Source organism: Vreelandella sp. 2A-K22 (assembly GCF_054065485.1).
This window is the reverse complement of the sequence record NZ_JBSUGC010000008.1, coordinates 115,344-173,014: the sequence shown is the minus strand read 5'-3', so window position 1 is coordinate 173,014 and position 57,671 is coordinate 115,344. Positions and strand designations below refer to the sequence as shown.

The 57,671-nt window shown below is 55.6% G+C and carries 27 protein-coding genes and 1 pseudogene (2 of these 28 cut by a window edge); 16 read left to right on the top strand and 12 right to left on the bottom strand.

The genetic code is table 11. The features are described from left to right. On the top strand, positions 1-647 hold the final stretch of the coding sequence (locus ACW17M_RS12730) for a TonB-dependent receptor (protein ID WP_457547561.1). It extends 1,522 nt beyond the left edge of the window; the window shows 647 of its 2,169 coding nt (coding positions 1,523-2,169); its start codon lies beyond the left edge, outside the window; it ends in the stop codon at positions 645-647. 50 nt (positions 648-697) lie between these two features. Here ACW17M_RS12730 and ACW17M_RS12725 read toward each other — a convergent pair whose 3' ends face one another. The 3 genes from ACW17M_RS12725 to ACW17M_RS12715 form a co-directional block, all read right to left on the bottom strand. Beyond that, positions 698-1,555, bottom strand: coding sequence for an ABC transporter substrate-binding protein (locus ACW17M_RS12725; RefSeq protein WP_457547560.1), 858 nt, complete (start codon positions 1,553-1,555; stop codon positions 698-700). Next, complete coding sequence (locus ACW17M_RS12720; RefSeq protein WP_027957190.1) at positions 1,552-2,319, bottom strand: ABC transporter ATP-binding protein; 768 nt, start codon at positions 2,317-2,319, stop codon at positions 1,552-1,554. The genes ACW17M_RS12725 and ACW17M_RS12720 overlap by 4 nt, the downstream gene beginning before the upstream one ends. Before the next feature lie 167 nt (positions 2,320-2,486). Then, a complete protein-coding gene (locus ACW17M_RS12715) occupies positions 2,487-3,284 on the bottom strand; it encodes an inositol monophosphatase family protein (protein ID WP_457547559.1) in 798 nt (265 codons plus the stop codon). Between the two features lie 306 nt (positions 3,285-3,590). On the opposite strand from ACW17M_RS12715, the gene ACW17M_RS12710 reads away from it, so the two are divergent. The 11 genes from ACW17M_RS12710 (at position 3,591) to ACW17M_RS12660 (ending at position 42,133) form a co-directional block, all read left to right on the top strand. Beyond that, positions 3,591-4,118 (top strand): RNA polymerase factor sigma-70, encoded by a 528-nt coding sequence (locus ACW17M_RS12710; protein WP_233973851.1) that lies wholly within the window; start codon positions 3,591-3,593, stop codon positions 4,116-4,118. Between the two features lie 111 nt (positions 4,119-4,229). Continuing rightward, positions 4,230-4,448: a FecR/PupR family sigma factor regulator gene (locus tag ACW17M_RS12705; protein ID WP_230804654.1), complete on the top strand. Its 219-nt coding sequence runs from the start codon at positions 4,230-4,232 to the stop codon at positions 4,446-4,448. A gap of 256 nt (positions 4,449-4,704) precedes the next feature. Continuing rightward, positions 4,705-4,950: an MbtH family protein gene (locus tag ACW17M_RS12700; protein WP_022522944.1), complete on the top strand. Its 246-nt coding sequence runs from the start codon at positions 4,705-4,707 to the stop codon at positions 4,948-4,950. Continuing rightward, positions 4,940-5,680: a thioesterase II family protein gene (locus ACW17M_RS12695; protein WP_039858929.1), complete on the top strand. Its 741-nt coding sequence runs from the start codon at positions 4,940-4,942 to the stop codon at positions 5,678-5,680. Before ACW17M_RS12700 ends, ACW17M_RS12695 begins: the two co-directional genes overlap by 11 nt. Then, positions 5,658-6,398, top strand: a complete 741-nt coding sequence (locus ACW17M_RS12690) for a 4'-phosphopantetheinyl transferase family protein (RefSeq protein WP_051051965.1) — start codon at positions 5,658-5,660, stop codon at positions 6,396-6,398. The genes ACW17M_RS12695 and ACW17M_RS12690 overlap by 23 nt, the downstream gene beginning before the upstream one ends. A gap of 10 nt (positions 6,399-6,408) precedes the next feature. Beyond that, positions 6,409-7,410 carry a TauD/TfdA family dioxygenase gene (locus ACW17M_RS12685; protein WP_022522941.1) on the top strand — a complete coding sequence of 334 codons (1,002 nt, stop codon included), beginning with the start codon at positions 6,409-6,411 and terminating at the stop codon, positions 7,408-7,410. A 45-nt stretch (positions 7,411-7,455) separates the two neighbouring features. After that, a complete protein-coding gene (locus tag ACW17M_RS12680; protein ID WP_457547558.1) occupies positions 7,456-12,057 on the top strand; it encodes a condensation domain-containing protein in 4,602 nt (1,533 codons plus the stop codon). 25 nt (positions 12,058-12,082) lie between these two features. Next, positions 12,083-15,268 (top strand): non-ribosomal peptide synthetase, encoded by a 3,186-nt coding sequence (locus ACW17M_RS12675; RefSeq protein ID WP_457547557.1) that lies wholly within the window; start codon positions 12,083-12,085, stop codon positions 15,266-15,268. Positions 15,269-15,326: 58 nt separating this feature from the next. Further along, entirely contained in the window at positions 15,327-21,836 is a 6,510-nt protein-coding gene (locus tag ACW17M_RS12670; RefSeq protein WP_457547556.1) for an amino acid adenylation domain-containing protein, read from the top strand. Continuing rightward, complete coding sequence (locus tag ACW17M_RS12665; protein WP_457547555.1) at positions 21,833-28,405, top strand: amino acid adenylation domain-containing protein; 6,573 nt, start codon at positions 21,833-21,835, stop codon at positions 28,403-28,405. The genes ACW17M_RS12670 and ACW17M_RS12665 overlap by 4 nt, the downstream gene beginning before the upstream one ends. A gap of 3 nt (positions 28,406-28,408) precedes the next feature. Continuing rightward, positions 28,409-42,133 carry an amino acid adenylation domain-containing protein gene (locus ACW17M_RS12660; protein ID WP_457547554.1) on the top strand — a complete coding sequence of 4,575 codons (13,725 nt, stop codon included), beginning with the start codon at positions 28,409-28,411 and terminating at the stop codon, positions 42,131-42,133. 67 nt (positions 42,134-42,200) lie between these two features. Here ACW17M_RS12660 and ACW17M_RS12655 read toward each other — a convergent pair. The 6 genes and pseudogenes from ACW17M_RS12655 to ACW17M_RS12630 all read right to left on the bottom strand — a co-directional run. Then, positions 42,201-42,366 (bottom strand): annotated as a pseudogene (locus tag ACW17M_RS12655) (IS630-like element ISHsp2 family transposase); the annotation flags it as partial. Between the two features lie 74 nt (positions 42,367-42,440). Further along, on the bottom strand, positions 42,441-43,370 hold the full coding sequence (locus ACW17M_RS12650; RefSeq protein ID WP_051430570.1) for an ABC transporter substrate-binding protein: 930 nt from the start codon (positions 43,368-43,370) through the stop codon (positions 42,441-42,443). 169 nt (positions 43,371-43,539) lie between these two features. After that, on the bottom strand, positions 43,540-45,756 hold the full coding sequence (locus tag ACW17M_RS12645) for a TonB-dependent receptor (RefSeq protein ID WP_051430569.1): 2,217 nt from the start codon (positions 45,754-45,756) through the stop codon (positions 43,540-43,542). A 158-nt stretch (positions 45,757-45,914) separates the two neighbouring features. Beyond that, the gene (locus ACW17M_RS12640) at positions 45,915-46,868 is read right to left on the bottom strand and encodes an alpha/beta hydrolase (RefSeq protein WP_027959979.1); all 954 of its coding nucleotides are present in this window, start codon (positions 46,866-46,868) and stop codon (positions 45,915-45,917) included. Positions 46,869-46,933: 65 nt separating this feature from the next. Next, complete coding sequence (locus ACW17M_RS12635; protein WP_035538608.1) at positions 46,934-48,229, bottom strand: lysine N(6)-hydroxylase/L-ornithine N(5)-oxygenase family protein; 1,296 nt, start codon at positions 48,227-48,229, stop codon at positions 46,934-46,936. Between the two features lie 23 nt (positions 48,230-48,252). After that, the gene (locus ACW17M_RS12630) at positions 48,253-49,359 is read right to left on the bottom strand and encodes a GNAT family N-acetyltransferase (RefSeq protein WP_457547553.1); all 1,107 of its coding nucleotides are present in this window, start codon (positions 49,357-49,359) and stop codon (positions 48,253-48,255) included. Between the two features lie 211 nt (positions 49,360-49,570). Here ACW17M_RS12630 and ACW17M_RS12625 point away from each other — a divergent pair, with 211 nt between their 5' ends. After that, complete coding sequence (locus ACW17M_RS12625) at positions 49,571-51,217, top strand: cyclic peptide export ABC transporter (RefSeq protein ID WP_027959977.1); 1,647 nt, start codon at positions 49,571-49,573, stop codon at positions 51,215-51,217. Here the strand turns inward: ACW17M_RS12625 and ACW17M_RS12620 are convergent. Next, positions 51,203-51,826, bottom strand: coding sequence for a cytochrome b (locus ACW17M_RS12620; protein WP_027959976.1), 624 nt, complete (start codon positions 51,824-51,826; stop codon positions 51,203-51,205). The two genes, ACW17M_RS12625 and ACW17M_RS12620, sit on opposite strands and share 15 nt — an antisense overlap. Continuing rightward, a complete protein-coding gene (locus ACW17M_RS12615; RefSeq protein WP_457547552.1) occupies positions 51,819-52,763 on the bottom strand; it encodes a siderophore-interacting protein in 945 nt (314 codons plus the stop codon). The genes ACW17M_RS12620 and ACW17M_RS12615 overlap by 8 nt, the downstream gene beginning before the upstream one ends. Positions 52,764-52,952: 189 nt before the next feature. On the opposite strand from ACW17M_RS12615, the gene fhuB reads away from it, so the two are divergent. The 3 genes from fhuB to ACW17M_RS12600 are packed head-to-tail and all read left to right on the top strand — an operon-like array spanning position 52,953 to position 57,461. Continuing rightward, positions 52,953-54,953, top strand: a complete 2,001-nt coding sequence (fhuB, locus tag ACW17M_RS12610; RefSeq protein ID WP_027959974.1) for a Fe(3+)-hydroxamate ABC transporter permease FhuB — start codon at positions 52,953-52,955, stop codon at positions 54,951-54,953. Next, a complete protein-coding gene (gene fhuF / locus ACW17M_RS12605) occupies positions 54,950-55,738 on the top strand; it encodes a siderophore-iron reductase FhuF (protein ID WP_027959973.1) in 789 nt (262 codons plus the stop codon). Before fhuB ends, fhuF begins: the two co-directional genes overlap by 4 nt. Continuing rightward, positions 55,713-57,461, top strand: coding sequence for a multidrug ABC transporter permease/ATP-binding protein (locus ACW17M_RS12600; protein WP_457547595.1), 1,749 nt, complete (start codon positions 55,713-55,715; stop codon positions 57,459-57,461). Before fhuF ends, ACW17M_RS12600 begins: the two co-directional genes overlap by 26 nt. 46 nt (positions 57,462-57,507) lie before the next feature. Here the strand turns inward: ACW17M_RS12600 and ACW17M_RS12595 are convergent, their stop codons facing one another. After that, a protein-coding gene (locus ACW17M_RS12595; RefSeq protein ID WP_457547551.1) for a HigA family addiction module antitoxin crosses the window boundary here: on the bottom strand, positions 57,508-57,671 show its 3' portion. The gene runs 127 nt beyond the window's last position; only the last 164 of its 291 coding nucleotides appear in the window; its start codon lies beyond the right edge, outside the window — the gene reads right to left on this strand; its stop codon occupies positions 57,508-57,510.

The following is a 57,671-nucleotide window of genomic DNA, read 5'->3' as shown; positions in this document are numbered from 1 at the left end:
AGGCATTACAGCCGGGTGATACGGCTCCTACCACGGCGGTAAATGCTGGGCAGAGTATTGGTTTGGTCGAAGCTAAACAGAACGAGGTCGGTGCCAAACTCGATCTGGGTAACCTGGGTGGCAGCTTAAGCCTGTTTGAAATTGAGCAACCCAATGCCTTTATTAACACTGAAACCGGCGTTTATGGCTATTACGGCGAACAGCGGAATCGTGGTGTGGAGTTGAGCGTTTATGGTGAACCGGTAGACGGTTTGCGCTTGCTAAGCAGTGCGATGTGGATAGATCCTGAACTGACGCGTACTGACGATGGAACTAACCAGGGTAACGATGCGGTTGGGGTGCCCGGTTATCGGCTAGTCTTAGGCAGCGAGTGGGATATTCCACAAGCCCCGGGTTGGACGCTCAGTGGCCGTGCGGTGCGTAATGGCAGCCAGTATTTAGACGCTGCCAATCAGCTTGAAGTTGACGCCTGGGCGCGCTGGGATCTCGGTGTACGTTATGCCATGCCGCTCAACAGCAATACGCTTACTTGGCGCGCTAATATCGAAAATATTACAGATGAGAACTACTGGGCCTCGGCAACCGGTGGTTATTTGACCCAAGGCGAGCCGCGCACGGTGAAACTCTCGGCGTCACTGGACTTCTAAGTTTTCGTTACAGAGTGTTCTTTAGAGGGCTTCCTTTAAAAGGGCTTTGTTTAACGGGCTAATAGCGCTTCGCTGAGTAATTCAGCGAAGCGTGCTGCAGATGGAAAACCACCAAAACTCCACGCTGGCGGTAGGCGAACAACGCGGTTTTCTTTTACCGCAGGCAAATGCTGCCACAGCGCGTTACTCTCAAACCCATCGCGCATTTCTAAAGGCAGCGGCTCAACGACGACAATAGTCGCATCGGAGTAAGCCAACAGCTCTTCCAGCGCCACCGTCGAAAACCCCCATTGATTGGTAGACTGTTGCCAAACATTGATTAGCCCCAAGCGTTCCAGTACCGACTGAAATAGACTGTTTTCGCCATATACTCGCAGGTGCCGCGCATCGATAAACTGCACCACCATTAGCGGCGGCTGCGCTTCTAACTGCGCCTTTTGTTGATCCAGGGCCTCTTCGATGGTGTCGACCATTGCAACCGCCTGCTCGTGATTGCCGCTCAGTGCGGCCAGGGTATGCGTTGTGCGCTGCAGGCGTTGCCAGAGTGGATCGCCAAGCTGGTAAGTGCCCAGCGCAGTGACGGGGGCAATGGTATTTAACTGGTCGATCAGCCGCATAAACAGCGGTGAGAGAAGGACGTAATCGGGTGCCTGCTGAGCAATGAGCTCTCGATTGGGCTGAGCGCGCAGGCCGACATCAAGAACGCCATACGGTAATCGCTCGGCACCAGACCATCGCTGGTACTGGGGAATCTCTGCTAACCCAACGGGGGGATTATCTAAAGCGATCAGCGTTTCGGCTATTGCCCAATCCAGGGTGACTACCTTTGCTGAAGCAGCGACTCCACTGGATGCTAGTGTGCCAAGGCAGGCCAACGCTAAAAAGCCATGGCGAAAGCAGCGTCTCATTGTGCAACAGCGATATTGTGCTCTCCGTTGGGGTGCTTCATGACCTGCATCGGTAGGCCATAAATCGCCTCTAAGGTGCTGCAGCTCATCAAATCACCCGGGCTGCCATGGGCCAGTAAGCGACCGCTGTGCAGTGCCATCAGCTCGTCGCAGTAGCGCGAGGCCATGTTGATATCGTGCAGTACAATAATGACTCCAAGATTTAGCTCATCGCACAGCTTACGGATCAACGCCAGCACTTCGATTTGGTGGGCGATATCCAGCGCCGCTAGCGGCTCATCCAACAGCAGGAATCGGCTGCCCTGGGCGAGTAGCATCGCCAACCAGACCCTTTGACGTTCACCACCAGAGAGCGTGTCGACCAAGCGGTCGGCAAAGGCCTCTGTGTGGGTCAGGGCAATGGCGCGATCAATGGCATCTTTGTCTTTCTGGGTGTGGCGGCCCAGCAGCCCGTGCCATGGGTAGCGGCCAAAGGCGACTAGCTCGCGTCCGGTAAGACTTTCTGCACTTGGTAAATGCTGGGGCAGGTAAGCCACCTGACGGGCGAACTCACGATTTCCCCAGTCACTCAGCGGGCGTTGATCAAAGTGAACCTCCCCCTGGCTTACCGGCTGCTGCTGGGCCATGAGCTTGATCAGCGTCGACTTGCCCGAGCCGTTATGGCCAATCAGGCCGTAAACCTTGCCCTCATGAAAACTGTGGTCAATGGGATTTAAAATCTGCTTACCATTGATTTCAAAGGTGGCGCCTTTGACCTCGAACATGAATGACTCCTGGAGATAGGGTTGATGATAATGCCTCCATTCTAGTGCTAATGGTTCTCATTTTTAACAAAAAAATGAAAAGATTTACGTGATAGATGGCAAACGCCGCTTGGGGAAAGCAGGCAAGGGGTAGGTCTCAGGTGGTTAGAGATGACGTTGGTCGTTTATCAGCAAGACGCTAAACACGCTAGCAGTTGTCTATGCCTCTCGGGGTGCGCCGCAAGTAAACTGTTCCATTGAGAGGGATTCGGCTCGCCAGTGAGATCCGTGACGGTGTAGCCAGCTTCCCTGGCAATCACAATGCCGGCGGCGATATCCCAAAAGTCGAGCTTAGCGCCTTGAGACCAAAAAGCATCAAACCGGCCCAGGCTGGTGTAGGCGATTTCCAGCGCCGCCGATCCTGGACTGCGGATACCGGCCACCTGGGGCATTAGGGCAGCGAGTTGATCTAGGGCCGTCGTACAGTCGCCTTTAGCGTGGTAGGGCAGGCAGGTGCTTATAAGCATCTCGTTCAGTGGGCGCGGTTCAGGCGTAGTGAGCGGCGTGTCGTTGAGGAAGACGCCGGTGCCAAGGCTGGCCCAAAGCATTTCATCAAGCAGTGGTTGATAGACAACGCCGATGATCAGCTCATCGCGTTTAGTAACCGCGATGGAGACCGAGAAGTGAGGCACTCCATGCAGAAAGTTGCTGGTGCCATCGAGTGGGTCAATGATGACGGTATAGTCACTATCGGTGGGCGTAAGCCCGCTCTCTTCACCTAGGAAAGCGATATCGGGAAAGGCGCTGTTGATACAGTCGATAATGATGTTCTCGGCGGCCGTATCGTAGTAGCTGACAAAGTCTGACGCCCCCTTTTGCTCAAAGGCAATTCTGCCCTTTAGCGAATATCCCTCGCGTAACAGCGCACCTGCCTCGTACGCCGCCTGCTTCACCGTTTCGAGTAGGTCGTTACTGCTATCGAGCATTGTATTTCCCCTGGGCATTCATCGTGCCTTAGTGAATGGCAAAAACTGTATGCATTCAATGTAACTAGCCATTCATGACGCGGAGATGACAGGAGTCAAGTTGGTTTAATGGTAGATCATCTATGCATTTGGCGTATGAGAGATGCCCCCGCTACATGTTGCTATTAACTGAGTCAACAAAAAAATCAACAAGCATATCGTTATAAAAAGTGAGTTAGCTCTCACCAGTTGACTTGTCAGGCTCTAACGCAAATAATAATTATTGCCATTTATTCCGTGGTGTTAATCAAGGCAGGAGGCCGAGCTGTGGATACCCAGACCTGGAGCGCTGAGTTAGAAGATATCTTCGTTAATCAGCGGCCCCGGCTCTGCTGTGTCGCCGCAAGAGTATTGGGCAATGCTGATCAAGCCGATGATGTCGTGCAGGACGCCTATCTAAAAATTTCGGAAGCAACCACGCTTTTTGAGGTGAAGCAGCCCATATCTTACGTGTCACGTGTGGTGCGCAACCTCGCCATTGACCGCTGCCGCCGTTCGGCGTTTGAGTCAACTTTGTTTGCAAAAGAAGAGGAAGGGGAGGCCGCCTCTTACGCGTCACACTCTCCAGAGGTGATCGCGATTGACCGCCAGGCCTTGGCACAGGTGGTGGACGCGCTGGACGAGCTGCCCGAGCGTACGCGTCGCGCTTTTGAGCTCTATCGTTCGGGAAGTCATACGCAGCGGGAAGTGGCCCACTTGTTAGGTATTTCCACCACGTTAGTTAATTTTATGATTCGCGATGCACTGACTCATTGCCGCCAGTCGCTACAAGGCCAGATGTTGCCAGATCGGTAAGCCCACGTTCCGTCCCTTCTTTGTTGTCGCTTTGTTACACTGTCAGCAAATAGCGTTGATAATATTACACGCTTCCCGAGACAGGTGTTCAGCAGGCAGCAGTAGCGAGGTTTGACAGTAACGATGGATAACGACAGCGGCGATGATGCCGTTTGGCAAACGGCGCTAGACTGGCTGATGCGCGAGCATGAAGAGACGTTGAGCGACGCTGATCGCGAGGCGCTTCATGCGTGGTTAGCGGCTTCTTCTCAGCACCGCCGTGTATTTCGTGAAGCCGAACAGCTATGGCTGCTAACGGGGATGATTCCAAGTGGTGATGAGCGCAACTGATCAGTCACTGTTTTTTTTTACTCTCCTCCTTCGGTTGTCAGGCTAACTAAATGGTCGCGAGCTAAAGCTGCCTCCTACTGGTGCAATTCTTAGTCTGGCAAAGGTAATTCTATGCCTACGCCCTAGCGGCCCCTCCCCTTATTTTTTCTATTTTCCTACCCCAACATTAAATTTTCTGACGCCTCACTCGTCATTGAGTAATGAGAAGTAATTGCGTTTTATTTCTCATTCCTTTGGCAACGATGAGGTTAGTCCCATGACAAGCTGTTTTGATCGTGAAGATGGTGTCTTCCGCGTATTAGTCAACCACGAAGAGCAGTACTCCCTCTGGCCAGAATGGAAAGCGATTCCCGCTGGCTGGACCGATACCGGCGTACTCGGCGATAAGCCAACCTGCCTCGACTACGTCGAAAAGACCTGGACTGATATGCGGCCACTGTCGCTGCGCCAGTGGATGGATGAGCAGGCTAACGCTGAGGCGGAGCAGGTGGATGCAGGTTAAGCGTTTAAGACTGCTCTGCCTGCCCTGTGCCGGGGCTAGCGCCACCATGTATCTGCGCTGGAAGCGTCAGTTGCCCGCCTGGATCGAGGTATATCCCGTCGAGCTGCCTGGGCGTGGTGAGCGCCTGGGTGAGTCGCTCATCGATGACTTCGAGTCCCAGGTCGTGCGGCTGTGCGAAGAGCAAGCAACGCGGATGCGCGGCGACTTTGCCCTGTTCGGTCACAGCATGGGGGCGTTGTTGGCCTACGGCATGGCAGCTCGCTTGCGCGATGTAGGGCGACCTCAGCCGCGGATGCTGTTCGCCTCAGGCAGCGCGGCGCCCTCAATGCGCGACTCAGACCGCTTGGCGGGCCTTGATAACGACAAGGCCCTGATTGCGGATCTACGCCAGCAGGGCGGCACCCCAGAGGAAGTGTTCGAAAGCCCGGAACTGCTGCGCCTCACTCTTGATGTGTTGGCGGCGGACTATCGCCTCTGCCGCAGTTTCCGCTATCGCGGCGGGTCGCCGTTTGGTTATCCCTTACAGGTACTCGCAGGGCGCGATGACGATATCGAAAGAGAGCGTTTAGAAGCGTGGCAGCGAGAAGCGGGCGGGGCGTTCTCGTTGGACTGGTTCGAAGGAGGGCACTTCTTTATTCGCCAGCAGCAAGCACAAGTGCTGGAGACTATCGAACGGGCGCTGACTCGACGGCTTGAGGAGGTGCCCCATGCAGCGCCTGCAGTTAGCTGAAGGGGCTCCTGAGGGGCTTGGAGTCTGGCGCTTATCGCTCGGTCTGAACGCCCCGGTGGCTGACGAAGATGATCGGTTGCTGAGTCGAGCCGAGTGGCAGCGCGCCCAGCGGCTTCGCCGTCACGCCGATGTCGTACGCGCCGTGGCGACTCGAGCGGCCCTGCGGCGACTGCTATCAGCGCACACCGGTATAGCGCCAGACAAGTTGGTGTTCACTCAGAACGCTTACGGCAAACCAGCGTTGGAAAACGCTGATGGGCCTGCTTTCAATGTCTCCCACTCTGGCCATGTCGCCCTGATCGCGCTTGCTCCCGGCGGCGCGGTGGGAGTCGATATTGAGCGCTGCCGACCCGAGGCCGAACTGGCGCCGCTGCAAGGGCTGGTGCTATCGCCGAGTGAGCAGCTCGGCCACGCACGCGACGGCATCGCACTGCCCTTTATGGAGCGCTGGGTGGTTAAAGAGGCGGTGCTCAAAGCCTTGGGCCTGGGCATCGCTGATCATTTGCAGGCGCTCTCGATCACTTCCTCTTTAGGGTCGCCAGGCACCTATCACCTTGAGCACTCGCTTCCCATTTCATCACCTTTGCAAGCATGGCCGCTGCCAGCGCCGAGTGGCTATGCCGCTGCCCTGGGCTATGTCGACAAAAGCTATGTCGACTCGGACTGTACCTGCTATGCCCATGGCGCCCAGGGCGAACGCTACTCAACGACTTTTTAGGAGATCAATAATGGACAGCCAAAGCGCAACACCAACGCAACAAACCAACACCATATCCAAACGTCAGGGGCCTGCTGATTCGGAGCTGCCCATTATGATTTCTCCCTCCTACCCAGGGCAGCCACTGCTGGAAGCCTTTGGCGAGTTGCGCGCGGATATTGAGACGCTGGTGGCCAGAGTCGGTGGGGTGTTGCTAAGAGGTTTCGATGTTCCCTCCGTGGACGATTTTCAGCAGTTTGCTGCCGCCTTTGGTCATCCTCTGCTGAGCTATGAGTTCGCCTCAACACCGCGTTCAGCGGTTTCGTCAGGCATTTATACCTCGACCGAGTATCCCGCTCATCAACATATTCCCCTCCACAATGAGCAGGCCTACACCCGCGAGTGGCCGATGAAAATCTGGTTCCACTGTGTCACCGCTTCCCCCGAAGGTGGAGAGACGCCGATAGCCGATAGCCGCGCTATTTACCGCCGTATGCCCGCAGAGATCCGCGAGCGCTTTGCCCCCGGCATTCTCTACGTACGCAACTACGGCGATTTCGATATGCCTTGGCAAAAGGTGTTTAACACCGAAGACCGCGCTGAAGTGGAGGCATTCTGCCAGCGCGCGGGTATTCGCTGTGAGTGGAAGCCTGATGGCGACCTGCGTACTACCCAGTTATGCCAAAGCATAGAGACTCACCCTGTCACCGGTGAGCAGGTGTGGTTCAACCAAGGCCATCTTTTCCATGTCTCCAACCTGCAGCCAGAGGTGCGAGAGTCGCTGGAAGAGCTGCTAGACCCCGAAGACATGCCGCGCAACGTCTTCTTTGCCGATGGTAGCCCCATCGACGATGCCATCTTCGATGAGATCCGCGGCGTACTGGCCGACGAAACGGTGATGTTCCCCTGGCAGGCAGGCGATGTGCTGATGCTCGACAACATGCTGGTCGCCCATGCACGCACGCCGTTCAAAGGGCCGCGCAAAGTCGTCGTCGCCATGGCGGAAGGTCACGGCAACCTCTCCAACGACTAAACATAACGCCTCATCTAACGGCCAGGAGTTCCAGCAGGTACGCATATGAATATAAGGCACGCCCAGACGATGAACAGCCACCCGTCCCATAACGTTGTTAACCACAGCTTCGTTGAGCATTTAAGTCGCCTGGCCCGGGAAAGGCCCAGCGACAGGGCGCTGATTGTAGTGAACGCACAAGGTGAGACCACCCTTGACTACGCCACCCTGGAGCGGCGTTCCCGCGCCCTGGCCAGCGAGCTCCAGCAGTGGTTCCCGGCTGGTGAGCGTGCCTTGATCCTGCTGGATAACGATGAACACTATGTGGTGGCGTTCTTCGCCTGCCTATATGCCGGGGTGATTGCCGTGCCGGTCTTCCCTCCAGAGTCGGCCAAGCAGCAGCATCTGGCGCGCCTGCTCGCCATTGCCGCCGACTCTCAGGCCGCCTGTGTGCTCACCTCTACAACGATTATCGATGTGGTCGCATCTGCAAGCGAAGGCTTCGGCAGCGCCGAACTGATCCCCGTGGATGCCGTAGATGAGAGCCGCGCTGAACACTGGATTGAGCATCGCCCAAAGCGTGGTGATCTCGCCTTTTTACAGTACACCTCAGGTTCCACGGCCACTCCCAAAGGGGTGATGGTTAGCCATGGGAACCTGATGGCGAACGAGCGTGCTATTGAGACGGGCTTCTCGATTGGTGCCGACGATGTTTTCGTCAGTTGGCTGCCGCTTTACCACGACATGGGGCTGATCGGTGGCCTGCTGCAGCCCATCTATCGCGGTATCCCTGCGGTATTGATGAGCCCCACTTTCTTTTTACAGCGGCCGGTACGCTGGCTGGAAGCGATCTCCCGCCACCGGGGCACCATTAGTGGTGGCCCCGATTTCGCCTATCGACTGTGTCTTGAGCGTATCCGTGACGAGCAGCTTGAGGCGCTCGACTTATCTAGCTGGCGGGTCGCGTTCTCAGGCGCCGAGCCGGTACGCCACGATACCCTCACGGGCTTTATCGAACGCTTCCGCCCAGCGGGCTTTGCCGCTGATACCGCAGCACCCTGTTATGGCTTGGCCGAAGCAACGCTATTGGTTAGCTGTAATTCGCGCGGTACGGGCGTGGTGGGTACTGCTTTTTCTCAACAATCGCTGGCCGAGGGAAAGGCTGCCTCAGCGGTTGAAGGCAACACCCTGGTGGGCTGCGGTACACCGGAACCCGGTCACGCTATCGATATTGTCGACCCTGAGGGGCTTCACTCGCTGCCCAGTGGTGAAGTCGGCGAGATCTGGGTCAATGGGCCCAGCGTGGCGCACGGGTATTGGCAGAACCCAGAAGCAACAGCGCAAGCCTTTGTTACCCGCGATGGGGTCAGTTGGCAGCGCACCGATGATACTGATGCACAGAACCACGACGTCCGCGATGATCGCTGGCTGCGCACCGGCGATCTAGGCTTTCTGCACGAAGGGCAGTTGTATATCGCTGGGCGTATTAAGGATCTGATCATTCTGCGCGGTCATAACGTCTACCCTCAGGATATCGAGAGCGCTGTTGAGGCGGAAGTAGAAGCAGTGCGCAAAGGGCGCGTGGCGGCCTTTGCCGTGACCACGCCGGAAGGCGCCGAAGGGATCGGCGTTGCGGCAGAAGTCTCCCGTGGTATGCAGAAACTAGTGCCTGCCGAGAAGTTGGTTGAAGCGCTAAGCGAGACAGTGGGGAGCACTTGCCATGAGCCGCTTTCGGTAGTGCTACTGCTCAACCCAGGTGGCCTTCCCAAAACCTCCAGCGGTAAATTGCAGCGCAGCACCTGCCGCCAAGGCTGGGAGGCGGGTAGCCTGGATGCCTACGCCATTCACGCCTTTGGGCGTTTTGTCAGTGATGGTGACGCTGAGGGCGGAGGAAAGTCATCGCCATCGCCTGCGGAAGCTGGGAGCGAAACGGAGCAGGCGTTGGCGAAGCTCTGGCACCAGGTGCTGGGGGACGGCAAGGAAAAGCCGTTGGGAAAAGATGCCCACTTCTTTGCTAGCGGGGGTAATTCTCTGGCGGCGGTGCAGTTAGCTTCACGCATTAGCGATCATTGGGCAATTGATTTCCCGACCAGATCGGTCATGGAAAAGCCGCGCTTTAGTGATGTGGTTGATGAAGTAGAGCGCCGGTTAGCGAAGCCTTCGGCTTTTCGTCAGGGAGCTATCCAGAATCCACTGATGCCGATTTCCCGGTCTTCGGAACTACCTTTGGCACCTGTCCAGCGCCGGCTCTGGCTGGTTGATCGCTTGGCAAGTCAGGCGGGCGACCGTGAGCGTGCCGCCTACAACCTTCCAGCGCTGTTTTCCCTGAAAGGGGAGTTGAATATAGAGGTTCTAGAAAGAACCGTTAATGCCATCGTTGCGCGGCATGAAGCATTGCGTACCCACTACCCTGAAAGCGAGAGTGATGAACCCATCGCGGTTATCGAGGATCAGCGAAACATCGAACTTCCTGTTTTGGATTGCAGTGACCTTCCTGAACGGGAGCAACAGCGATATCTGCAAGATACCTTCACCGAGTATGCGAACACACCATTTGATCTTGTCACGGGCCCTTTAATCAAGGCGGGCTTACTGCGTTTTGGCGCACAAGAGCATGCCCTGGTCCTGGTCATTCACCACATTGTCTTCGACGGCTGGTCCACGAGCGTATTCGTCCGGGAATTTGCCTCTCTGTACGGGGAATTGTTGGAAGGGAAGGAGTCTGGGTTACCCGAGCTTGGTATTCAGTACGTGGACTATGCCGCTTGGCATGAGAAAGCACTGTCGGGAGAGGCCTTCGAGCAAAGCGCAACCTTCTGGCGCCGCTATCTAAGTGATGCTCCTCCGCTCTCAACACTACCGGGGGATTTCGCTAGGCCTAGCCAAGTATCGCATGCCGGTAGTGCCCTGAGCATGACATTTAGTCCAGACCAATCACAAGCGTTGAACAAGCTTGCCGCACAGCGTGGCACCACGCTATTTACGCTTCTATTGGCGAGTTTTCAGCTGTTGATGCATCGCCAGACCCGTCAACACGACCTGATTGTGGGAACCGATGTCGCTGGCCGTAGCCATCCCGACGTTGAGCCGTTGATTGGCTTTTTTGTCAATGTAATCCCGCTGCGGTCTCGTTTGTCTGATGGCCAGATTGATTTCGGCCACTGGCTCGAGCAAGTACAGACCAGCGTGCTGGATGCCTTCGATCATCAAAATGTTCCCTTCGACAAAATTGTCGAGCTTTCGGGGATTGGTCGTGAGCGCGACCGTTCCCCCCTGATACAAACCCTCTTCGTACTACAAAACACGCCAACCGAGCGGTTCTCAATTCCGGGCTTGGAAGTGGAGGTAATGCCTCAGCCTCGGCAAGAGTCGAAGTTCGATATGGCGATATTCGTCAATGAGAGTGATACCGGACTATCAGTCGAGTGGGTCTACGCCACCGCATTGTACCGACGCGAAACCATTGAGCACTTAACCGGTGCCTGGCAGTCGCTACTAGCGCAGATCGTGGAAGCTCCCAACATGCCCGTCGAGGAGTTTCGTTTACCCCTAATGGAGAAACACGCTATGCAAAACAAGCTTTCAAAAGGTTCCAAACTCAACAAGCTTGGCAGCCTGAAATCCCAGCCAGGTGCGCGCCCCTCGACCAATAGTGATTCACCGATACGAACGGCGCTGCTCGATGAAAAAAGAGTCTTTCCTCTCGTGATCGAAGCGGCGGACGCTGACCTTGATGCGGTGGCGTGGGCAACTTCCCAGCGTGACTTCATCGAGCAAAACTTACGCAAGCATGCAGGCATTCTGTTCCGTAACTTTGGGCTGACCACACCGCAAGAGTTTGAAGCCTTTGCCGAGGCTATCCAGCCGGGCCTTTACGGCAACTATGGTGACCTGCCCAAGAAAGAAGGGGGGCGCAATACCTACCGTTCAACCCCCTATCCTGAACGCCAGATGATTCTCTATCACAACGAAAGCTCGCATTTGGAGCGCTGGCCGCGCAAGCAACTGTTCTTCTGCGAATTCCCTTCTCCCGTGGGGGGCGCCACCCCGATCGTTGACTGCAGGGAGATGCTACGCCAACTGCCCGCCGATGTGGTGGAGGAGTTCGAGCGCAAAGGGCTGCTTTATGTGCGCACCTTCACCCGCAACCTGGACGTGAGCTGGCGAGACTTTTTCAAAACCGATAGCAAGGAGGAGGTTGAAGCGCGGCTCAAAGAAGGGGGAATTGAGTGGCAGTGGTTGGGTGATGACGAACTGCAGACGCGTACGCGCTGCCCAGCGGTAGTCACCCATCCCGTGACCGGTGACCGAGTGTTCTTCAATCAGGTGCAACTCCACCACGTCAGTTGCCTTGAGCCTGATGTGAAAGAAGACCTGCTTGGCATGGTTGGTCAGGAGCGCCTGCCACGCAATGTCTATTTCGGTGATGGCTCCGTAATTAGCGACGAGATGATGAAGGTTGTCGGCGATGCCTACGAAGCCTGCGCGGTGCGCTTCGACTGGCGCCGGGGCGATGTGGTGATGGTCGACAACATGTTAGCAGCCCATGCCCGGGATCCCTACGAGGGGCCACGCAAGATCGTGGTAGCGATGGGAGACATCTATGAGCGTTCGGCGCTGGAAGAGGCTCAAGGAGCAAGTGCCGATGCCGAGTTGGTCGGTCAATGAAGTCACGGGTATTGGGAGTCAATAAATGAATGCGATAACGGAACAGCAGAGCCTTGCCCATTGGCCGCTTAGCCCTGAACAGCGTGCAGTGTTGGTGGCGGCGGAAGTGAATGAAAGTGACACACAGCAGGCAGCATTAGCGCAGGTCGAGGTCATGGTGGTCGATATTCAGGGTGCGCTTGATAGCTCGCGGCTGGAGCAAGCACTGAGCGACCTTAGGCAACAGCATGAAGCCCTATCGACGGCTCTGAAGAGTGTGGCGGGGTATCGTGGGCTGCGCCACCAAGCGCTTGAAGACCTGCCTGCCATTGAGTGGCGGCATGAGGACTTACGCGGCAGCGGTGACAAGAAAGCGCTGCTCAACGACTTTCTTAATAACTATCGCGAGTCACTAAAGCGCCGGCCCATTGCCCTAGAATCCGGTGAGCTGCTGCGTCCAGCGCTGCTGCAAACGGGTGAAACAACCTGGGTATTAGTACTGGCTGTTTCGGCGTTGGTGGCGGATCGTGGCAGTCTGCTGTCGCTGTTCTCGGCGTTGGTGGATGCTTATGAGCCGCGTGGCGGAACCGACGATGAGTCTGCGCTGCAATATTCCCAATTCATCGAGTGGCGCGCTTCTCTTGAAAACGACGATGACGCCGAAGAGGGCCGAGAGTATTGGCAAAACCACCAGCAGCATGCCGAGCAGGCAGGCGTATGCCGTTTACCTACAATGCAGGCAAATCGCCATGACGTGCGGGTAGAGCATGAATATGTGGCCTGTCCGCTCGAACCAGACCTAGTAGCGCGTATCGATAGCCTGGCAGATGAGCTTCAAGTATCCGCAGAGGTAGTATTGCAGGCGGCCTGGTGGGCGCTACTCGCCAGGATTAGCAGCAACGAGTGTGTGCTGGGCGGCTGGCAACACGACTGCCGCCAGGATTACGAGGTGATGCAAGGGGCATTCGGGCTCTTCGATAAGGTGCTGCCGGTGCTGGTTGAAGGTGTCGCTGATAGTGACTTCTCTAGCTGGATTACCCGTTTAGCAGAGCAGCTAGAGGCGCATACCCAGGCTCAAGAGTATTGGTCGATTGATGCGCTGCCCGATAAGCGCCACCTAGTCGCGGGGTTCGCATTTTCGGAGGGAGTGAGTGAGTTAAATACGGCAGGTTTGCAGTGGCACTTGCGAGCATTGCCTGGGCCATCAGCAGAATTTGAACTTGCCTTGCATATTGACCGCAGTGAGAGCGGCGCAGTGGCGATGCTCTACACCGACCCATCATGCTATAGCCGCGCGGCGTCCGAATGTCTGCTGGGTCAGTACCAGACACTGCTACAGGCTGGCCTCGCCGATCCCGCGCAAAAACTATTTTCGGTGCCGCTTATTTCCCCTGAGCAACAGCTGGCGTTGCAGTCGATTGAGGACAGTGTGCTCGACGTGGGTGAGCGTAGCGTAGCGGCCCATATCGCTGACTGGGCGGCTTCGACGCCGGATGCCATTGCCATTGAGGAGCAGGGTCGTACGCTGAGTTACGCCCAACTGGAAGCCCGCATTAATGATATCGCTCGGTGGCTGGATGGTCAGGGCGTCAAGCGTGGAGATTACGTAGCGCTTAATTTGCCCCGTTCCACCGATTTGGTCGTGCTGCTACTGGCAGTATGGCGTGTAGGTGCCGCCTATCTGCCGCTCGACCCTGAGTGGCCCGTAGCCCGTAAACGTCGGGTGCTTGAGGATGCCCAGCCCGCGCTAGTAGTAAGCGCTGAAAACACCGAGGCGGAGCCCCTAGCCCTTCCCGGCATCCGCAGTGTGGGTTCGCCAAGAGAAGTCGAAGAGTCGGGTGGTAGCGCATTGTCGTTTCCAGAGCTGGACCTCGGCGACGTGGCCTACCTTCTCTATACCTCTGGCTCCACGGGGGCTCCAAAAGGCGTGGTAATCGAGCATGGTCAACTTCTCAATTACGTAGCCAGTGCCACAAAGGCCATGGGGCTATCGGTATGCCAGCGCTGGGCATTGACCGGCTCGCTGGCCACCGATCTGGGCAATACTGCACTGTTCGGTGCTTTGTTCAATGGTGCCCGTATCGTGATCGCCGCACCTGACGATATGCAGGATGGTGACCACTTTGCGCACTTTATGTCGGCGGCCGATATCGATGCGCTCAAGATAGTGCCTTCCCACCTGGAGGCCCTGCTGGAGTGCGAAGCTCCCCGGTTACCGAAAACGCTGATTTTAGGCGGTGAGGTAACTTCATCTGCCTTACTTTCGAGCATTGCGCGGATTTCGCCCGAGTGCCAACTATACAACCACTATGGCCCCACAGAAGCCACGGTGGGCGTTATGGTGCACTCGGTATCGCTGGCGCAAGACGTTGAGGGCCCGCTGCCGCTAACCCAGTTGCTGCCGAATTGCCGCTATCGAGTACTTGACGATAATTTGCACGCGACCCCCACCGGTGCCGTAGGTGAGCTGTATTTGGGCGGCGCCCAACTGGCGCGGGGTTATCTCAATAGCGATGCTTCCGCGTTTGTCGAAGATCCCTTCATTCCCAGTGAGCGTCTCTATCGCACCGGCGACCTAGCGTGCGTGCTGCCCGAGGGTGGCGTACGCCTTATTGGGCGAGCCGACGATCAGATCAAGCTGCGTGGTTTCCGAATCGAACCGGCGGAAATAGAAAGCGTGTTGCAAGCACAACCAGGGATTAAGCAGAGCCTGGTTCGCCTGATGGGTCGGGGCGGTGATACCCAGGAACTCGTAGCGTTCCTGATTGCTGACTCCGAGGTAACGTCCGTTGAGGGCCAAGCCCAGCTTCGCGAGCAGCTGGTTGTGCTACTGCCTGAGCCCATGCGTCCTTCTCGTTTTATCCCTGTTGAGTATTTCCCTCGCCTAGGTAACGGCAAGGTAGACACCCCCGCGCTGGAAGCCTTGGCCCAAAAAACAACGGAAAGAAAAACCTTGGTGAAGCCCCGGGATGCCGTGGAAGTCAACCTGTGTCAGGCCATGGCTGAGCTGCTTGGTCGTGATGAGATCGGTATTGATGACGATTTCTTCGAGCTGGGTGGGCACTCCTTGCTGGTGATCAAGCTGGTGGCACGCATTCGTAAGCAGTTCGGGATCGAGATAGCCCCCGGTGTGGTGTTCGATCATCCTACCGTCGCCGAGTTGGGTGCTGCTCTACGCGAGAGTTGTGCTGAGGCCAGCACGAGCGGTCTAGCCGAGCTTGATAGCAACTGAGTAGACAAACTTGCCTAGTAACATCATTTGTAACGCGATACAGGAAGAGGATTTAGCGATGAAGGAATTGGCTCATCCACAAGATGTGGCAGCACCTAGTGATGGCAGGGAAGGGCAAGAAGGAGTGTCTGAAGCAGTTCGTGAAGATGATGTATTGCCATTGTCATACTCCCAGCAGCAGCTTTGGTTCCTGTATCGTTATTCGCCGGATCTTACCGCCTACAACCAGCCGCGTGCTTACCGGCTTACCGGAAACGTGGATGCAGGGGCGCTAGAAAGCGCCTTTCAAGCACTGATTCAACGCCATAGTGTACTGAGAACGCGATTCTTTGAGCGCAACGGCGTACCGCAGCAGTCCGTGTTCTCCAGCATCCCTTTTTCTATTCGTAGAGAAGATCTCTCTGCGCTGGCTGCACCAGAGCAGGACGAAAGGCTGGAGCGGTCGATCAAGAAAGTCGCGCAGCATGTCTTCGATCTTGGTGAGCCACCGTTGCTAGTGGCTCGGTTGATAAAGATGGAAGAGCGCCGACACGTTCTGGTTGTCTGCCTTCACCACATCATTTCAGATGCTTGGTCTAACCGCATCATCGAATCCGATCTGAGTGAAGCCTATCGTCAGGCGTTGGGCCAAAACGAAGATGCGCAGCTTCCAAGCTTGCCCGTGCAATATGGCGACTACGTTCGACAACAACAGAAGAGAGTGGCGTCGGGCGATATTGACAAGGAACTTAAGTATTGGAATGAGCATCTGGGGGATGATGTCCCACCGTTAGAAATCACTACTGACCATGTCTATCCCAAACAGCAAGAGTTTCGGGGTGCCACAAAGCGTTTCGTGTTGGATAGCAGCCTCGCCAGTTCCCTGCAAGCCTTTTGCCAACAACAGCGCTTTACTCCTTTTGTGCCACTTTTCGCCGCCTGGCAAGTAGTCCTGGCCCGCTATTGTGGGCAGCAAGACTTTGCCATTGGCGTTCCTTCGTCAGGTCGCCAGCAAGAGGAGTTTCAGGAGGTCGTTGGCTTTTTCATCACGACACTGCCTTTTCGAGTACGAGTGAATCCAGCCATGACGCTGCGTGACGTATGTCAGCAGGTTAAAAAGGATGCAGTGGGATCCCTCAATTATGCTGATATGCCATTGGAGGTCTTGCTCGAACAACAGAAAGTAAAGCGGGATCCCGTTCGACAGCCGCTGTTTCAGGTTATGTTTGGTCTCCAGTTTAGGTCTGATGAGGAGCAGCTTCAGTTAGATGATGTGTCTGTCGAACTGATCGATATTTCGCAGACGAGTGCAAAGTTTGAGTTATCTCTGGATATTTTCATCGAGCAGGAGCAAGTGGTTGGCGCTCTAGAGTTCAATTCCGATCTATTCGATGAAAAAACCATCCACCGATTGATTGGTTATTACCAGGAAGTACTAGGAGTCTTATTAGAGAAGCCAGAAACACAACTCTGCTCCATAGAGCTCCCTGACAATGCCGAAAAAGCACTGTTACGCGATTGGGGAAGCCGCGAAGCAACCGATAGTCCGGTCGAACCCATCCATCACGTGATAGAGCGCCAAGCTGCGGCAACCCCAGAGGCTACGGCACTAGTATTCGAAGATCAGTCGCTCAACTACACCGAACTCAATACCCGCGCCAACCAGTTGGCCCACTACCTGATCGGTCTAGGCGTAAAACCTGAGACCCGGGTGGGCATCGCCCTGGAACGCTCCATCGAGATGGTGGTGGGGCTGTTGGGTATTCTCAAGGCGGGTGGCGCTTATGTGCCACTAGATCCAGATTATCCGAGTGATCGGTTGGCCTATATGGTCAAAGACAGCAGCATTGAGCTGCTGCTTACCCAACAGCACCTGCACGACATCTTACCGGTGGTAGGGAGCCTGAACGTTATTGAGCTGGATCAGTTGGATGTGACGCATCATGCGCCAACCAACCCAGAGGTGGCACTGCACGGTGAACATCTCGCCTATGTGATTTACACCTCGGGCTCCACCGGGCGACCCAAGGGCGCAGCCAACCGTCATGGTTCGTTGGCCAATCGCCTGCAGTGGATGCAGGAGGCCTATGGGTTAACGGCCGATGATGCGGTGCTACAGAAAACCCCGTTCAGCTTTGACGTCTCGGTATGGGAGTTCTTCTGGCCGCTGATGCAGGGTGCCCAACTGGTGATGGCGCCACCAGGTGTTCACCGCGAGCCAGTCCAACTGGTCGAGCTAATCCGTACCCACAATATAACCACGCTGCACTTCGTACCTTCAATGCTGCAGGCCTTCCTGGCCCATGGCGAGGTAGAAGCCTGCACCAGCCTGACACGCTTGGTATGCAGCGGTGAAGCGCTGCCTGCGGAGCTGCAGAATCAGGTATTTGCCCGCCTGCCTCACACGGCACTCTACAACCTCTACGGCCCCACTGAAGCGGCCATTGATGTTACCCACTGGACTTGCCAAGACGACGGGCGCAACCACGTAGCTATCGGCCAACCGATCGCTGGTATCCATACCTTCGTATTGGATGGCGATCTTAACTTGGCGCCGCCCGGGGTCGCGGGTGAACTTTATCTCGGAGGCATTGGGTTGGCACGGGGCTACCTGCACCGCCCTGACCTTACCGCAGAACGTTTTGTCGCCGATCCATTTGCGCAGGGCGAACGCCTCTACCGCACCGGCGATCTGGTGCGCTGGCGGGAGGACGGCCAGCTCGAGTACCTGGGGCGGCTTGATCATCAAGTGAAAATCCGTGGCTTGCGGATCGAGCTAGGTGAGATCGAAGCCGAACTACTCGCTCAGCCGGCGGTTCGCGAGGCGGTGGTGGTCGCCGAGGAAGGTTCCGGCGGTTCGAGGCTGGTGGCTTATGTGGTTCCCCAAGTCGACAGTGAACTCAATACCGCTGTACTACGTGAAGCGCTGAGTCAAAAACTACCGGATTATATGGTGCCGGGAGCTGTGGTCACCCTCGATGCGCTGCCGCTGAATGCCAACGGCAAGGTAGACCGCAAGGCGCTGCCCGACCCGGAGTTTGCCAGTGGCTCGCAGTATGAGCCGCCTCAAGGTGAGGTGGAAGAAGCACTGGCGGAAATTTGGTCTGAGGTGTTGGGCGTCGAAAGGGTGGGTCGACTCGACAACTTCTTCGAGCTGGGTGGCCATTCATTATTGGCTCTGAAGGTGTTGGAGCAAATGCGGCATCAAGGACTGACGGCGCAGGTACGCACGCTGTTCCAATGCCCGGAACTGGCGGCCTTTGCCCGGGCATTGACGCAGGCATCAGAGCAGCCGGAAATTATCACCCCGCCTAACCGCATTCCAGATGGCTGCTCGGCAATCCAGCCCGAGATGCTGACTTTGATCGAACTCAATGCCGAAGAGATCAGCGCCATCGAAGCGGCAGTGCCGGGTGGAGCCAGCAATATCCAGGATATTTACCCGCTGGCACCATTGCAGGAGGGCATCCTCTTTCACCACCGTTTACAGGAAGAGGGCGATGCCTATGTCACCCCGCGTCTGCTTGGCTTCGGCAGCCGAGGACGGCTGGAAGCCTTTATTGTCGGTTTTAACCAGCTCATTGCCCGCCACGATATTTTACGTACGGCGGTACTTTGGGAGGGAGTTCGTGAACCGGTACAAGTGGTTTACCGACATGCCGAACTAGCCCTCGAATGGCTAGACTTGGAGGGAGATGGTTCTCACTGCGTCGCTCAACGTCTGAATGCCGAGGTGAACCCTGAACACCATCGTATCGATGTGCGTCGAGCCCCCATGCTACGGGCAGTTGCTGCATATGATGCCGAGCAAAATCGCTGGCTGCTGCAGCTACCTAGCCACCACTTAGTCATGGATCACACCACCCTCGAGCTCTTGGTGGAAGAAATTTCCCTGATCCAGCAAGGCCGCGAGGACGAGTTGCTCAAACCGCTGCCCTTCCGAAACTTTGTGGCGCAGACCCGGCTAGGGGGAAGCCTGGAAGAGCACGGAGCCTTTTTCCGCGAGCAGTTGGGCGATATTGAAGAACCGACCGCGCCCTTCGGGCTACTAGACGTTCGCGGCGATGGCAGCGAGATAGAGGAAGTTCGCGTTCCTCTGGATACAGAGCTGGCCCGGCAGGTGCGGCAACAGGCCCAGAGCTATGGTGTGAGCACGGCTAGCCTGTTCCATCTGGCCTGGGCCTTGGTATTGAGCAAAACCACTGGGCGGGACGATGTGGTGTTCGGCACCGTGCTGTTCGGCCGCATGCAGGGCACCGAGGGCGCCGAGCGAGCGCTGGGGATGTTTATCAATACGCTCCCTGTGCGTATCAAAATGGGCACTCAAGGTGTCGATAAGTGCCTGCGTCACACCCACGATACTCTGTCTGAGATAATGCACCACGAACATGCCAGCCTTGGACTAGCGCAGCGCTGCAGCGGATTGCCTGGCGGAACGCCGCTCTTTACTAGTCTGCTGAACTATCGTTACAGCGCACCTCAGCAAGAGGGAAGCATCGCGCATACCTGGGAAGGTATGGAGGTACTGAGCGGTCAGGAGCGCACCAACTACCCGATCACGATGTCGGTGGACGATTTAGGTAACGGCTTTCAGTTGGTAGGGCAGGTTAGCCGAACGATAGGTGCACAGCGGTTGTGTGACTATCTGAGCGCGGCCATTGCAGGCATCGTAGAAAATCTGCAAGCGGCGTCTCAACAACCATTAAGTGAGATCAGTCTGCTCAGAACAGACGAACAGCAGCTGTTGAGCGAATGGGGAGAGAATACCCAACAGTATTCAGGCACTTCTCCAGTCCATCATCTAATTGAGCGTCAGGCAGCGGCAACCCCAGAGGCCACTGCGCTAGTATTCCAAGATCAGTCACTCAGCTATGCTGAACTCAATGCCCGTGCCAACCGGTTGGCTCATTATCTGATCGGTCTAGGCGTAAAACCCGACACCCGGGTGGGCATCGCCATGGAACGCTCCATCGAGATGGTGGTGGGGCTACTAGCGATACTCAAGGCGGGCGGTGCCTATGTGCCGCTGGATCCGGATTATCCTGCCGAGCGGTTGGCCTATATGGTCGAAGATAGTGGCATTGAGCTGCTGCTTACCCAGCAACATCTGAGTGATACCTTGCCAGTGACCGATGGGCTAAACGTTATTGAACTGGATCGCTTGGGTGTGACGCATCATGCGTCAACCAACCCGGAGGTGGCACTGCACCGTGAACATCTCGCCTATGTCATTTACACCTCGGGCTCCACCGGACGGCCCAAGGGCGTGATGGTGCGCCATCATGCGCTTAGCCATTTCTTATTAAGCATGCAGGAAACCCCTGGCCTAAGCCCAGACGATATCCTGGTGGCGGTGACCTCACTATCGTTCGATATTGCCGCCCTGGAGCTGTATCTGCCATTGATCAGCGGAGCAAGGGTAGTGCTGGCGAGCCGTGAGACGACTCGAGATGGCAAGGCCTTGGGAGAATTACTCAATCAGGAAAAAGCGACGGTTCTGCAGGCGACACCCTCCGGCTGGCGGCTGCTGCGCTCGTCAGGCTGGCCATGGACGACGGCCCCGTTAATGGAAGGCTTTAAGGGGCTATGCGGTGGTGAGGCTTTGCCACTTGATTTGGCTGAGGAACTGCAAACTCAGGGGATCGAATTGTGGAACATGTATGGCCCCACTGAGACCACGATTTGGTCAGCGACGGATCGAGTGAGTGGCGGCCAAGCTTTTCTGGGAAGTGCTATTGCGGCGACACAGCTGTACGTTCTGGATGGTGCGCTCAACTTGTCACCCCTAGGAGTGGCGGGGGAGTTGTACCTAGGTGGTGTGGGCTTAGCACGGGGCTACCTGAGCCGTGCTGAACTGACGACAGAGCGTTTTGTGGCCGACCCCTTTACTGCGGGCGAACGCCTCTACCGTACGGGTGATCTAGTGCGTTGGCGGGAGGATGGTCAGCTTGAATACTTGGGACGGATTGACCATCAGATCAAAGTACGCGGCTTCCGTATTGAGCTAGGCGAGATTGAAGCTCAATTGCTTGCCCTGTCGGAGATACGCGAAGCAGTGGTGGTTGCCCAAGAGTGGCCAGGTGGATCTAGGTTGGTGGCTTATGTAGTGCCACAGGCCGACATCGAGCTCGACACTAGCACACTCCGCGAACGACTCGGTCAAAAGCTACCGGACTATATGGTGCCTGGGGTGATAGTCACTCTGGAAGCGCTGCCGCTAACCCCGAACGGTAAGGTAGACCGTAAGGCACTGCCCGAGTCGGGATTGGACATTGGCTCGCAGTACGAGCCTCCTCAAGGTGAGGTGGAAGAAGCATTGGCGATGGTCTGGGCTGAAGCCCTTGGCGCCGAACGAGTGGGGCGTCATGACAACTTCTTCGATCATGGTGGGCATTCGCTGCTGGCTGTGCAGATGGTGGCTCGCGTTCAAGCTGATATGCAAGTTGAACTCCAACTATCCGAGGTGTTTAGGAAACCCCTGCTGCGCGATCTAGCAGAGTGTATCGCCACGCTAAGCAGCGGGCACTCCTTAGACCAGTCGCTCTCTGACATTGATTCCTTCATCGACAGCATGGATACCGTTCAATGAGTAACATCGATACCCATCGTATTGCGGAACGCTTTTCCGGATTGTCGGCCGAGCAGCGCCGTGTGGTTTACGACAAAATTCGTACTCAAGGGCTGGGAATTGGCCAGTTCCCAATTCTTTCTCGCCCTTTATCAAAACAGAAAACTTGCTTGCCCTCTTATGCCCAGCTTCGCCAGTGGTTTCTCTGGCGCATGGATCCTCAGAGCCGCGCTTACCATATCACTGGCGCTCTAACCCTTAAGGGTACGCTCGACCCTGAAGTATTGCGGGGTAACTTTTCCGCTTTGGTAACTCGTCATGAGGCATTGCGCACGGTCTTCCGTGACGATGGCGAGGGCGGGGTGATACAAGTGGTGCAGGACGAGAGCAACTTCGCATGGCACGAAGTTGAACTAGGCCAGATGCAGAAGGATGAGCGCGAAGCGTCAATAGAGAGTCAAGTTACACAGCTCTGCGATGTTCCCTTTGACCTGGAGCAGGGCCCGCTGCTGAGGGTGGGGCTATTGCGATTAGCTAAAGAGGAGCATCTATTGGTGGTGGTTATGCACCACATCATCTCCGATGGTTGGTCGATGCAGTTGATCATCGATGAGTTTTCTGCCGATTACCGCGCTCGGGTGAGAGGGGAGGTTTGGCAGCCACCATCCTTACCGATTCAGTACGCCGATTATTCAGTATGGCAGCGCCAATGGATGGAGGCGGGCGAGAAGGAACGCCAGCTCGCCTATTGGCAGGCGGAACTAGGTGACGAACATCCGGTACTGCAACTGCCAACCGATTGTCCGCGCCGCAACGATGGACATTATCACACTGCGCGTCACCAAATGGTGCTCTCGGAATCACTGATTAGCGGGCTCCGCCAGCTAACCCAGGCACAGGGTGCCACCCTGTTCATTACGTTGCTGACAGGTTTCCAAGCGCTGCTGTATCGCTATACCGGGCAGGAAGATATTCGGGTCGGTGTACCGATCGCCAACCGTCACCGGACGGAAACTCAAGGGGTAGTTGGGTTCTTCGTTAATACTCAGGTACTGCGTAACCAGTTGAATGGACGCCTGAACTTGGCCGAGGCGCTGCAACAGAGCAAACGAGCGGCGTTGGGTGCACAAGAGCATCAGGATCTCCCTTTTGAGCAGTTAGTAGAAACGCTGCAGCCGGAACGCAGTATGAGCCAGACGCCGCTATTCCAGGTGATGTTCAACCACCAGCGGCAGGATCATGGCGCGTTGCAGACACTACCAGGACTAGAACTGAGCAGTTGGCCACTAGATAAGGGCGAGGCGCAGTGCGAGCTGACGCTAAATGTTGTGGAGCGCACAGATGGCTGCTTAGAAACAAACTTTGTTTATGCAGAAGAGCTGTTCGACTCAACTACAACTGAACACCTAGCGCAGCACTATGTCGCCGTTCTAGAGGCTCTGGTAGATAGGCCGGAGCGAGCACTAGGCGATATTGATCTGCTTGATAAAGGCGATCATCTTCAATTACAGACATGGGGAGTAAACACTCAGCATTACTCCGATGCTCCGCCAATTCATCATCTGACTGAGAGCCAAGCGGCAGCAACCCCAGAGGCCGCGGCACTCATTTTCGATAATCAGCGCCTCAGCTACGATGAGCTTAATACTCGTGCCAATCGCCTAGCTCACTATCTGATTGATCTAGGCGTAAAACCCGAGACTCGAGTAGGCATCGCTGTTGAGCGCTCCATCGAGATGGTGGTGGGGCTGTTGGGCATACTCAAAGCGGGCGGCGCCTATGTGCCACTGGATCCGGATTACCCCGCCGACCGGCTGGCCTATATGGTCGAAGACAGCGGCATCGAACTGTTACTCACTCAGCGACATCTGGTTGATGCTCTGCCTCTGGCCGATGGCTTAAGTGTTATCGAGCTGGATCAGTTGGACGTCACGCATCATGCGTCAACCAACCCACAGGTGGCACTGCACGGTGAACATCTCGCCTATGTGATTTACACCTCGGGTTCCACCGGGCGACCCAAGGGCGCAGCCAACCGTCATGGTTCGTTGGCCAATCGCCTGCAGTGGATGCAGGAGGCCTATGGGTTAACGGCCGATGATGCGGTGCTACAGAAAACCCCGTTCAGCTTTGACGTCTCGGTATGGGAGTTCTTCTGGCCGCTGATGCAGGGTGCCCAACTGGTGATGGCGCCACCAGGTGTTCACCGCGAGCCAGTCCAACTGGTCGAGCTAATCCGTACCCACAATATAACCACGCTGCACTTCGTACCTTCAATGCTGCAGGCCTTCCTGGCCCATGGCGAGGTAGAAGCCTGCACCAGCCTGACACGCTTGGTATGCAGCGGTGAAGCGCTGCCTGCGGAGCTGCAGAATCAGGTATTTGCCCGCCTGCCTCACACGGCACTCTACAACCTCTACGGCCCCACTGAAGCGGCCATTGATGTTACCCACTGGACTTGCCAAGACGACGGGCGCAACCACGTAGCTATCGGCCAACCGATCGCTGGTATCCATACCTTCGTATTGGATGGCGATCTTAACTTGGCGCCGCCCGGGGTCGCGGGTGAACTTTATCTCGGAGGCATTGGGTTGGCACGGGGCTACCTGCACCGCCCTGACCTTACCGCAGAACGTTTTGTCGCCGATCCATTTGCGCAGGGCGAACGCCTCTACCGCACCGGCGATCTGGTGCGCTGGCGGGAGGACGGCCAGCTCGAGTACCTGGGGCGGCTTGATCATCAAGTGAAAATCCGTGGCTTGCGGATCGAGCTAGGTGAGATCGAAGCCGAACTACTCGCTCAGCCGGCGGTTCGCGAGGCGGTGGTGGTCGCCGAGGAAGGTTCCGGCGGTTCGAGGCTGGTGGCTTATGTGGTTCCCCAAGTCGACAGTGAACTCAATACCGCTGTACTACGTGAAGCGCTGAGTCAAAAACTACCGGATTATATGGTGCCGGGAGCTGTGGTCACCCTCGATGCGCTGCCGCTGAATGCCAACGGCAAGGTAGACCGCAAGGCGCTGCCCGACCCGGAGTTTGCCAGTGGCTCGCAGTATGAGCCGCCTCAAGGTGAGGTGGAAGAAGCACTGGCGGAAATTTGGTCTGAGGTGTTGGGCGTCGAAAGGGTGGGTCGACTCGACAACTTCTTCGAGCTGGGTGGCCATTCATTATTGGCTCTGAAGGTGTTGGAGCAAATGCGGCATCAAGGACTGACGGCGCAGGTACGCACGCTGTTCCAATGCCCGGAACTGGCGGCCTTTGCCCGGGCATTGACGCAGGCATCAGAGCAGCCGGAAATTATCACCCCGCCTAACCGCATTCCAGATGGCTGCTCGGCAATCCAGCCCGAGATGCTGACTTTGATCGAACTCAATGCCGAAGAGATCAGCGCCATCGAAGCGGCAGTGCCGGGTGGAGCCAGCAATATCCAGGATATTTACCCGCTGGCACCACTGCAGGAGGGCATTCTCTTCCATCACCAACTGCAGGAAGAGGGCGATGCCTACATAACACAACAGCAGCTTGGCTTTGATAGTAGAGAGCGACTGGAAGCATTTATTACTGGTCTTAACCAGCTTATTGTCCGCCACGATATTCTGCGTACTGCTGTGCTGTGGGAGAACCTGAATGAACCGGTTCAGGTGGTTTACCGGTATGCCGAGTTAGCTCTCGAATGGCTGAACGTGGATGGCGCCTCATCACAAAGCGTTGCCGAACAACTGAATGCCGAGGTGGACCCTGAGCACCATCGCCTCAATGTGCGTCGAGCCCCTATGCTACGGGCAGTTGCTGCATATGATGCCGAGCAAAATCGCTGGCTGCTGCAGCTACCTAGCCACCACCTCGTCATGGATCACACTACCCTTGAGCTATTGGTGGAAGAAATTTCCCTGATCCAGCAAGGCCGCGAAGATGAGCTACCTCAACCACTTCCATTCCGCAATTTCGTTGCCCAGGCCCGGCTAGGGGTAAGCCAGGAGGAGCATGAAGCCTTCTTCCGTGAGCAGTTGGGCGATATTGAAGAACCGACCGTGCCCTACGGGCTGCTAGATATTCGAGGAGATGGCAGAGAGATCGAGGAAGTTCGCGTTTCTTTGGAAGCTGAACTGGCTCAGCAGATGAGACAACAGGCCCAGCGGCATGGTGTTAGCACGGCCAGCCTATTCCACCTAGCTTGGGCCTTGGTGCTCAGCAAAACGACTGGGCGTGACGATGTGGTGTTTGGCACCGTGCTATTCGGTCGTATGCAAGGCATCGAAGGTGCCGGGCGAGCGCTGGGGATGTTTATCAATACGCTGCCGGTTCGTATCAAAATGGGCTCTCAAGGTGTCGATCAGTCCTTGCGACAAACCCACGAGGCTCTATCTGCTCTGTTGTATCACGAGCATGCCAGCCTTGGCCTTGCGCAGCGCTGCAGCGGGTTGCTTGGCGGAACGCCGCTCTTCACTAGTCTGCTGAACTATCGTTACAGCGCACCTCAACAAGCGAAAAGTCTCGTTCATACCTGGGAAGGCATGGAAGTACTGGGCGGTCAGGAGCGTACCAACTACCCGATCACGATGTCGGTGGACGATTTAGGTAACGGCTTCCAGTTGGTAGGGCAGGTGAGCCGTATCATCGGTGCTCAGCGATTGTGTGACTACCTGAGGACCGCCATTGCAGGTATCGTAGAAAAGCTGCAAGCGAAGCCCAAGCAATCATTAAGTGAGATCAGTCTGCTTAGAGCAGACGAAAAGCAGTTGTTGAGCGAGTGGGGGGAGAATACGCAACAGTATTCCGCAACTGCACCAATCCATCAGTTAATTGAGCGCCAGGCTGCGGTAACGCCAGAGACTACTGCGCTAGTATTCCAAGATCAGTCACTCAGCTATGCTGAATTCAATGCCCGTGCCAACCAGTTGGCTCATTATCTGATCTGTCTAGGCGTAAAACCCGAAGCTCGAGTGGGCATCGCCATGGAGCGTTCCATTGAGATGGTGGTGGGGCTGCTGGCTATTCTCAAAGCGGGGGGCGCCTATGTGCCGCTGGATCCGGATTACCCCGCCGAGCGGCTGGCCTATATGGTCGAAGACAGCGGCATCGAGTTGCTGCTCACCCAGCAGCATCTTCGCGATACGTTGCCGATAGCTGAGAGTCTGAGCGTTATCGAGCTGGATTGTCTAGAAGTAGCGCACCATGCCTCGAATAATCCCGGAGTAGCCCTGCATGGTGAGCACCTCGCCTATGTGATTTACACCTCGGGTTCCACCGGGCGACCCAAAGGAGCGGCCAACCGTCACCATGCACTGATTAATCGCTTACAGTGGATGCAGGATGCCTATGGCCTAACGGCTGACGATGCGGTGCTGCAGAAAACGCCATTCAGTTTCGATGTTTCCGTGTGGGAGTTCTTCTGGCCGCTGATGCAGGGGGCGCGGCTGGTGATGGCGCCGCCGGGAGCCCATCGCGAACCGGCACAATTGGTCGAGCTAATCCGTAGCCATAACATCACTACACTGCACTTTGTACCGTCAATGCTTCAGGCCTTCTTGGCTCATGGCAAGGTTGAAAACTGCACCAGTCTGACACGCTTGGTATGCAGCGGTGAGGCGCTGCCGGCCGAACTGCAGAATCAGGTACTCACTCGTTTGCCTCACGCGGGGCTCTACAACCTCTATGGCCCCACCGAAGCAGCTATCGACGTTACCCACTGGACTTGCCAAGACGATGGGCTCAACCAGGTAGCGATCGGCCAACCGATCGCCGGTATCCGCACTTACGTACTGGACGGCGATCTTAACTTGTCGCCGTCAGGCGTTGCGGGGGAACTCTATCTTGGTGGCGCTGGGTTGGCACGGGGCTATTTGAATCGCCGAAGCTTAACGGCGGAGCGCTTTGTCGCTGATCCGTTCACAGAGGGAGAACGCCTCTACCGCACCGGCGACCTGGTGCGATGGCGCGACGACGGTCAGCTTGAGTACCTGGGCCGCCTGGATCACCAGGTGAAGATCCGCGGCCTACGTATCGAATTGGGCGAAGTTGAAGCTGAGTTACTGACGCAGCCAGAGGTTCGCGAGGCGGTGGTGGTCGCCCAAGAAGGCCCCGGTGGTTCGAGACTGGTGGCTTATGTGGTACCCCAAGTCGCCATTGAGCTCGACACCAGTAAATTACGCGAGCGACTGGGTCAACAGTTGCCAGATTATATGGTGCCGGGAGTGGTGGTCACGCTCGATGCACTGCCGCTGAATGCCAACGGCAAGGTGGATCGCAAGGCCCTGCCCGAGCCGGGTTTTGCCAGTGGCACGCAGTATGAGCCGCCTCAAGGAGAGGTGGAAGAAGCCTTAGCGGAGATCTGGTCGGAGATACTTGGCTTCGAACGGGTGGGCCGATACGACAACTTCTTCGAGTTGGGAGGCCACTCGCTTTTAGCAACTCAGATATCGGCTCGTTTCACGCAGCGCTTTGGAGAGGTGTTGCCAGTAAGACTTATTTTTGAACACCCGACGCTGGCGAAAATGGCAACACGAGTCGCGTTACAACAGGTTAATGCCGATGGTGGTCGCGCGAAGCGGCTCTCCACTATGGATCAACTGCTCAACGAATTGGAGGAGTAAGGCATGGAATTGGACGAAAGAAAGATTGCTCAACGTTTTGCAGAATTACAGGTTGATGCGCAGCGAAGTTTTCTGAATAAGCTGAGAAGTAGTGGCATTGATTTTCGTGAGCTTCCTATCGTGCCCGTTAACCGAGCTGAGCAACTTCCGTTGTCATATTCGCAGCGTAGCTTATGGTTGACATGGCAGCTTGATCCGGCAAGCCCGGCTTACAACATGCCAGGTGTGTTTTATTTGCAAGGCCCACTGGATGTTGCTGCATTCGAGTCGAGTGTGAATGACCTTGTGACGCGCCATGAAGTACTCCGCACGATATACCCTCAGAGCAGTGAGGGAGAACCTCTCCAGGAGGTTCTCAATGACTGGCGTGTTCCCGTATTACACGATGATTTACAGCAATATACCGAGTTAGAGAAGGAAAAAGAGCTACAGCGCCTCATTGGCGAGTTCTCTCAGCGCCCGTTTGCGATTGATGTTGAGCCGTCATTCCGCATGGCAATCTACCAGTTAGATACTAACCATCATGCAGTTGCCATTGTATTGCACCATATCGCTTGTGACGGTTGGTCGATTCAGTTGCTCATCAATGAGTTGTTCGAGTTTTACGAAGCCCGAATCCAACAGCGCAATGCTGCATTACCTTCGTTACCCATTCAGTTTGGTGATTATGCTGTTTGGCAACGAAGTTGGTTCGAGGCTGGCGAAATGGAGCGGCAGCTAAACCATTGGCGCCAGCGCCTGGGGGGCTCGCACACGCCTATCGAGCTTCCTTTGGATCGTCCAAGAGGCTCACAGGCGACATCGAAAGTCGGTCAGTGTCATGTTCAATTATCTCAAGAGGTGAGCCATGGTATTCATCAGCTAGCCCGTGAGCATGGCGCTTCACTGTATATGGTGATGCTGTCACTTTTAAAGCTGACGCTACATCGTTTCAGTGGACAAAGCGACATACGTATAGGCTCTCCCAGTGCTAATCGGAACAAAGCTGAAACACATGGTTTGATTGGTTACCTGCTCAATATTCAAGTGCTGAGAACCTTATTAGAGCCTACCAAGGGGTTTACCAGCTTATTAGGCGCCGTTAAAGAAACCGTGCTTGATGCACAGGACTACCAGGATATTCCTTTCGATACTCTGGTAGAAGCGTTACAGCCTGAGCGCCAACCTGGAGTACATCCGCTATTTCAGGTCAAGTGCACCCAACAGAAAGAGCTGGAGAGGGAAAAGGCAGTAGGTGACTTAAAGGTATATCTTGAAGGACTAAGCGGCGGTGATGCGCACTTCGATCTGAGCTTTGACTTTACCGATACCACTGATGGTATTCGCTGTGTATTCGCCTATGCGGCGGCACTGTTCGACGAAACAACAGTCAAGAGATTCGCCGAAGCACTACAAAGCCTGGCTGAGCAAGTGCTGAAAACGCCGAGTACGCCATTGGCATTGCTCGAAATCCCCGCCCCCACTTCGGTGCTTGAAGGAAATACAACTACATTCACTTCTGGGAGCGTTATAGAGCTTTGGGATCGAGCCGTCGAGCACTCCCAACAACTTGCGATGCAAGATGAACCGGATAATGCAGCCACCTATGCCAGCTTGGATGCCCAGGCCCAACGGTTAGCGGCAGAGTTAATGGCACAGGGAGTCGGCCCTGAAGTACGCGTTGCCATTCACGCTGAGCGTTCGTGCGAGTACGTGCTCGGCATTCTCGCCGTACTCAAAGCGGGCGGGGCGTTTGTACCGCTGGATCCGCAACTACCTACGGAACGTTTGGCCTATCAACTGACTGACAGTGGCGCTCGCTTAATGCTGAGCAGCATGGCTTGCGACTGGAGCGGTGACGTTCCGGTAATGGAACTGGCGTTTGCCGATGATATTCCGTCTGCAGTAGAACACAAACTGCCCGACATCCATCCCCAGCAGACTGCCTATGTGATCTATACCTCTGGCTCCACGGGCAAGCCCAAGGGGGTGGCGGTGAGTCACGGTGCTCTGGCCAATTATGTGCAGGGCGTTCTGGAGGCGCTGGCGCTACCAGAGGACGCCCGCAACATGGCGATGGTGTCGACGGTGGCGGCGGATCTGGGGCATACGATGCTGTTTGGTGCCTTGTGCTCGGGGCGCACTTTGCATCTTATTTCACCGGAATGTGCCTTCGACCCGGATGCCTTTGCGGCTTATATGCGGGAACAGCAGGTGGACATACTTAAGATTGTGCCTAGCCACCTCCGTGCCTTGTTGAATGCTGCAGATCCGGCAGATGTACTTCCGCAAGAGCGCTTGATTCTCGGTGGTGAAGCTACCGACTGGGCGCTACTGGAGCGTATCGTCAAGCTCAAACCAGCCTGTCGGGTGCTTAATCACTACGGCCCTACGGAAACCACGGTAGGTATTCTCACCCAGCAAGCCGAAATGGCCGATCGAGCTGCCAGCACACTGCCGATCGGCACACCGCTGACCAATGCTCAGGCCTATGTGCTCGACCCCTGGCTTAATTCAGTGCCGAAGGGCGTTGCCGGTGAGCTCTACTTGGGTGGCCCAGGGCTGGCTCAAGGCTACCTACAGCGCCTGGGGCAAACGGCGGAACGTTTCGTCGCCAGCCCCTTCCAAGCAGGGGAACGGCTCTATCGCAGCGGTGACCGGGTGCGCCAACTGGCCGACGGTAGCCTGGAGTTCCTTGGCCGTGTGGATGATCAGGTAAAGATTCGCGGTTATCGGGTGGAACCGAACGAGATCGCTGCCCTGCTGCGCGATCAACCGAGTATTGCCGAGGCTGAGGTGATCGCGCAGGAAAACGAGGAAGGGCGTGCGCAACTGTATGCCTACGTGGTTATGGCAGCCGGGAGCGACGTCAATGACGCCGCGTTACTTGCGCAGCTTGGCGAGCGCGTGCCGGACTATATGGTGCCCAGTGCCATAGTGCGGCTGGATACCTTGCCGCTGACCGCCAATGGCAAGCTGGATCGCAAGGCGTTACCGGAACTGAGGACATCTAGTCGAGACATGTACGCTGCACCCGAAGGCGATATCGAAACTGCGCTAGCTGAGATATGGGCCGACGTGATCGGCTGCGAGCGAGTGGGGCGCAACGACAACTTCTTCGAGTTGGGTGGTGATTCGATTTTGAGTTTGAAGGTGGTGGCTAGGGCAAGAAAGCGTGGCTTGCGGATATTGCCTAAACAGTTACTTGAGAAGCAAACTCTCGCTGAACTTGCACATGCGTTGCAGGGTGAGGGAGAGGATAAGAAGCAAGAGCCAACCATACCTGTATTATCAAACACTGATCGAACGAAGTCATTGCCTTTATCTTATGCTCAAACACGTCAGTGGTTTCTATGGCAATTAGAGCCTAAAAGCACAGCTTACCATATCTCAGGGGCGCTAAATCTGAAGGGTAAGTTAGACATTGAAGCTTTGCAGAGTTGTTTCACGGCCTTGGTGGAGCGCCATGAGTCGTTACGGACAGTGTTCGCGTCTAATAATGATGGCCTGGCGAAGCAGGTAGTCTTAGATAAAAACGCATATGATTTTCGCCATTCCGACTTAAGCAATATTGCGCCTGAAAAATGTGAAATTCTTGCCGATACTGCGATTCGAGAAATTTGCGACACGCCTTTTGATCTCTCAATTGGGCCGCTTCTACGAGTGGGGGTGATTCAGCGTGCTGAAGATGATCATCTGCTGGTAGTGGTGATGCACCACATTGTCTCTGATGGCTGGTCTATGCAGTTGATCATTGATGAGTTTGCTGTCGACTACCGTGCTCGTGTGATAGGTGAAGCCTGGCAGCCGCCAGCCTTGCCGATTCAGTACGCTGACTATTCAGTATGGCAGCGTCAATGGATGGATGCGGGTGAAAAGGAACGCCAGCTTGCCTACTGGAAGCAGGAACTGGGTAGAGAGCACCCAGTACTGCAATTACCAACCGATTTCCCGCGTCGCAATGATGGTCGTTATCGCGCTGCGTACCACCAGATGATGTTACCAGAATCGTTGGTTAGCGAGTTGCGTCAGCGGAGTAAGGTCGAGGGGGCCACTCTGTTTATGACGCTGCTGACGGGATTCCAAGCGCTGCTATATCGCTATACCGGACAGGAAGATATCCGGATCGGTGTGCCAATCGCTAACCGTCACCGGGCTGAAACCCAGGGAGTTGTGGGCTTCTTCGTTAATACTCAGGTGCTTCGCAACCAGATGAATGACCGCTTGAGTCTGGCCGAGGCATTAGAGGAAAGCATGCGTGCAGCACGTGGGGCGCAGGAGCACCAAGATCTGCCCTTCGAGCAGCTTGTTGAAGCGCTGCAGCCGGAGCGTAGTCTGAGCCATACACCACTATTTCAGGTGGTATTCAACCATCAGAGAAAAGATTCTCAATCATTGTTAAAACTGCCGGATCTATCCTTCGAGAATTACTCTTTGGGGCAGCAGGCTGCGCAATTTGAACTGACACTGAACACAGTCGAAGGTGCTGATGGTACGCTTCGAGCAACGTTTGCTTATGCTGCCGAGCTTTTTAAATCGGAAACTATCGAGCGCCTTGCTGCCCATTATCAATCATTACTCCAGGCGCTAGCTACGTCTCCTGACCAGTCCATCAACAATGTTGATCTGCTGAGTGAGTTTGAAAAGAGGAAGTTGTCCGAGTGGAGTACTAGTGCTCAACGCTACCCTGTTGCTAGGGCGATCCATCATCTAATTGAGCGCCAAGCTGCGGCAACCCCAGAGGCCACGGCGCTAGTATTTGAGAATCAGTTACTCAGCTACGCCGAACTCAATACCCGTGCCAATCGCTTGGCGCACTACCTAATTGGCCTAGGCGTAAAACCCGAGACCCGAGTGGGCATTGCTGTGGAACGCTCTGTTGAAATGGTGGTGGGGCTGCTGGGGATTCTTAAGGCGGGCGGTGCTTATGTACCGCTAGATCCAGATTATCCGAGTGATCGGTTGGCCTATATGGTCGAGGACAGTGGCATCGAGCTGCTGCTTACCCAGCAATATCTTCGCGAGTCGTTACCAGTAGCTGAAAGCCTGAATGTCATCGAACTGGATCAGTTGGATGTGACGCATCATGCGTCGACCAATCCAAACGTGGCGCTGCACGGCGAAAATCTTGCTTACGTGATCTACACCTCGGGCTCCACAGGGCAACCTAAAGGGGCGCAGCTATGCCATGCGAACGTGACGCGATTACTTGATACCACGGCACCTTGGTTCAATTTTGACGAGCAGGATGCCTGGACAATGTTCCACTCCTACGCCTTCGATTTCTCAGTGTGGGAGGTATTTGGTGCGCTGTGCACGGGCGGAAAACTTGTCGTGGTGCCCTACTGGGTTAGCCGTTCGCCGGAGGATTTCCTTGAGTTGCTATGCCGGGAACAAGTGACAGTCCTGAACCAGACGCCTTCTGCCTTCCGGCAGTTGATGGCCACACCCGACCTCTATAACACGGAAGACTTGGCTTTGCGTGTGGTGATCTTCGGTGGTGAAGCATTGGAACCGGAAAGCCTACGCCCTTGGATTGAGCATTTCGGTGATGATCATCCCCGTCTGATCAACATGTATGGCATTACTGAAACCACGGTGCATGTCACTTATCGACGTGTGACAGCTGATGATCTGACAGGTCAACGTAGTCCTATAGGGATCACTCTCCCGGATCTCGGCGCACATATATTAGATAACCAGCTTAATCGTGTCCCCATCGGGATTCCTGGAGAGCTTTACGTATCAGGAGCAGGCTTGGCACGAGGCTATTTGAACCGCTGTAGTCTGACAGCAATTCGCTTCGTGGCTGACCCATTCGGCTCGGGGGAGCGGCTCTATCGCACTGGTGACCTAGTGCGCTGGCATGAAGACGGCCAACTCGAGTACCTGGGGCGTATTGACCATCAGGTGAAAGTACGCGGCTTCCGTATCGAGCTGGGGGAGATTGAAGCGCAACTGCTATCTCAGCCGGAGGTACGCGAGGGGGTGGTGGTTGCACAAGACGGCCTCGGAGGCTCTAGACTAGTAGCTTATGTGGTTCCCCAAGCCAACATCGAGCTCGATATCAGCGCTCTCCGCGAGCGACTAGGCCAGTATCTACCTGACTATATGGTGCCGGGGGCTGTAGTTATCCTCGATGCAATACCGCTGACCTCCAACGGGAAGGTGGATCGCAAGGCGCTGCCTGAGCCTGACCTAGCGAGTAGCTCGCAGTATGTGCCACCTCAAGGAGAGGTGGAAGCAGCCTTGGCGAAGGTCTGGAGCGAGGTGTTGGGGGTGGAGCAGGTAGGGCGTCACGATAATTTCTTTGAGTTGGGTGGGCATTCGCTGCTGGCGCTGAAGGTGCTTGAGAAAATGCGGAATTGTGGCCTGACAGCGCAGGTGCGTACTCTTTTCCAATATCCGGAACTGGTAGCCTTTGCTCAGGCTATAGTCCAGAAGCCATTGCGAGATGAAATCATCATCCCGCCAAATCAAGTCCCTCTCGATTGCCAAGCTCTTCAGCCTGATATGCTGACGCTAATCGAGCTTAATGCCGAAGAGATCCATGCGATCGAAGCGGCAGTGCCTGGTGGTGCTAACAATATTCAGGATATCTACCCGTTGGCACCGCTGCAGGAGGGCATCCTTTTCCATCACCGGCTGCAGCAAGAAGGAGATGCCTATGTAACCCAACATTTGCTCGGCTTTGATTGCCAGGAGCGGTTGGAAGCATTCATTTCCTGTTTTAATAAACTGATTGACCGCCACGATATTCTGCGTACCGCGGTACTGTGGGGTGGGCTCCGCGAGCCTGTACAGGTAGTTTACCGGCATGCCGAATTAGCCCTCGAATGGCTAGACTTGGAGCGAGATGGTTCTCGCTGCGTCGCTGAACGGCTGAATGCCGAGGTGGATCCTGAACACCATCGTGTCGATGTGCGTCGAGCTCCCATGCTGCGCGCAGTTGCTGCATATGATGCCGAGCAAAATCGCTGGCTGCTGCAGCTACCTAGCCACCACTTGGTCATGGATCACACCACCCTTGAGCTACTGGTGGAAGAAATTGCCCTGATCCAGCAAGGTCGTGAAGATGAGTTGCCCAAGCCGCTACCTTTCCGCAACTTCGTGGCACAGGCCCGGCTAGGGGTAAGCCTGGAAGATCACGAGGCTTTCTTCCGTGAGCAGTTGGGCGATATTAAAGAACCGACAGCGCCCTTTGGGCTGCTAGACATTCGCAGCAATGGCAGCGATATCGAAGAAGTACGCGTTCCTTTGTCGGTGGAGTTAGCCCAGCAGGTGCGGCAACAGGCTCAGCGCCATGGTGTTAGCACGGCTAGCCTGTTCCATCTAGCCTGGGCATTGGTGCTCAGCAAAACGACTGGGCATGACGATGTGGTATTTGGCACTGTGCTGTTCGGGCGTATGCAGGGTGCTGAAGGGGCCGAACGGGCACTGGGGATGTTTATTAATACGCTACCAGTACGTATTAAAATGGGAGCTCAAGGTGCCGATAAATGCCTGCGCCAAACCCACGACGCCCTATCTGAGCTAATGCACCATGAACATGCCAGCCTTGGCCTCGCACAGCGCTGCAGCGGGCTACCTGGCGGGACGCCGCTATTCACCAGTTTGCTAAACTATCGTTACAGCGCACCTCAGCAAGAGGGGAACATCGCTCATACCTGGGAAGGTATGGAAGTGCTGGGTGGTCAGGAGCGTACCAACTACCCGATCACGATGTCGGTGGACGATCTGGGGAACGGCTTCCAGTTGGTAGGGCAGGTGAGCCGTCTAATCGGTGCTCAGCGGTTATGTGACTATCTGAGCACAGCCATTGCAGGGATCGTAGGAAATCTGCAAGCGGCGCCTCAACAACCATTAAGTGAGATCAACCTGCTCAGAGCAGACGAACAGCAGCTGTTGAGCGAATGGGGAGAGAATACGCAAGAGTATTTAGGCACTTCTCCAGTCCATCACCTAATTGAGCGCCAAGCTGCGGTAACATCCACGGCCACTGCGCTAGTATTCGAAGATCAGTCACTCAGCTACTCCGAGCTCAATGCTCGTGCCAATCGCTTGGCTCACTATCTGATCGGAATGGGAGTGCGTCCCGAAACCCGCGTGGGCATCGCTGTTGAGCGCTCAGTAGAAATGGTGGTAGGACTGCTGGGCATCCTCAAAGCAGGGGGCGCCTATGTGCCGCTGGATCCGGATTACCCCACCGAGCGGCTGGTCTATATGGTCGAAGACAGCGGCATCGAGCTGCTGCTCACCCAGCAGCATCTTCGCAATACGCTGCCGGTGTCTGAGAGCCTTGGCGTTATCGAGCTGGATCAATTGGACGTGGCACATCATGCGTCAACCAACCCGGAGGTGGCACTGCACAGTGAACATCTCGCCTATGTCATTTACACCTCGGGTTCTACCGGGCGTCCCAAAGGCGCCGCCAACCGTCACCATGCACTGACTAATCGCCTACAGTGGATGCAGGAGGCCTATGGGTTAACGGCCGACGATGCGGTGCTACAGAAGACGCCATTCAGCTTTGATGTCTCGGTATGGGAGTTTTTCTGGCCGCTGATGCAGGGGGCGCGGCTGGTGATGGCGCCGCCAGGTGCTCATCGCGAACCAGCACAGCTAGTTGAACTGATCCGAGCCCACAAGATCACCACGCTGCACTTCGTACCTTCCATGCTCCAAGCCTTCATGGCGCATAGCGATGTGGAAGGTTGTACCAGTCTGATACGCTTAGTGTGCAGCGGTGAGGCGCTACCGGCGGAACTGCAAAATCAGGTATTTGCCCGTTTGCCTCATGCGGCGCTCTACAACCTCTATGGCCCCACCGAAGCGGCCATTGATGTCACCCACTGGATCTGTCAAGACGATGGGCGCAACCACGTAGCCATCGGCCAATCCATCGCAGGTATTCGTACCTATGTGCTGGATGGCAATCTTAACTTGGCGCCGTCTGGGGTCACTGGCGAACTCTATCTCGGCGGGGCTGGTTTGGCGCGGGGCTACTTGCACCGCCCTGACCTTACCTCAGAACGTTTTGTCGCCGATCCTTTTGTGCAGGGCGAGCGCCTCTACCGCACCGGTGACCTGGTGCGCTGGCGGGAAGATGGTCAGCTTGAATACCTGGGCCGTCTTGACCACCAAGTGAAGATCCGCGGCCTGCGTATCGAACTTGGCGAGATCGAAGCCGAACTACTCTCTCAGCCGGAGGTTCGCGAGGCGGTGGTGGTCGCTCAAGAAGGCCCCGGTGGTTCTAGGCTGGTGGCCTATGTGGTTCCCCAAGTCGACTGTGAACTCTATACCGCCGTACTACGTGAAGCACTGGGTCAAAAGCTACCGGACTATATGGTGCCGGGTGTTCTGGTCTCGCTTGATGCACTGCCGCTGAATGCCAACGGAAAAGTAGATCGCAAGGCCTTGCCCGAGCCGGATTTGGCCAGTGGCTTGCAGTACGAGCCACCTCAGGGCGAGGTGGAAGAAGCGCTTGCAAAAATCTGGTCAGAGATACTTGGCGTCGAGCAGGTGGGCCGACACGATAACTTCTTTGAGCTAGGTGGTGATTCGATTCTCAGTCTACAGATCGTCTCCCGGTTGCAACGGGCTGGTTGGATGGTTACTCCTCGGCAAGTCTTTGAGCACCAGAGCATAGCCGAGTTGGCGCTGAATGCGTCCGGTGCGCTGGAGGAGGCGCAAAAACGTAAAGTCGAGCTAAATGGATTGGCGGATTATCTGAGCAGTGAGCAGATCGAAGCCCTAGGATTAGACCAAGACAATATCGAAGATGTTTACCCCCTGTCGCCCACGCAAGAGGGGATGTTCTTCCACTCTCTTGAAGCGGAAGAGCCGGGGCTCTACGTCAATCAATTGAACGTAGACGTCAGTGGACTGGATGCCAATAGGCTAGTAAGGGCTTGGCAAGCTATGGTCGAACGCCACGCCACGCTAAGAACGGGGTTCTTATGGCAGGCGGGTATGGCGCGTCCACTACAACTCGTCTTGGCACAAGTAGAGCCTGAGATCGTACAGTTGGATTGGCGCAATAGGAAAGATGGGCTTGAAGAGTCTCTCGCCACCTATGCTGAGCAAGTAATTAAGCGCCAAATTGACTGGCTGACACCACCCTTAGCCTGGTTGCATTTGATTCGACTCGATGATGACCGCTATCAACTGATATGGACTCGGCACCATATCTTGTCCGATGGCTGGTCAGAAGCCCGTCTAATTAACGAGTGGCTGGCCAGCTATGCGGAAGAGCCCTTGGCGGCTGTTGGGCGACCCTACGGTGACTACATTCGCTGGTTGCAGCGCCAGGATGCCGCTTCGACTCAAGCCTTCTGGACATCGGAACTGGTGGGGCTGGAAGGGCCGACACTGTTGGCAGAGTCGACCCGTCAAGAAAGTGAAGCCCAGGGCTTCGCCAAACGCTATACCCGTCTAGAACGACAAGATACTGCGCTACTAAAAGCTGCTGCCCAGCGGCAACGCGTGACTCTAAACACTTTGATACAGGCAGCCTGGGGGGTGTTATTGCAGCGCTACTGTCATCAGGAACGGGTGGTGTTTGGCGCGACGGTATCCGGCCGCCCACCGAGCCTGCAAGGCGCTGAGGAGATGGTAGGCCTGTTTATCAACACCATCCCCGTGGCATTGGAGGCGCGGCCTGAGCAGAGTGTTGGTGCTTACTTACAGAGTGTGCAGGCGACCAATTTGGGCATTCGCGAGTATGAGCATGCCGCGCTAGCAGATATCCAACGCTGGTCTGAGTCATCGGGCCGCGCTCTGTTCGACAGTATTATTGTATTTGAGAACTTCCCCGTCGATAGAACAATGCGTGATCAGCAGCGGCATGGTCTACGCTTTGGTGAGGTTGCCGGGGAAGGCATAACTGGCTATGCGATGGATCTGCAGGTGGTGATCGACGATGAGCTGGAGATTGAGTACTGCTATAGCCGAAGGGACTTCCCTGAACCGTTCATTGATGAACTGAAATGCGCCATGGAACTGCTCATTCGTCAGATGGCGGAGTCGCCTGATCGGCCTGTGGGTGAGTTGGAATGGATTGAATCAGCTCGATGGGATGCACTAAGTGAATTGAGCCAGAGTGGCCGCAACGGGTTCTCACGCATGCCAGTGCATCGCCGCATCGCCGCGCATGCTGTTACTCGGCCAGATTATATTGCGCTTCGAATGGGTGACCAAGCTTTAAGCCATGCGCAGTTGAATGCTCAGGCTAATCGCCTTGCCCATTATCTGCGCGAGCAAGGTGTGGGGCCAGATGTGCGGGTTGGCGTGGCGCTCGAACGCTCGCCTCAGGTCATTGTGACCTTGCTGGCTGTGCTCAAGGCGGGCGGTGCCTATGTACCTCTCGACCCAGCCTACCCACCCGAGCGCTTAAGTTTTATGATTAAAGATAGCGGTATGGCCATGCTGCTAACGCAGCGTAATGTACTGCCGCGTTTAGCAAAAGTGGACGGTATACCTTATGTCGATTGCGAAGCGCTCGATTTAATCCGTTATGACGACACTGACCCCGGCCTGGTAGTGCACGAAGAATCACTGGCTTACGTGATCTATACTTCGGGCTCCACCGGCACACCGAAAGGTGTCACGGTGGCTCATGGCCCGCTGGCGATGCATTGCCAGGCGATCAGCGAGCTCTATGATATGGAACCAGACTCCTGCGAGTTACATTTCATGTCATTCTCCTTCGATGGTGCCCATGAGCGCTGGCTGACAGCCCTGTGCTCGGGGATGAGCCTAGCAATTCGGGAAGAAGAGCTATGGACAGCGGAACAGGCCTACACGGCCCTGCAACACTATCAAGCAGCAAACGTGGCCTTCCCGCCGGCCTATTTGAATCAAGTCGCTGACTGGGCAGAAGGTCGTGATGATACGCCACCGGTGGAGTTATACGTTTTCGGTGGTGAAGCGATGCCCAAGACAGCCTATGACAAGGCGCGCCGCACGTTGCGGCCGCGCTGGTTCATTAATGGCTATGGGCCCACCGAAACGGTGGTGACACCACTGCTGTGGAAGACACCCGCCGAGGAGACTTTTGACTGTGCCTATGCACCGATTGGTCGCCCCGTTGGCGAGCGGTCGCTCTACGTGTTGGATGACAACCTACAGCCGGTACCCAAGGGCGTTGTGGGCGAGTTGTATATCGGTGGTTATGGTTTGGCGCGAGGGTATCTTGGGCGTACCGGCTTAACAGCCGAGCGCTTTGTGGCCGATCCCTTCGACACCTTGGGTGGGCGCCTCTACCGCACTGGAGATCTGGTGCGCTGGCGGGAAGATAGCAATATGGAGTATATGGGCCGTGCAGATCACCAAGTGAAGGTGCGTGGCTTCCGTATTGAACTGGGTGAGATAGAGGCACGTGCCCGCGAGATACCTGGCGTGAGTGACGTCGCCATCGTTACCCATGAAGTCTCGAATGGACATCAATTGGTTGCTTATCTGGTAGCTGATGAGGCGGATGACTCTCGATTAGTGCGCCGTGCACGCCGACACTTCGAAGCGCATCTGCCCGACTACATGGTGCCAGCCCATATGATGGTGCTAACAGCCCTGCCACGTATGGTCAATGGCAAACTGGATCAGTCGGCGTTACCCGAGCCACGGCTGGATGAAAATCGCGAGCACGTGGCCCCCTCTACACCGGAAGCTCGTCAGCTCGCTGAGATTTGGCAGGAAGTATTGGGTATTGAGCGGGTCGGAGAAACCGACAACTTCTTTGAGTTGGGTGGAGACTCTCTACTAAGTCTGAAGGTGTTGAGCCGAGTGCGTGCCCTAAAGGAGACTACGCTTGATTTTAAACTGCGTGATCTGATGCAGAAACCCACCATTGCCGGTTTGTTAGGGCTGGGTGAATCTTCGGATGCTTTGCTGGATGGCGTGGTTATGCTCAATGGCGAGAGTCAGGGGCAGTCACCGCTGTTCTGTGTTCATGCTGGTATGGGCACCCTTTACGACTACCAGCCGCTGGCACGGAGTCTACAGGGAGTATGTACGGTATATGGATTGCCGTGCCGGATGCTAACCGACCCGCAACATTGTGATACGTCGCTGGAAGCAATGGCTGATGACTATGCATCAACTATCCGCAGTATTCAGCCTCAGGGGCCCTACCGGTTATTGGGGTGGTCACTAGGTGGCACCTTGGGAGCGATGATCGCGGCACGGCTTGAAGTGCAAGGTCAAGAGGTGAGCCTGTTAGCACTGGTGGATCCCTATATCCCGAGTAGCGACCAGAGGCGCGAAGATGATTGGCGGCAGGACTTCGCAGCTTTTGTGTCAGTGATCTTACCGGGCATCTCGGCTGAGGCAGAAGCCAGTAGTAATAGTGACGCGCCCCATGAGGAGCCGAGCGAAACTAAGCTAGCCGACAGGTTGGATAGGCTACTGGCGCCGGATGAGGCACACGGACGGGAAGGTTATGCCGCTCTGGGCGGTGAGGAACTCGCTCGGATCTTCTGTGTGGCACGCCATTTGAAGAGGCTCTCTCTGCAGACCGATACCTTACCGACGCTGAGCTGTGAAGCGGATTGTTGGTGGTCTGAGGGGCGTCCACACGAGGAGCGGCAAGCGCTAACGAATCAAGTGGGGCAAGCGCCACGTCGTGCTATTGAGGCTTCTGAGGGTCACTTTTCGATTGTCTCCAGTGATTCGCTGTTGCTACAGGTGGTGGAAAAACTGCAAGAGGTAGCTCACCTGGAGGTAATTGTAGACGAACAAGAACTGGTTTGATTGCTGGTTTTTAAAAGAAAGCTCTCTTCTTGGCCGCGCTGGGAAGAGAGCAAATCATTAATGCATAAACCTGCAGTACCTCACTGATTTGGTTGATCGTATGGCCTTGATCACTCAACAGGATAGCATTCGCACGGCGACGTAGGGCACGCTTCTCTCCATGGTGATAGGCAGAGGACAGTCGGTGTCTAATGTTCAGAGTCAGTAAGGGGAGCAACGAAACGCCTTAACATAGTTTCATCCGTAAGAGAGATCCGATGCCACAATGCATAAAAATTTAAGATCAAGCACTTACATAGTCACATAATTAGCCCTTTGGAAGGTATGAGGTAGCACGACTTTCTTCTATGGCATCAATCAGGACATCTGCAAAATGTCTAGCAGAGGGAAGAGCGCCGAAATGGTTAAAGGTTGCCGGTAGGATGATGGCATCACCACGTTGTATGATAGGCAAATGTTGCCAGATACCACTTATGTAGAATTGTTCACGATTGGGATTGGTGGCATATGGGCTTTCCAATATCACTAGGCGAGCATTGATATCAATTAAAGAGTCGATACTAACCGTGGTGATTCCATAGTGATTTTGTGCGCCTTCCCAAGCATTTGACAGTCCTAGCTGATCTAGGGAGCTTTGAAACAAACTGTTGTTCCCGAATACCCTGGCATGTTTATGATCCATCAAGCGAACGATCAATAAGGGAGGGATTTGATCATCAGCTATCCTCTTTCTCAGTGATTGGAAATGTGCTTCAGCTTCCTGAATTACATCCTCCGCGAGATCCGCAGCATCTACGGCCTCTCCGACCTCTCTTGTGAAAGACGTCATCCGCTGCCAGCTATTTGCTTCAAATTCTGGGCTATAGAGAGTTAGGCTTTTCACTGTGGCAATGCCTGACAGACGAGGAGTCATATGTTTGAATTCTGGTGATGTGAGAACGAGCTCGGGTGAGATTTGACTGAGAAGCTCAAGATTTGGTTGGATGATCGTTCCTAGGTTGCTTGCTTTGACTGCCCCTCTTAGCGTGAAGTATGGAGTGTTTGAATCGATAACCGCTGTAGGTACTATACCCAGCGAAAGCAAGGTTTCGGTACTGCGATAATCAAGAGAAGCAACAGATGGAATTTCATGGTGTGTAATTGCCGAGCCTGGAGCAGCGCATGCTAGGTCAGCAATTGCAACGATGGCTATCAGGCCGCGAAATAGAAGCATACTGATGATAGAGGATCGAGGCATGGCATTCCTAGTTTGATCTTAGTGCAGCGAATGAAATACTTGTATTGCTAAGGGTAGGCTTTTAACACGGCATTATAAAGGAAGTGGCACTTTTTGTTGTAGTATTAGTAACTATTTTTTATTAATAGAAACTCCCCCCGCCGACCTTAGGAGTCAGCAGGGGGTAGAACTAAAACTCCATAGTTGCAGACAAGATTACGCTTCTTGGTTCACTTAGGCGAAGTCGGCCACCGCTACCGTTAGCAGATTCCCAGTAGTCTTTGTCTAAGAGATTATTTATGTTAGCCCTGACTGTTATAGGGTGATTTTCAAACTGGTAACCTGCTCCAACATCCCAGCGTGTCCACCCTGGGATTTCTTGAGTGTTGCTAGCATCAATATATTGAGAGCTACTTCTGACAACACGTGAATTTAGCGTCAACCCAGAGATCGGAGTATCCCACTCAACACTGACATTACCTAGCCATCTTGACGTGCCCGGTGCTTGGTTCCCGTCGTTAACTCCATCTTGTGTTTCAGTTAGAGTCGGCTGTAGATAAGCTATACCACCTAAAAGCTTTAAGGTTGATGTGGGTTGGCCAAAGACATTTATTTCGACGCCACGGTTGCGCTGCTCACCATCTTGAGTCGATATAAATGCTCCATCAGTAGAGCCTGGAAGAGTGATTGTGCTCGGCTGCCGAATCTCGAAGGCACTTACTGATCCCCCAAAATCACCGTGGTCTAGCTTTATACCTGCCTCTATTTGTTGTGTTTTAGACGGAGAAAACGTTTCTCCAGCATTTTCCGCCGTTGCTGGAGCTGTATACCCAAGATCCAGCCCTTCAATATAGTTACCATAGATAGAAATATTATCAGAGGGTTTTACGGTTATTCCGATAGCTGGTGCAATAGCACTTTCATCATACAGAGAAGTTCTATTTCCACTTTCAGTGTCAAAGTTTTCAATCCTGACATTCTGATGACGCGCACCTAAAGTGACAAGTAGTTGATCGTCAAGCAACCCTATGACGTTTGCTGCTGCTATGGATGTTAGCTCTCTTTCAAAGGATTTTGGGATATCTCTAGATAGCTCGAATTGGTCAGGAAAGCCAATTGCACCAACATTGTGAAGGTTGGAGAGACTTATATCGCTGCTCTCATAAAGATATCCGCCTTCCTCCGTTAGTTTAGAGAAATTTATATTTAAATTATGGGTGATATTGCCTGTTGTTACAAGTCCGCGAATTCCTGAAGTTGCACTTCGAGTGTCAGAGTAGTCAGGATAGTAGACGGGGAATGAGGCTAGAGAGTTTGATGTGTCTATTAGTGCATGATTGGTTCTAAGATTATAGCGAGTATTGTTACGTCCTCCTAGCCCACCGTAGAGAGTCCAGTTGGGGGATAGGTCGTATTCACCTTGCAAAGCTGCATAAGTGTCTTCATTCTCTATTTCTTCCCACGATTGCGCTGTTTGCTTGTTTGCATTGGGGGCCGAGGGGACTTCCGCTCCTTGGCGAATCTGGAGCCCTGAGCCAAAGCCACTTCCGGCATTGGTTTTATCTTTCTGATAGCCTAGGTCGGCGGACAATCGATAATTATCTTCCTGATAATCGAAGCCGAGACTGGCAGCGCCTAATGTCGAGGATTGACCATCGACCGCCGTATTGCCGTCTCTGAAAACACCATTAAAACGTATACCAAGTTGATTGGATTCTCCGAATCTGCGTCCAGCATCTATATGAGTACCTAGCAGTGAGTCACTTTGATAAACAGCAGAGATTTCCGTGAGAGGGGTATCGCTTGCACGCTTCGGTATAACATTTATTGTGCCACCAACTCGGCCACCAGGTGATACACCATTTAATAGAGTGTTTGGTCCTTTAATTATTTCTACTCGTTCTACGGTTTCCATGGATATGGTGTTAGTGGGCATAACACCATAGAGTCCGTTAAGGGCGATGTCACTATTGAAAAGAGTGAAGCCACGAATTTGAAAGGTATCGCCTCCAGTGTTAGTTCCCCTCCCTCGTGTGCTTGTCTGCACGGATGGGTCATTGTCGAGAATATCGGCAATGCTTCTTGATTGCTGGCTTTTGATGAGATTTGATGTGTAGCTGGTGATGTTGAAAGGGGCGTCCATGATGTCCATGTTGCCAAGCAAACCAAGGCGTCCGCCTGTTGCTACTTGTCCTCCAGCATAAGGTACTGGAAGAGAATCGTAGAGTCGACTTTCGGTCACCTGAAGCGTAGGTAACTCTGTTGTAGACTCCCCGCTTTCTTCTGTTTGGGTTGAGGTGAGGTCTTGAGCGAGTGCAGCTGGTGCCACGAATAGCGTCGCAGCGCAGGCATTAGCAATGGCCACGGAGAGCAGTTTCCTGCGCAGGCCGGTACGAAATGGATGCATAGTAATCCCCTTGAATGATATTTATGCGTTAATGGTAATTATTATTATTAGCATTATGTTCTGAATTTGTACGTTCTTGCAACACTCCGTTGCCCAAAATGGTACCTGTGGCAAGAGGCGCCACAGGTACCAATCATGCTGTGCCCCATGGGAGGCAATTAAACATCAACTGAGCTTGGGTGCTTACTAAGATGGTGCTGAAGCGCTTTGGCGATATCCGCGCGTACCTGACCGGTGGCATCGGGCGTGATGCTGCCCAGGCGTGCAAAGTCATGCACCATGCCGGGGTATATAGTCAGTTGGGTATCCACGTGCGCTTCCTGTAAACGATTCACGTAGGCGATGCCTTCGTCGACTAGGGGGTCGTGTTCGGCCAGGGCGATGAAGGCAAGTGGTAGGTTTTTGAGTTCCGCAGCCTCCAACGGCGCAAAACGCCAGTCGTGGCGTTCCTCATCGCTATTTAGGTAGTGGCCAAACATCCACTGCAGGGTGTCTGCTTCCAGCAGATAGCCTTGTGCGTATCGGCGATGAGACTCGCTGTCCTGCCAGGCACTGGTGCAGGGGTAGAGCAGGATCTGGCAGCGTGGAGGGTGCCAACCATTATCACGCGCTGACATACAAAGAGCCGTGGCAAGGGTGCCTCCTACACTGTCACCACCAACGGCGATACGTGAGGTATTGAGACCCATCTCTTCGCCATGCTTTAGCAGCCAGCAATAGGCATCTTCAGCATCGTGAAAAGCTGTCGGAAACTTGTGCTCGGGGGCCAAACGGTAGTCGACGGCCAGCACTGTGTAGCCAGTTGCTTGAGAGATGCTTTGGCAGAGCGAGTCGTGTGAATCCAGGCTGCCCAGTAGGTAGCCGCCGCCATGGAAGTAGAGCAGGGTGGGAGAGATAGACTCCTTACCTTGATAGCGGCGTAGCTCAAGTTGGTGACCATCTCGGCACGTAATGCTCAGCGTTGTGGCATCGTGCGATGCTGGCTCATCAAGCATCTGCGATGATGCCTCGTAAGCAGCGCGTGCCTGTTGTGGTGAGAGCGAGTGAAAAGGCGGATTGCCGCTTTCGGCGACCAGATCTAAGAAAGCGGCGATATCAGGATGTAGGGACATGATGGTCGTGAATCTCGGTATTAGGGGCCGCTCTGAGAGAGCGGCCATGCGTTAATAGTGCTTGGTTAGTCCGCGCCTACTAGTGAGGGAGTTGATACTCCTGAATAGGATGTTGGCAGTGCCTCATTAAGCACTTCACAGATCTCACTTGTCCTGGCTGCCAAAATCGACAGCAGGGTATCGCTTAAACCATGGGTGGGCTCGCAGCTGCCTTGCAAGAAAATAGCCGGTTTGAACGCAGGTTTGGTGTAGAGCTGATAGTGGCGGTTAACGGCAAAGTCAGGCAGGTAGTCCGCGACGGGGGCCAATAGCTGTTTATGGGTGTCGCGTATATAGCCTGTTGCTAATACCACTGCGTCGTAGCGAGTGGACTCCGTATGACCACTCTCTAAATCGCGAACATTTAGCTCAATACCTTCGGGGCCTGCTTGACTACCAATAACTTCATGGCGGCGGCGGAAGCGGTGGCGGGCCTGGCCGGTTACTTTTTGCTGATAGAACACATCGTAAATCTCCTGAATCAGCGCCAAGTCAGGGGCTGAGTAGTTGGTGCTTTTGTACTCCTGCAGCAGTGCTTCCCGCTGGCCGGTGGGGTTGTTGAACACGTAGTCGGTGTATTCGGGATTGAAAATCTCGTTGACGAAAGGGCTATCGTCCGAGGGTTTAAAGGCCCATGCCCGGCTAATAAGATCCACCTGAATGCCTTCACGGCCGTGTAGATCAAGGAATATCTCAGCGGCGCTCTGGCCCGCACCGATCACCGCGATGCGTTTGGGGGCGTCTTGCTTCGCCAACTCCCGGAGGTAGTGGCTGGAGTGGAAGACCCGTGGGTCGTCTTTTAGCCCGGCGAAGCATTCAGGCACATTGGGCGCGCCCCCCACGCTAATTACCAATGAACGGGTGAGCCTTTCCTGCACCGCGCCACTCTCATCCCGTGAACGCACGCGAAGGTAGGCGACCTCGTCGTTATCAGTTTCGGGCAGCACTTCAAACACATCCTCTCCATAGGTGCACTGGTGTTCAAAGTGGCTGGCAGTCCAGCTTAGGTAATCATTGAACTCATGGCGGCTGGGGAAGAAGGTCTGCAGATTGATAAAGTCCTGCAAGCGGCCTTTGCTGTGAAGATAATTGAGGAAGCTGAAACGGCTCTCAGGGTTACGCGGCGTGACCAGATCTTTGAGGAAAGAAATCTGCATATGGGCATTTTCCAGCAACATATGCGGGTGCCAGGCAAAGTAGGGCTGACGCTCAATAAACAAGGCATCCTTCGCTTGCCCTGCCTGGCGCTGTTCGTCGAGCGCAATGGCCAGGGCAATATTGGAGGGGCCGAAGCCGATGCCGATCAAATCGTGAATATGCATAAGAGTCCTCGTGGCTGATGTGTCTATGGGGTGAGGCGTGGATCGGGTCGTGGGGCTGACCCAGGGTGCGAGGGCAGCGGAACCCAGCAGCGCTCGTTAAAAAAGTGTTCGCGTAGCTGCATGCCGAGCATGGCCCGCTTGTGAGGAAAGTCGAACGCCTTAACATGGGCGTAACCGCACTGGGCAAGGTTGCGCAGCATCTTGGCGTTATCTACTCGGGGTTCAATTACCAGGCACTGGGTGCGGCAGTCGTCCAGGAACAGGTAGTGAGAGATAGAGGGCAGCCAAGCGGCGACATAAGGCCGCCCGCGAAAAGCGGCTTCGCCGATCAGCACGTGCCAACCGCGGTCAAAGTCACCGACATCGTAATAAGCGCCGATGCGATCCTCCTTGGCCCAGTAGGTCTCGAAATAACCGAAGGGCTCTCCGTTGATACAGCCGATCAGCGGTACAACGCTGGGGTTCTGGAGCGTGCTCTCCAGCCGCTCGCGATGCTGTTCCAAATCACCCTGCTCTTCCCAGAAATGGGCGACGACTGGGTCGTTCATCCACCGGTTGAAGCGCTCCAGATCAAGTTCCAGGTCAAGCACTCGAAAGCTTAATGTGGCATCCAGCCAGGCAATATGACGCTGATAGACCGTGCCACTGGGGCGCGGCGGGCGGCGTGGGTGTCGTTTTCCATTCTCCAATATGGACTGCTGCGGGTAAGGGCGCGTGGGTGGCGAGTTAAGCCAAAGCGTGGGTAACTGCCAAAAGAGCTCTGCATAGGCCCAGAGCTCCCCATGGTTTTCTTGAACCGCGATGCCAGCGGCACACAGGTTGGCGTACAAAACACTAGGTAGCTGAAGGCGTAGCGCAACACTGGCCGGGTAAAAGGCAAAAGCCCCTTCGATAGCGGCAAGCAATGCCGGGAAAGGTGGTGCTGAACGCTGTGACCACTGCAGCATCAAGGTGCTGTTATCGTCTACTAGCAACCACTCAAGGCGCTCTTGATGTCCTTCCACATAAAGTGTCTGCGTGGTTACCTCATAGGAAACTTGATAGGTGCACCCCTCTGGGCGTGAGAGCAGCGAGGCCACCGCGTAGCTTTCAGAGGGTACCTGTGTTTGTGCCTGGACAGAACTGGACACCGCTAAGCTCCTATCGAAAAAACGAATCAAAGAAAAGAATAAAAAAATCACCCCCACCGAAAGGCGGCGTACTGACTTCTTTATCTAAAGACGAATGAGAATGAGGTATGTTTACAAGAAAGGTGTTTAACTTTTTGCAGCGGTGGTTCGTCTGTATGGGTAGGTACTGCTTTCCAGTCGCTTTTTCTAATTGCTTTCCAATGAGGTGAATGTGCTTCCCTATCTGATTCGTCGAACCCGCGGGTTGATGACCGCTGCTGCGCTGGCCAGTATTCTCTCGGGGCTTTTCAGCGTGCTGCTGATTGCCCAAATCAATGCGGCGTTAAACAGCGATGCCGCCAGTCGTGCCAATACGGCCTGGGCTTTCGCGGGGATCGCCGTGGCCCTAATGGTCTGTCGGATGGTGTCGACGGCGCTGTTTGAGCGGTTGGGGCAGCGTGCTCTGGCCGAGTTGCGCAGTTTTGTCGCCCAGTGCGTGGCCGAGACCCCCTTTGCTCGGTTCGAGCGTGTGGGCAGTGCACGGATCCAGTCGGCGCTCACCGAGCACAGCAACAACGTGGCGGTACTGTTCGTTAGCTTGCCGGTGATTTTGACCAATACGGTCATCGTGGTGGGGTGCTTGGGCTACCTGGCAATGCTCTCATGGCAGGTGTTTTTATTTGCACTGGGGGTGATTGGGCTGGGCGCTGTCGGCTATCACCTTGTGCACTTACGCGCTATTCACTACCTCCAGGATGCCTCGTCAGAGCAGGATCGCCTGTTTGGACATTTCCGCGCGCTGACCGATGGTGCAAAAGAGTTGCGGCTACACCAACGCAAGAGCCGGGTCTTTATGGATCAGATATTGGGGGAGTCGGTTGAAGGCGTGCGGCGGCTGCGTACTTATGGCATGTCGCTGTTCGTGATCTCGACCAGTTGGGGGCAGTTCCTGATGTACGCCTTTATCGGTCTGGTATTGTTTGTATTGGCGGGCGATGGGCCTAACCAAACCCAGGTAATGACCGGTTTTGCGCTGGTGTTTGTGTTTATGGTGACGCCCCTTGAAGGCTTGCTGATCAATATCCCGCGGATCAATATGGCGCGGGTAGCTGCTAGTCGAATTGATGACATTACACGAGAGATGCCCCAGGGGCAGGAGAGGCAGGCGTCACCTCAGGTGCCTGCTTTGCAGCGTCTTGAGTTGCACGACGTCACCCATCAGTACTACCACGAGCAGAGCGATGACTTCTTTGAGTTGGGGCCGATTAATCTGAGCTTTACGCCGGGGGAAGTGGTGTTTCTGGTGGGGGGCAACGGTAGCGGTAAGACCACGCTGGCCAAAGTAGTGGTGGGGCTTTACCCGCCGGAAGGTGGCGAGGTATTGCTCAATGGAGAGCGGGTCGAAGCGGATGGCTGGGATGCCTACCGGCAGCTCTTCTCGGTGGTGTTCTCAGACTTCCATCTCTTTGAGCGCCTGTTAGAGGCACCACGTGATGACCTGGACGAGGAGGGTGATCGCCTGCTGGCCAAGTTGCACCTGCAGCACAAAGTGCGGGTTGAAAACGGTGCGTTCACCACCCAAGCACTCTCCCAGGGCCAGCGTAAGCGTCTGGCGCTGGTGGTTGCCTACCTTGAGGATCGGCCCTTCTTGGTGTTTGACGAGTGGGCGGCGGATCAGGATCCGTTATTCAAAGAGGTGTTTTACTGCGAGGTGTTGCCCGAGCTAAAACGCATGGGCAAAGCGGTGCTGGTCATCACCCACGATGACCGCTATTTCCACCTCGCAGATCGATTGGTGCGGCTAGAGAGTGGCAAGCTGTTGACTGCTGAGTCTGAGACTGCCGAAGAGCCGCTAGCGGAACCCTCATCGGCCACTTGACCCCACCATACGCGCCAGTACTCGGTCTTTAAGCCAGAAGCGGTGAGTCAGCGCCATCATGATGTGGCCGATGACTAATCCACATAGCAGCCACGAGAGCGGGCCGTGAAGGAGCTCGGCGGGGGCGACCATCCAGGTGATCTCGCGTTCCGCTTCGGGCAGCAGCTCCATGCCATAAAAGAGTAGCGCCCCGCCGCGGCCGTACTGGCGCAAAATAGCGAAAGCGGGCAACCACATTAGTAGCCCATAAAAGGTGATATGGACAAAGCGCGTCAAGCGCCCACCTAGCCCTGGCGTGTGGGGCGGGCGTTGTTTGCGATTTATCCATGCCCAGCCAAGGCGAGCCAGCGTCACGATCAGAATCATAAATCCTAATGAGCCGTGAGGCCCGATGCTCGCCAAGAACAGCGTGATAGCGTTTTCGCCCATTCCTCTCCAGGCCAACAACACGGAAAATTGCAGCGTGACCAGCGCGGCGGTCAACCAGTGCAGTACACGGCTGACCCGCCCATAGCAGTTGGGGCTGTCTCGCCAGCCAATAGGCGTTTGAGCTTGCTTGCTTGTGATATCACTGTTTAACGCCGTGTTGTTTGCCGTTCCTTTAACCATTGGCCTTGCCCTGGCGCCAGTAGCCCATGCTGGTGACGTACTGCTTGGGTAGCCCGCACTCGTTGACCAAATAGCGACGCAGCTTCATGGCGACCTTGGTTTCAGCGGCGATCCAGGCGTAGAAGGGCGCACTGTCATCCAGGGTGGCGGGTTCCCAGAGAGGGCCGTCCTCATCGTCGCTTTCGTCGTTGGTCGTGGCTCTGGTAGTGACGTTAGTAGGCGTGCCGCCTAGCGCTTGAATTTCCCTATGTAAATCGATATCACGTAGCGCTCTCATTAGCAGCTCACCGTGTTGGCAGGCGGGCTCAGCGTCGCGGGCCAGCCAGCGCAGTTTGGTGGCCTGGGGCAGAGGCTGAACGTCGTCGCCACGAGGCACTTCGAATAGCGCTTCGACCTTGGGTTTGAGCGGTAGGTCATCAAGGGTTTCCAGAATGCCGGCGGCAGCGGGGAGGGCGGTTTCATCGGCGATGATCAGAATACGGCGTACGCCTTGGGGCGGCTTCCACTCGTAGCCCAACTTTGGGCCTTCCGCGTTAGCGTCGGGGGCTGTCATGGCTAGCCGGTCACCCGGGCGGGCGTGCATTGCCCAGCGCGATGCGGGGCCATTGTCGCCGTGGAGTACAAATTCAACGTCCACCTCAGCCTGCTCCGGGCGGAGGGCGCGAATAGTGTAGGTGCGCGCTGAGGGCCTTTGGGCATCCGGCAGTGCGCGGTAGGCGCCGTACCAGTCGTGTTCTTCCAGCTTGGCAATTTCAAACAGCGGGTCGAGACTGCCACCGCCTTCGGGAAAGAATAGCTTGACGCGCTGATCCGGTGCGTAGGTCGCCATTTGGCTGACTTCCGGGCCAGTAAAGGTGAACCTGACTAATGAGGAGCTGACTTGGGTACGCCGGGCTAGGGTGATATCGAAAAGCTGGTAGCTCGGTTTGGCTGCCATAGTGATGCCTCCTTTATATATAAGGAGTCAATTGTAGTGCTAATTATTATCATTTAGAATCGTTGTTAGTTATTCAATCGCTAATTTCCATAAACTCGTTTGCATAAATAGTAAGGCTAAGAAAATGACGCTGCTGCCTATCACGTCTCTTTTGGCGAACTGTCCGGTTATCACAAAAGGGTGCTCGCTATGCTAGGCGCTGCGCAATTTACCCAAAGAATGGGGGGAATGTCGCCTGCTAAAGCCTGCCTATTACTTAGCCTGCCCATGGTGGTGCTGTTTTGGGTGGGCCTAGAGGGCCAAGGCGGTTTCGCGCTGGGCCTGCAGGCATTAGTGGCCCCTTCTTTTGAGAACGTTGACGAGCTGCTGCTTTACTACGCTTGGTGGCCGCGCCTCTCTATCGCCCTGCTCGCCGGGGGCGGCCTGGGGTTGGCAGGCGTGCTTATGCAGCAGGTGCTGCGCAACCCGTTGGCTTCGCCCACCACCCTAGGGGTGGCATCGGGCGCTAACCTGGCGTTGATGACCGCCACCTTGCTGGCGCCGGGGCTGCTTGTCGCCGGGCGCGAATGGGTCGCCTTATTGGGCGGTGCGCTAGCGGTTGGATTAGTGTTTCTGCTCTCCTGGCGGCGCGGGCTGGCGCCGATCGTGGTGGTGCTGGCGGGCCTAGTAGTCAATCTGTACTTGGGGGCGCTGTCTACGGCGCTGCTGCTGTTCAACCACGAGGCGCTCTCCGGGCTGCTGATCTGGGGGGCGGGCTCGCTGGCGCAAAACGGTTGGGACGGCGTTACAATCCTCTGGCCTCGGCTAGCGATTAGCTGCGTGGCCGCGTGGTTTTTGCTACGGCCCTTGGCGGTGCTGGAGCTGGACGATGCCAGTGCCAAGAGCCTGGGAGTCTCGCTGACCTATCTACGCTTTGCGGGGATGGGGTTGGCAGTATTTATTACCGGCAGCATTGTCAGCGTGGTGGGCATCATCGGTTTTATCGGCTTGGCAGCGCCGAATATCGTGCGCATGGCCGGTGCGCGCCGCTTAGGGCCGCGGCTAATCTGGTCGACGCTATTAGGGGCCGTGCTGCTGGCTACCACGGATCTGCTGCTGCAGCAGTTCGGTGGCATGGTGGCAGCTTTTATTCCTACCGGGGCGATTACCGGTGCCCTGGGGGCACCGCTGTTAATGTGGCTGATTCCGCGCCTGAAACTGCAGGGCGACCAGCCGCCGAAAGGGGCGGGGATTTTCGCCCGTCGTCACCCAGCGCCTTCACGTTTAGCCACTGGTTTAATCCTCGCGTTACTGGGGGCAACGGTTCTCGGCTTGCTGTTTGGCCAGGGTGTAGATGGCTGGTACTGGCTGGCGCCCAATAACTGGAATGTCATGCAGTGGCGCATGCCCCGGGTGATGGCGGCAGCCGCCAGCGGGTTAATGCTGGCGATTGCCGGGACTATTCTCCAGCGCCTTTCCGCCAACCCCATGGCCAGCCCCGAAGTACTGGGTATCAGTGGTGGCTGTGCCATTGCGCTGATTTTGGGGATTTTCCTGCTGCCTGCGCCCACCAATATGATGCTGATTGGCGTGGGTACCCTGGGTGCTTTCGCGACGCTGCTGGTGTTGGTGGGTATCAACCGCAAGAGCGGTTATCTCCCCGAGCGTTTACTGCTCACCGGGGTGGCGGTCAGCGCGCTGTTTGATGCAGTGCGCAGCGTGATGCTGGCGGGCGGCGACCCTCGTGGCCAGCAGGTGATTGCCTGGCTGGCGGGCTCCACCTACTACGTGGATATCACCAATGCGGTGGTGGTTGGGGGCATTGCCGCTGTATTGGCGCTGATCACGCTGCCCTTCACCCGCTGGTTGGATATCTTGCCCTTAGGCGCGCCGACGGCCAAGGCGCTTGGGGTAACCCTCAATCGAGCCCGTTTGGCGTTGCTGCTGTTGGTGGCCTTGTTAACCGCCTGCGCCACCCTGGTGGTGGGGCCGCTTTCGTTTATTGGCCTGCTGGCGCCGCATATGGCGCGCTTGGTCGGCTTCTCCCGGGCGGGTCAGCATCTGCTGGGAGCAGCGTTGATCGGCATGTTATTGATGGTGCTGGCTGACTGGGTGGGGCGCCAGATTATTTTCCCCTATGAGATACCAGCGGGCTTGGTCGCCTCCCTGATTGGCGGCGCTTACTTTATGTGGGGGCTGCGGCGGCTATGAGTAACGTGGCGATCAAAACGAGGGAGCTTTTAGCAACGGTGGATCCAGCGGAGGCGCTGTTGGCGCTTTACCGCCAGCCGCCGCTGGATAACGCCAAGGCTCCCTGTTTTGGTCAGCCTGATGTGCCGACGCTAGCGGCCTCTGAGCTGCTGAACCATGAGGTGCTTAACGCCCAGCTGACGCGTTACCGGCGATACCACGGTGACGATGCCGATTTTCTGGCCGTCGCTTCGATATGGTCGAAATTTCATTTCAGCAGCGTCTCGATCCCGACGCTGGTGGCCAACCTGCTATTGGGCTACGACCTGCCGGTGGGTGGGGATGAACTGAGACTGGCGTTTGGTGATCACGGCCAGACGGCTCGTATCTGGTTGCCGCATGGTGGTGTGCCGCTGGCCTCTAAAGCGCTCCAGGCACGCTTCAGCAGTCTATTCGATGACCACTGTGCCCCACTGATCGAGGCGTTGGCCGCTGTCTCTGGGCTTTCTGCCAAGGTGTTCTGGAGCAATCTTGGTCACTACGTGGAGTTCGTGGGCAAGACCTGCTCGCGGCATCCAACCTTTACAGGGGCGGGTGAGCCGCTGCTGGATTATCTCGCCACCAAGACGCTTCCCGATGGGCGTCGTAATCCGCTCTATCAGCCGGTGCGTTATCTGGAGCTGGGCGGTGAAACGCCTGCTCGTGTGCGACGGCTATGCTGTATCAAATACCGGCTACCCGGTGAGCCGCTGTGCGGTGGATGCCCGCTAAAACCCGAAAATAAACCGGCCAAGAAACGCCGTTAGGGTAGTACGGCACGCCGCAGCGCTTCCTTTAGCGTTCAACTCTTGCAAGGAGTCAAAGTTAATGGAACTGTTCAGAATCGTATGGCGTGATTATCGTTGGCCGTTTGTGGCCGTGGTAGTGCTTAGCTTGGCAAGTGCGGGCCTGGGCATCGGTGTCATCGCCTTTATCAATCAGCGGCTGCTGGGCACCTTCACTGACCCCTGGCGCATCCTGCCCGAGTTCCTGGGGCTGATCGCGCTGCTGCTGGTCATTACCCTGACATCACAGTTGGCGCTGACCACGCTGGGTCACCATTTCGTTTACCGGCTGCGGGGGCAGTTGATCAAACGAATTCTGGATACCAATATCGAACGCGCTGAGCAGATTGGCAGCGCGCGTTTGCTGGCGAGCTTGTCCAGCGACGTGAGTTCAGTGACCGTTGCTTTTATACGCCTGCCAGAACTGGTGCAGGGCGGGGTGCTGACGATAGGCGCCACGCTTTACCTGGCGTGGCTTTCGCCTGCCATGCTGGGCGTCACCGCGCTCTGGGTGATCGTGACGGTGTTGATTGGCATGCGTTTGGTGGCGCGGGTCTATGGGCATATGGCCAAACTGCGCGAAATACAGGATCGTCTCTACGCGGATTACCAGGCGGTCATTGAGGGGCGCAAGGAACTGGCACTCAACCGCGACCGTGCCGAGTGGCTGTATCGCGATGTCTACACCCCTGATGCGCTAGATTGCCGACGCCATTTTATTCTTGGCGATACCTACCATCTCAGCGCGGTGAACTGGTTCAACATCATGATGCTGGGCGCCATTGGTGTGGCGTTCTTTTTGGCCAACGGCCTGGGTTGGGCATCGGTGCAGGTAGCCACGACCTTCTCACTCACACTGCTGTTTTTGCGTGCGCCGTTGATGCAGGCCATTGGCGCTTTTCCGACGCTGATTAACGCCCGAGTGGCGTTCGAAAAAATCAGCAGCTTAGACCTGGCCGAGCATCGCGAGGCATTCGGCCACTCTGCGCTGCGCCACGACTGGCAAGAGCTAACCCTGGAGCAGGTTAGCTATCGCTACCCGGATGAGGAGTCTCGGGCGGGTTTTGCCATCGGCCCTATCGACCTGACCTTGATGCGTGGCGAGGTAGTGTTTCTGATCGGCGGTAATGGCAGCGGAAAATCGACCTTGGCGAGGCTGCTGACTGGGCTCTACCAGCCCCAAAGTGGCTGCGTACGGGTCGATGGCAGGCCGCTGCAGGAGGAAGACTGGACACGCTATCGCCAGCACTTCTCGGCCATTTACACCGATCTGCACCTGTTTGATCGTTTGATGGGCCCAGCGGGCGAGTCACCCGACCCGGCGCTGGTGGAGGAGTGGCTTGCCGCGCTGGGCATGCATAGCAAGCTCGACTTCGACGGCGATCGCATCACCAACGTCAACCTCTCCCAGGGCCAACGCAAGCGCTTGGCGATGCTATTAGCGGTCGCTGAACAGCGCGACCTATTGCTGCTAGACGAGTGGGCCGCCGACCAAGACCCCCAGTTCCGCCGGGTCTTTTACCGTGAGCTGTTGCCCCAGTTGCGAGCACTGGGCAAGACGCTGGTGGTGATTAGCCACGACGACCACTACTTCGACCAAGCCGACCGGCTGCTGGAAATGCGCCAGGGGCAGTTGGTAGAGCTCACCGGCGAACAGCGAGAAGCCGCCAGCCGCGATGCGGTGGCCCGGGTGGGTAGTCATTGATGTGAGTCGCTTAGAATAATTAGTTATAGTGAGTGATATCGCTTAGCTAAGCTGCGCCCTGGTTATGGCGAAGCTGAAATAGGTCATAATTGGTTTGCATGGATAGCCAGAATTCGGCGCTTCCGGCATGCAATTTTTCTAGAGCCAATGCCATTTCAGGTGTGACGGAGGCGCTGCCGTTAATTACCCGGTTCAGGGTGTTACGGTGGC

Excerpts from the sequence above, each read along its gene's own strand:
- ACW17M_RS12685 (WP_022522941.1), top strand. The coding sequence starts at position 6,409 with ATGGACAGCCAAAGCGCAACACCAACGCAACAAACCAACACCATATCC.
- ACW17M_RS12690 (WP_051051965.1), top strand. The coding sequence starts at position 5,658 with ATGCAGCGCCTGCAGTTAGCTGAAGGGGCTCCTGAGGGGCTTGGAGTC.
- ACW17M_RS12675 (WP_457547557.1), top strand. The coding sequence starts at position 12,083 with ATGAATGCGATAACGGAACAGCAGAGCCTTGCCCATTGGCCGCTTAGC.
- ACW17M_RS12665 (WP_457547555.1), top strand. The coding sequence starts at position 21,833 with ATGAGTAACATCGATACCCATCGTATTGCGGAACGCTTTTCCGGATTG.
- ACW17M_RS12615 (WP_457547552.1), bottom strand. The coding sequence starts at position 52,763 with ATGGCAGCCAAACCGAGCTACCAGCTTTTCGATATCACCCTAGCCCGG.
- ACW17M_RS12670 (WP_457547556.1), top strand. The coding sequence starts at position 15,327 with ATGAAGGAATTGGCTCATCCACAAGATGTGGCAGCACCTAGTGATGGC.
- ACW17M_RS12660 (WP_457547554.1), top strand. The coding sequence starts at position 28,409 with ATGGAATTGGACGAAAGAAAGATTGCTCAACGTTTTGCAGAATTACAG.
- ACW17M_RS12720 (WP_027957190.1), bottom strand. The coding sequence starts at position 2,319 with ATGTTCGAGGTCAAAGGCGCCACCTTTGAAATCAATGGTAAGCAGATT.
- ACW17M_RS12700 (WP_022522944.1), top strand. The coding sequence starts at position 4,705 with ATGACAAGCTGTTTTGATCGTGAAGATGGTGTCTTCCGCGTATTAGTC.
- ACW17M_RS12640 (WP_027959979.1), bottom strand. The coding sequence starts at position 46,868 with ATGTCCCTACATCCTGATATCGCCGCTTTCTTAGATCTGGTCGCCGAA.
- ACW17M_RS12725 (WP_457547560.1), bottom strand. The coding sequence starts at position 1,555 with ATGAGACGCTGCTTTCGCCATGGCTTTTTAGCGTTGGCCTGCCTTGGC.
- ACW17M_RS12715 (WP_457547559.1), bottom strand. The coding sequence starts at position 3,284 with ATGCTCGATAGCAGTAACGACCTACTCGAAACGGTGAAGCAGGCGGCG.
- ACW17M_RS12680 (WP_457547558.1), top strand. The coding sequence starts at position 7,456 with ATGAATATAAGGCACGCCCAGACGATGAACAGCCACCCGTCCCATAAC.
- ACW17M_RS12620 (WP_027959976.1), bottom strand. The coding sequence starts at position 51,826 with ATGGTTAAAGGAACGGCAAACAACACGGCGTTAAACAGTGATATCACA.
- ACW17M_RS12645 (WP_051430569.1), bottom strand. The coding sequence starts at position 45,756 with ATGCATCCATTTCGTACCGGCCTGCGCAGGAAACTGCTCTCCGTGGCC.
- fhuF (WP_027959973.1), top strand. The coding sequence starts at position 54,950 with ATGAGTAACGTGGCGATCAAAACGAGGGAGCTTTTAGCAACGGTGGAT.
- ACW17M_RS12695 (WP_039858929.1), top strand. The coding sequence starts at position 4,940 with ATGCAGGTTAAGCGTTTAAGACTGCTCTGCCTGCCCTGTGCCGGGGCT.
- ACW17M_RS12635 (WP_035538608.1), bottom strand. The coding sequence starts at position 48,229 with ATGCATATTCACGATTTGATCGGCATCGGCTTCGGCCCCTCCAATATT.
- ACW17M_RS12650 (WP_051430570.1), bottom strand. The coding sequence starts at position 43,370 with ATGCCTCGATCCTCTATCATCAGTATGCTTCTATTTCGCGGCCTGATA.
- fhuB (WP_027959974.1), top strand. The coding sequence starts at position 52,953 with ATGCTAGGCGCTGCGCAATTTACCCAAAGAATGGGGGGAATGTCGCCT.